This window comes from Winogradskyella rapida (genome assembly GCF_042675845.1).
GTDB lineage: Bacteria > Bacteroidota > Bacteroidia > Flavobacteriales > Flavobacteriaceae > Winogradskyella > Winogradskyella rapida.
On record NZ_JBHTKM010000063.1, the window covers coordinates 1,082,518 to 1,140,188 of the forward strand.

At 37.1% G+C, this 57,671-nt stretch carries 43 protein-coding genes and 1 tRNA gene (1 of these 44 running past the window's edge); 5 read left to right on the plus strand and 39 right to left on the minus strand.

The window, feature by feature from the left end; translation table 11 throughout:
• A partial coding sequence (locus ACFQ13_RS12060; protein ID WP_386117650.1) for a choice-of-anchor L domain-containing protein occupies window positions 1-3,483 on the minus strand: 3,483 nt, incomplete at its 3' end.
• A 179-nt stretch (window positions 3,484-3,662) separates the two neighbouring features.
• On the opposite strand from ACFQ13_RS12060, the gene ACFQ13_RS12065 reads away from it, so the two are divergent.
• A complete protein-coding gene (locus ACFQ13_RS12065; RefSeq protein ID WP_386117652.1) occupies window positions 3,663-4,565 on the plus strand; it encodes a NifU family protein in 903 nt (300 codons plus the stop codon).
• A gap of 143 nt (window positions 4,566-4,708) precedes the next feature.
• A complete protein-coding gene (locus ACFQ13_RS12070; RefSeq protein ID WP_386117654.1) occupies window positions 4,709-5,521 on the plus strand; it encodes a mechanosensitive ion channel family protein in 813 nt (270 codons plus the stop codon).
• Here the strand turns inward: ACFQ13_RS12070 and tsaB are convergent.
• The 34 genes from tsaB to ACFQ13_RS12240 all read right to left on the minus strand — a co-directional run bounded on the left by tsaB (window position 5,518) and on the right by ACFQ13_RS12240 (window position 49,778).
• A complete protein-coding gene (tsaB, locus tag ACFQ13_RS12075) occupies window positions 5,518-6,189 on the minus strand; it encodes a tRNA (adenosine(37)-N6)-threonylcarbamoyltransferase complex dimerization subunit type 1 TsaB (RefSeq protein ID WP_386117657.1) in 672 nt (223 codons plus the stop codon). The two genes, ACFQ13_RS12070 and tsaB, sit on opposite strands and share 4 nt — an antisense overlap.
• A 70-nt stretch (window positions 6,190-6,259) precedes the next feature.
• Window positions 6,260-7,555 (minus strand): efflux RND transporter periplasmic adaptor subunit, encoded by a 1,296-nt coding sequence (locus ACFQ13_RS12080; protein WP_386117658.1) that lies wholly within the window; start codon window positions 7,553-7,555, stop codon window positions 6,260-6,262.
• A 2-nt stretch (window positions 7,556-7,557) separates the two neighbouring features.
• Window positions 7,558-9,000 (minus strand): TolC family protein, encoded by a 1,443-nt coding sequence (locus tag ACFQ13_RS12085; RefSeq protein ID WP_386117661.1) that lies wholly within the window; start codon window positions 8,998-9,000, stop codon window positions 7,558-7,560.
• 52 nt (window positions 9,001-9,052) lie between these two features.
• A complete protein-coding gene (locus tag ACFQ13_RS12090; RefSeq protein ID WP_386117663.1) occupies window positions 9,053-10,210 on the minus strand; it encodes an efflux RND transporter periplasmic adaptor subunit in 1,158 nt (385 codons plus the stop codon).
• Between the two features lie 19 nt (window positions 10,211-10,229).
• Window positions 10,230-11,489 (minus strand): ABC transporter permease, encoded by a 1,260-nt coding sequence (locus ACFQ13_RS12095; protein ID WP_386119442.1) that lies wholly within the window; start codon window positions 11,487-11,489, stop codon window positions 10,230-10,232.
• Between the two features lies 1 nt (window position 11,490).
• Window positions 11,491-12,735 (minus strand): ABC transporter permease, encoded by a 1,245-nt coding sequence (locus ACFQ13_RS12100; RefSeq protein ID WP_386117664.1) that lies wholly within the window; start codon window positions 12,733-12,735, stop codon window positions 11,491-11,493.
• Window positions 12,728-13,429, minus strand: a complete 702-nt coding sequence (locus ACFQ13_RS12105; protein WP_386117666.1) for an ABC transporter ATP-binding protein — start codon at window positions 13,427-13,429, stop codon at window positions 12,728-12,730. Before ACFQ13_RS12105 ends, ACFQ13_RS12100 begins: the two co-directional genes overlap by 8 nt.
• A 167-nt stretch (window positions 13,430-13,596) precedes the next feature.
• Window positions 13,597-13,821 carry a hypothetical protein gene (locus ACFQ13_RS12110; protein WP_386117668.1) on the minus strand — a complete coding sequence of 75 codons (225 nt, stop codon included), beginning with the start codon at window positions 13,819-13,821 and terminating at the stop codon, window positions 13,597-13,599.
• A gap of 2 nt (window positions 13,822-13,823) precedes the next feature.
• Window positions 13,824-14,369 carry a DUF420 domain-containing protein gene (locus tag ACFQ13_RS12115; RefSeq protein WP_386117670.1) on the minus strand — a complete coding sequence of 182 codons (546 nt, stop codon included), beginning with the start codon at window positions 14,367-14,369 and terminating at the stop codon, window positions 13,824-13,826.
• Window positions 14,370-14,404: 35 nt separating this feature from the next.
• Entirely contained in the window at window positions 14,405-15,166 is a 762-nt protein-coding gene (locus ACFQ13_RS12120; RefSeq protein WP_386117673.1) for an SCO family protein, read from the minus strand.
• Entirely contained in the window at window positions 15,159-15,881 is a 723-nt protein-coding gene (locus ACFQ13_RS12125) for a hypothetical protein (protein ID WP_386117675.1), read from the minus strand. Before ACFQ13_RS12125 ends, ACFQ13_RS12120 begins: the two co-directional genes overlap by 8 nt.
• 156 nt (window positions 15,882-16,037) lie before the next feature.
• Window positions 16,038-16,484 carry a cytochrome C oxidase subunit IV family protein gene (locus ACFQ13_RS12130; protein ID WP_114307768.1) on the minus strand — a complete coding sequence of 149 codons (447 nt, stop codon included), beginning with the start codon at window positions 16,482-16,484 and terminating at the stop codon, window positions 16,038-16,040.
• Between the two features lie 20 nt (window positions 16,485-16,504).
• A complete protein-coding gene (locus tag ACFQ13_RS12135) occupies window positions 16,505-17,506 on the minus strand; it encodes a cytochrome c oxidase subunit 3 (RefSeq protein ID WP_386117678.1) in 1,002 nt (333 codons plus the stop codon).
• Window positions 17,507-17,543: 37 nt separating this feature from the next.
• Window positions 17,544-18,143 carry a cytochrome c oxidase subunit 3 gene (locus ACFQ13_RS12140; protein WP_386117681.1) on the minus strand — a complete coding sequence of 200 codons (600 nt, stop codon included), beginning with the start codon at window positions 18,141-18,143 and terminating at the stop codon, window positions 17,544-17,546.
• A gap of 1 nt (window position 18,144) precedes the next feature.
• A complete protein-coding gene (gene cyoE / locus ACFQ13_RS12145) occupies window positions 18,145-19,038 on the minus strand; it encodes a heme o synthase (protein ID WP_114307771.1) in 894 nt (297 codons plus the stop codon).
• Between the two features lie 223 nt (window positions 19,039-19,261).
• A complete protein-coding gene (locus ACFQ13_RS12150) occupies window positions 19,262-21,370 on the minus strand; it encodes a gliding motility protein RemB (RefSeq protein WP_386117683.1) in 2,109 nt (702 codons plus the stop codon).
• A 126-nt stretch (window positions 21,371-21,496) separates the two neighbouring features.
• Entirely contained in the window at window positions 21,497-22,291 is a 795-nt protein-coding gene (locus ACFQ13_RS12155; protein WP_386117685.1) for an energy transducer TonB, read from the minus strand.
• Window positions 22,292-22,407: 116 nt separating this feature from the next.
• Entirely contained in the window at window positions 22,408-23,136 is a 729-nt protein-coding gene (locus ACFQ13_RS12160; RefSeq protein ID WP_386117688.1) for an energy transducer TonB, read from the minus strand.
• Window positions 23,137-23,202: 66 nt separating this feature from the next.
• Entirely contained in the window at window positions 23,203-23,535 is a 333-nt protein-coding gene (locus ACFQ13_RS12165; protein WP_386117691.1) for a VanZ family protein, read from the minus strand.
• 22 nt (window positions 23,536-23,557) lie between these two features.
• On the minus strand, window positions 23,558-23,938 hold the full coding sequence (gene gcvH, locus ACFQ13_RS12170) for a glycine cleavage system protein GcvH (RefSeq protein ID WP_386117694.1): 381 nt from the start codon (window positions 23,936-23,938) through the stop codon (window positions 23,558-23,560).
• Window positions 23,939-24,002: 64 nt separating this feature from the next.
• Complete coding sequence (gene sov, locus ACFQ13_RS12175; protein ID WP_386117696.1) at window positions 24,003-31,316, minus strand: T9SS outer membrane translocon Sov/SprA; 7,314 nt, start codon at window positions 31,314-31,316, stop codon at window positions 24,003-24,005.
• The gene (gene ruvA / locus ACFQ13_RS12180; protein WP_386117697.1) at window positions 31,316-31,897 is read right to left on the minus strand and encodes a Holliday junction branch migration protein RuvA; all 582 of its coding nucleotides are present in this window, start codon (window positions 31,895-31,897) and stop codon (window positions 31,316-31,318) included. Before ruvA ends, sov begins: the two co-directional genes overlap by 1 nt.
• A 183-nt stretch (window positions 31,898-32,080) precedes the next feature.
• Window positions 32,081-34,366 carry an NADP-dependent malic enzyme gene (locus tag ACFQ13_RS12185; RefSeq protein WP_386117699.1) on the minus strand — a complete coding sequence of 762 codons (2,286 nt, stop codon included), beginning with the start codon at window positions 34,364-34,366 and terminating at the stop codon, window positions 32,081-32,083.
• Between the two features lie 133 nt (window positions 34,367-34,499).
• Complete coding sequence (gene queG, locus ACFQ13_RS12190; RefSeq protein ID WP_386117701.1) at window positions 34,500-35,429, minus strand: tRNA epoxyqueuosine(34) reductase QueG; 930 nt, start codon at window positions 35,427-35,429, stop codon at window positions 34,500-34,502.
• Window positions 35,426-36,763 carry a cytochrome P450 gene (locus ACFQ13_RS12195; protein ID WP_386119444.1) on the minus strand — a complete coding sequence of 446 codons (1,338 nt, stop codon included), beginning with the start codon at window positions 36,761-36,763 and terminating at the stop codon, window positions 35,426-35,428. The genes queG and ACFQ13_RS12195 overlap by 4 nt, the downstream gene beginning before the upstream one ends.
• A gap of 55 nt (window positions 36,764-36,818) precedes the next feature.
• Window positions 36,819-37,841, minus strand: a complete 1,023-nt coding sequence (gene ruvB / locus ACFQ13_RS12200; RefSeq protein ID WP_114307782.1) for a Holliday junction branch migration DNA helicase RuvB — start codon at window positions 37,839-37,841, stop codon at window positions 36,819-36,821.
• A 169-nt stretch (window positions 37,842-38,010) separates the two neighbouring features.
• Complete coding sequence (locus tag ACFQ13_RS12205) at window positions 38,011-39,804, minus strand: cytochrome c oxidase subunit I (RefSeq protein ID WP_114307783.1); 1,794 nt, start codon at window positions 39,802-39,804, stop codon at window positions 38,011-38,013.
• Between the two features lie 30 nt (window positions 39,805-39,834).
• Window positions 39,835-40,896, minus strand: a complete 1,062-nt coding sequence (locus tag ACFQ13_RS12210; RefSeq protein ID WP_114307784.1) for a cytochrome c oxidase subunit II — start codon at window positions 40,894-40,896, stop codon at window positions 39,835-39,837.
• Window positions 40,897-40,921: 25 nt separating this feature from the next.
• Entirely contained in the window at window positions 40,922-42,286 is a 1,365-nt protein-coding gene (locus ACFQ13_RS12215; RefSeq protein WP_386117706.1) for a quinol:cytochrome C oxidoreductase, read from the minus strand.
• 21 nt (window positions 42,287-42,307) lie between these two features.
• Window positions 42,308-42,868: a c-type cytochrome gene (locus tag ACFQ13_RS12220; RefSeq protein ID WP_114307786.1), complete on the minus strand. Its 561-nt coding sequence runs from the start codon at window positions 42,866-42,868 to the stop codon at window positions 42,308-42,310.
• Window position 42,869: 1 nt separating this feature from the next.
• Window positions 42,870-43,409, minus strand: coding sequence for a DUF3341 domain-containing protein (locus tag ACFQ13_RS12225; protein WP_386117709.1), 540 nt, complete (start codon window positions 43,407-43,409; stop codon window positions 42,870-42,872).
• Window positions 43,410-43,417: 8 nt separating this feature from the next.
• On the minus strand, window positions 43,418-45,151 hold the full coding sequence (gene nrfD, locus ACFQ13_RS12230; protein WP_386117712.1) for an NrfD/PsrC family molybdoenzyme membrane anchor subunit: 1,734 nt from the start codon (window positions 45,149-45,151) through the stop codon (window positions 43,418-43,420).
• 27 nt (window positions 45,152-45,178) lie between these two features.
• Window positions 45,179-48,382 carry a TAT-variant-translocated molybdopterin oxidoreductase gene (locus tag ACFQ13_RS12235; protein ID WP_386117715.1) on the minus strand — a complete coding sequence of 1,068 codons (3,204 nt, stop codon included), beginning with the start codon at window positions 48,380-48,382 and terminating at the stop codon, window positions 45,179-45,181.
• Between the two features lie 106 nt (window positions 48,383-48,488).
• On the minus strand, window positions 48,489-49,778 hold the full coding sequence (locus tag ACFQ13_RS12240) for a c-type cytochrome (RefSeq protein ID WP_386119446.1): 1,290 nt from the start codon (window positions 49,776-49,778) through the stop codon (window positions 48,489-48,491).
• Between the two features lie 294 nt (window positions 49,779-50,072).
• Between ACFQ13_RS12240 and ACFQ13_RS12245 the strand changes: the two genes are divergently transcribed.
• Entirely contained in the window at window positions 50,073-50,453 is a 381-nt protein-coding gene (locus ACFQ13_RS12245) for an SPOR domain-containing protein (protein WP_386117718.1), read from the plus strand.
• A 70-nt stretch (window positions 50,454-50,523) separates the two neighbouring features.
• Here ACFQ13_RS12245 and infB read toward each other — a convergent pair whose 3' ends face one another.
• From infB to rimP, 3 genes are all read right to left on the minus strand, one after another.
• Window positions 50,524-53,373: a translation initiation factor IF-2 gene (infB, locus tag ACFQ13_RS12250; RefSeq protein ID WP_386117721.1), complete on the minus strand. Its 2,850-nt coding sequence runs from the start codon at window positions 53,371-53,373 to the stop codon at window positions 50,524-50,526.
• A 246-nt stretch (window positions 53,374-53,619) separates the two neighbouring features.
• The gene (gene nusA / locus ACFQ13_RS12255; RefSeq protein ID WP_386117724.1) at window positions 53,620-54,852 is read right to left on the minus strand and encodes a transcription termination factor NusA; all 1,233 of its coding nucleotides are present in this window, start codon (window positions 54,850-54,852) and stop codon (window positions 53,620-53,622) included.
• 12 nt (window positions 54,853-54,864) lie between these two features.
• A complete protein-coding gene (gene rimP, locus ACFQ13_RS12260) occupies window positions 54,865-55,329 on the minus strand; it encodes a ribosome assembly cofactor RimP (RefSeq protein WP_386117727.1) in 465 nt (154 codons plus the stop codon).
• Window positions 55,330-55,490: 161 nt separating this feature from the next.
• On the opposite strand from rimP, the gene ACFQ13_RS12265 reads away from it, so the two are divergent.
• Window positions 55,491-56,315 (plus strand): universal stress protein, encoded by an 825-nt coding sequence (locus tag ACFQ13_RS12265; protein ID WP_386117729.1) that lies wholly within the window; start codon window positions 55,491-55,493, stop codon window positions 56,313-56,315.
• 115 nt (window positions 56,316-56,430) lie between these two features.
• Here ACFQ13_RS12265 and ACFQ13_RS12270 read toward each other — a convergent pair.
• A tRNA-Gln gene (locus ACFQ13_RS12270) sits at window positions 56,431-56,506 on the minus strand.
• A gap of 151 nt (window positions 56,507-56,657) precedes the next feature.
• On the opposite strand from ACFQ13_RS12270, the gene ACFQ13_RS12275 reads away from it, so the two are divergent.
• Window positions 56,658-57,671 carry the 5' end (the start) of a glycosyltransferase family 117 protein gene (locus tag ACFQ13_RS12275; protein WP_386117730.1) on the plus strand. The gene runs 2,403 nt beyond the window's last position, so 1,014 of the gene's 3,417 nt are visible here — the first part of the coding sequence; the start codon lies at window positions 56,658-56,660; the stop codon falls past the right edge of the window.

Genomic DNA, 57,671 nt, shown 5'->3' on the forward strand with positions numbered 1-57,671 from the left:
TGGTGGTGTAACTAATACTGGGAGCGGATTAACAACCAATTCTAGACTGGTGATTTTATAACAACTTGCCGTTGTAGCACTGTCTTCTACTCGAACCCAAATCGTTTGATTATAAGCATTCGTATTGCTATAGTTTGATGGGTTACTTATAGGGTTATTTGCAGCTTCGGCATCAGCTTCACTTAGATAGTAACTTAAAAGATACTGCGTCTCACTTTGGCCCGCTAAAATTTCCGATGCTTTAGTGGTTAAATCGAAAACTGCATAACCATCTGCAGATCGATCATCACACACCTCTAAAGCCGTTGGAGTTACAAGCTGTGGTGATGGCTCTACGATTAATTCTACCACAACAATCGTTGCACAATCTGTAGAGATCGTAGCACTTTCTACACGTGCATATAAGGTTTGTGCATCTTGCACAATATTATCGTAATCAATAGAGGTATCAATAGCATCAACACCGTTATTGGCATTGGTTAAGGTTTCGTGATACGTCACCACTAATCCTGTATCTCCGCCGTTAATCTCTGTATCTAGATCACTAAGAACAAAAATACCATAACCATCATTATCAGGATCACAGTAAATTAAAGGTGCTGGTGTATAAGCTACAGGAGCTTGTTGCACTACTAATTCTAATTCGGTAACACTAGAACAAGATGTCGCACTGTTTACCACACGTGCATAAATCACCTGACCATTACTAGTGTTGGTATATAAGGTTGGTAATGGATTATCTCCAAGCTCCGCTTCTGGTAGCGTTTCATGATAGCTAACCACATAAGAAGGATTACCTCCTGTGATTTCTGCATTTTTAATGCTTAAATCCATCTCCGTAAGACCATCTGGTGTTCCATCATCACAAACCTCTAAAGCTGTAGGAGCTGTTAATACCGGTAGGGCGTTAACAATAATATCAAAACTTGTTGTTCCGTAACAGCTTGGAAAAGCAGGATCTTCTACTCGCACATAAAGCGTTTGTTGGTTTGGTGAACTGGTATTTTCATAAGTACTTGGCAAGGCTCCGGTACCACTTTGGGCATCGGCAAGACTGGCGTAAAAGCTTACATTATAAACCGCTGGATTTTGACCGTTTAATATAGCCGCCTCTTGACTTGCTAAATCAAAAATGGCCACTCCGTCTCCACTGGCATCATCACAAATTTCCATATTAGCAGGCATTGTTGCTAAGGCTCTTGTGTTTACCACTAAATTAAATAGCGGTGCTGCTGAAAAACTGTAACAACTGGTATCTGCTAAACTGGTTACTCGTACATAAATAGGTTGTGAGTTTACCGTATTAGTATAGGTTAACGGCAACGCATTATTACCTAATTCCGCATCGGTAGCATCTAAATGGTAAGACACTTCAAAGTCTGTTGCAGACTGTGCTCCTAATATAATTGCTGTTTGGTCACTTAGTGTAAACTCGCCAATTCCATCGTTAGAATCATCGTCACAAAGCTCTAAATTAGAGGCTGCGTTGATGGTTGGGGCTAATGCTGCAGATATAGTAAAAGAGGTTACATCACTACACGTTTGAGTTACATCAGCTAAACGTGCCCAAATTACTTGCGGATTAGAAACATTAGTATAAGGAGAGACCAAAGCCCCTACATTATCTATAGCATCCTGCTCTGTAAGGTGATAACTTACGGTATAATCTGTAGCCGCTTGTGTACCTAATACATCATCGTCATTTTGAGTTAAATCAAATTCTTCAGACCCGGTTTCACTACAAACCACCAAATCTGGTGCTTCATTTGCCGTAGGGTTATCTCTAAATTCTATAACGATAGGATCAGAAGATCCAGAACAAACACTTTCAATATCAAATTCTGCATAATAAGTTCCAGGCTCTGTAACCGTTAATAGAGACGTTGTTTCTCCAGGGATAACCACTCCATCTTTATACCACACATGGTTTGCCAATGCAATCTCAGTATCTAAGATAACTTCAGACCCGTCACATTGTGCATTTCCGGCAGCAATTGTAATATCTTCTCCTAAATCTCCACCTAAATTAAAACTTCCTGCCCTAATAAAAACTCCCGAATCATAGATACTATCTCTAGCATCAGCAATTACCATTTTAATGGTATACTCCTCATTAGGTATCACATTAGCAAATGCTGTAAAAGGCACAGTGTATCCATCAAATGAAATTGGGGCGCCATTAGAAGGTGTATAACTATCAAAATAACGTACATTAGGAGCACCACAACCATAGCCATTATCGGGGTGAATATTGGTTACCAATATAGGCGTTGTAGTCCCAGGTATCACCGCTAAATTGGTCTCATTCCCGGCAGAATCTGTTAAAAGGAAAGCAAATGCATCAGAGTAATCACACTCAAAGCTTTGCCCATTATATTCTTCAGAAGCCATTAAGAAATCGAAAGTAATTTCATTTCCTCTAGGCGTAAAGTTAAACTGTATAAAGGTTGCATCATTTGACGTATCGCCCGGATCTAATAAGGCATCAACATCTGGATCACCAGCCCAACTACCGTCAGATAAAGTACTCGTATTAGGTCCTCCTGCTCTACTAGCATCTCCACTGGTTAACACAATACCATCTTCAAACTCAAAATTCACACCATCACTAAAAAAATAACCAATTCCATTGGGTAGAGTCGGATCAATTGTAGACCCCGTAGAGTATATAATATTAGAAACTGAGGCACAAGGGCTATCCACTAAAACATCTTCAATAAGCTCCTCTACTGTAAACATATCTTGATCTACCACTAAATTAGGTCCAAGAACAAACACCGTAACGGTATCGCTATCAAAACAACCTTGTGGATTACTATCCGTAGCCGTAAAGGTAACCGTATAGGTTCCTGAACTTAAAAAGGTATGAGAAACATCTGTACCCGTTGCGCTTTCGCCATCTCCAAAATCCCAGTTATAGGTAGCCCCAGTATCATCAGACTGAAACAATGCACTTCCTGAAAAATCTACGGTATCTCCTGGTAAAATTCCGATAACCCCTGCAGCATTTGGCTCGGGAGAAGAACTATCAAAAGACGCATCGATATCCTGACAAGCGGTAGCACATAAAATTTCGGCTTCCCATCCGTCTACACTTTGTGTACTATTAGATATAAACTCTACCGTTAAACATCCTGAGGTATTTGCCCCAGATGCACTCACCGTAAACGCACCCACCGGCCCAGAATAGGTACCGAGTAATGGTGCTGTTGTATCATCACCATCATAAATATTCATAACATCGGGATTAGACCCGCCTTCAGTGAAGAAAAAATTAAATTTAAGAATCGTAAATTGATCTGAAGTTAAGGGACATATTGTAGTTACAATGTTTTCATCATTACCATAGCCTCCAAACTGAGAACCTGAGTCATAAAACATATCAGGACCACAACGCATAAACACTCCAGGTTCCATGTTAATGTCTTGCGAAAAACTAAAAATTGAGAATAATAAAGTGAAAAATAGTAGTGTTTTCTTCATATTAAATAGGGTCTACTCATTAAAGTTTAACCTTTTGGTTAAAACATTAACAAATGCATAACTTAACTTTAGCTCGAAATTTAATCAAATTATATTAATTGCCTAGAAATTATAGTTAGAAAACAACAGCCTTACTATGAACTTTTCAATTTGATATTTCATATTTTTGCAAAAAAAAGATGCCAAAAACAATGATATCCATCGTATCCACTTCTAATGATAGTATTAAGAAGTTTGAAGCCGACCGTTTTTTAACCAACCACAACAGCTTTGAGTTCAACAACATAGACGACGCCCAGAATTCTCCATTGGCGCAACAGTTGTTTTATTTACCCTTTGTAAAGAAGGTTTATATTGCCTCAAATTTTATTGCTATTGAACGTTATAATATTGTTGAGTGGAAAGATGTAGAAAATGAAGTTGCAGAACAAATCGAGGCATTTTTATCTGAAAATGATGTTATCGTCAAAGAAGATGCGAGCAAACCTAAAGCTGCCGTTACCATTTATGCCGAGAGCACTCCGAATCCTGGAGTTTTAAAATTTGTTTGTAATAAGGCTTTGGTTCCAAATATATTTGAATTTAAAACTATAGAAGAAGCGAAACCTTCTCCTCTTGCCACAGCACTTTTTAAATTTCCTTTTGTTAAAAATGTTTATATGGAGAAGAATTTTATCTCTATCACAAAATTTGACATTGTAGAATGGGAAGAGGTCACCTTAGAACTGCGTGAATTTTTGAAAGCTTATGTTGAAGAAGGTAAAACCATTTTAAATGATGACGCCCCTAAAAAGCTTGAAAAAACTGAGGAAGCTATTGAGCAAAAGTTTGAAGCTTTAGACGACATCTCTAAAAATATCATAAACATTCTTGAAGAATATATTAAACCAGCGGTTGAAAGTGATGGTGGAAATATAGAATTTATCTCTTATGATGAGGATTCAAAAAAAGTAGAAGTCTTGTTGCAAGGAGCTTGTAGTGGCTGCCCTTCCTCTACCTTTACACTAAAAAATGGTATTGAAACAATGTTAAAAGACATGCTTAACGACCATTCTATCACCGTAAATGCTATAAACGGCTAAAATTTATTTAATTTTAAGTGACTTTTATAGTAATTAAGAGTCTAAGTTATAGTGCAGACCTTGGTCTGCCTTAACGGAAACACATAACTCGGACTAAAAATTAGCCGAGTTTTTTATTTTAAATTTAAAAATTAGAACATTACATGGACACACAAAAATGGATTGACGAAGGCTATAACTTTATTGTTGAGTTTGGACCAAAAGTAATTGGAGCCATTCTTATTTGGATTATAGGCTTATGGGTCATTAAAGTACTTCTTAAAGGCGTAAAAAAAGCAATGAATAAAGGCGATTATGATGAGAGTTTAAAGAAATTCTTATCTAACCTTATCAATTGGATCTTAAAGATTGTCTTAATTATTGTGGTTTTAGGTACAGTAGGCGTAGAAACGACTTCTTTTGCCGCTATTATTGCTGCCGCTGGTTTAGCCATTGGTTTAGCGCTTCAGGGCTCTTTAGCTAATTTTGCAGGTGGGGTTTTAATTATGATTTTTAAACCTTTTAAAATTGGAGATTATATTCAAGCTCAAGGTGAAGCTGGAAGCGTTAAGGAAATTGAAATCTTTACGACAAAATTACTTACCCCAGATAATAAAGAGATTATTATTCCTAACGGAAGTTTATCTAACGGAAACATCGTTAATTATTCTACGGAAGATAGACGTCGTGTAGACTGGACCTTTGGTGTAGGTTACGACTCTGACATTAGAAAAACAAAAGAAGTGATCTTAGAAGTGATTAAAAAACACCCATTAATTCTTCAAGACCCTGCACCGGCAATTAACGTTTCGGAATTAGCAGATAGTTCTATTAACTTTTTCACTAGAGTTTGGGTCAATACGCCTGACTATTGGGCTGTAAAATTTGATATTACAGAACAAACTAAAGAAGCTTTAGATGCGGCTGGTATTGATATTCCTTACCCACATCAAGTAGAAATACATAAAGAGGCTTAAGACTTCTTTTTTAAAGCTACAAAATCCTTTAAATAATAAGGTTCAAAATAAGCGACATCTACGGTGTCGCTTTTTTTGTGCTTTAATTCGGCCAACGCTGACATTTCATTAGCTGAAGGTAGTTTCCCTTCAACAAACACGGCATTAGGATGTGAAATTAAAGACTTGGTCTTCTCTACCCCATTGCCTACAAAATAGACTTTATCTTGTTCTAAAAGTGCCTTAAAACTAGTTTCGGTTAAAATCTCGGCTTCAATGCCGCGGTGGGATTCAAATTGAGCCGTGTAAATTGCCGAATAAACTTCCATACGTCGTGCATCTAACATCGGAACGATAAAACCACTTTCGGCTTTAACTTGGTGTGCTAAACTCTCTAAAGTAGACAGCGCAATTAAAGGTTTATCTAAAGCAAAACATAAGCCTTTTGCTGAAGATACACCTATGCGCAACCCGGTATAAGAGCCCGGGCCTTTACTCACGGCTACAGCATCAATTTGAGAAGGCTCTAGATTGGCCTCCTTAAAAACCTCATCAATAAACAGGTGTAAGGTTTCTGCATGCGAATACCCTAAACTATTATCTTCTTTTAAAACTAAAGTCTCTCCATCTTTAGACAGAGAGACTGAACAATTTGTTGTTGCTGTTTCTATATTAAGCACTAATGCCATAAGTGGTCCTAATTTTTGGTAAAATTACAATATATATTTATCAAAATGAACGGCCACTACAAGGAAGTGGTTAATTGCTGTTGTTCTCAGAGTTTTCTTCAGGTACCGCAATAGCATCACCTGAATTTAAATTTTTAGAAACTGTGTTATACGGTCCTGTTATAATTTCATCACCTTCTTCTAAACCAGATAGAATTTCAATATTGGTATCATCTTGAATTCCGGTTGTAACAACTCTTAATTTGGCTTTTCCATTAGCGTTAACAAAGACACATTCAAATTTTTCATCTGACTGCCCAGTCGTTGTAGTGGCCATCTCTACAGATTTTGTATTCAGTTTTTTAGTGGAACTCGTATCTGTTTTTATTACAATAGCACTAATTGGCACGGCAATCGCATCTTTTCTGGTCTTAGTGATTATATCTACAGTCGCCGTCATCCCTGGTCTAAATGGAGAATAGGTTTCAGGTTTCCCTTCTGTTAATGCTTTATAAGACGACTCAATAATTCTTACTTTAACTTCAAAATTAGTCACTTGGTCTGCGGCTAAGTCTCCTGCTGCAGAATTAGCGATAGCGGTAACCACACCTTTAAATTGTTTATTTAAATAAGCATCGACTTCTACAATAGTAGAATCACCAATAGCGACTTTTACAATATCATTTTCATTCACATCCACTTCAACTTCCATGTTCTTTAAGTTGGCTACACGCAAAATTTCTGTTCCGGCCATTTGCTGTGTTCCAACAACACGTTCTCCAAGTTCTACATTGAGTAAAGAAATGGTTCCCGTCATAGGTGCATAAATAGTGGTTCGGTTTAAATTGTCTTTAGCTTCATTAACCGTTGCGGCAGCACTCTGCACATTGTAATAAGCTGAATTTTTTCCAGCGATAGCCGTTTCATAAGCCGCTACAGAATTATCCCATTCTGATTTTGAAATCACCCCTTTATCAAAAAGTGTTTTATTTCTATCGTAATCCGCCTTGGCTTGTTTTAAGTTGGCTTCAGCTTGCGCTAAACCCGCTCTTACATTTTGGTAAGACGCCTGACTTCTACTTACTGCAGACTGAATTAAATCGGGATTAATACGTACTAAAAGATCTCCTTTTTTTACCTCTTGACCTTCTTTAAAAGGCAGTTCTAAAATTTCACCAGACACTTCCGAAGAAATTTTAACCTCAACCTCAGGCTGAATTTTTCCGGTGGCCGATACCGTTTCAACAATATCTCTAAGGGTCACGTCTTGTAACGTAACGTCTTTTATATCTCCTTTTTCACCAAACCATCCTTGTTTAGCGCCTATCACTACAACAATAAGTGCAAGCACTACGAATCCGATAATAATTTTTACTGTTTTGCTCATAATTAAAACTTTAATTCTGTTGCTGGTATTCCAAAGTATAACTCTAAAACTTTTAATTTAAAGATGTAATCGTATTTAGCCCGATTTAATTCAATTTTAGAATTATCAAATCGCACTTTAGACTGACTAAAATCGAAAGCATTAGTAAGCCCTACATCATAACGTTCTTTGGCATACTCATAAGCCAATTGTTGCGACTCTAAGGCCAGTTCTGCTGCCTCATACGATTTTAAAGCGCCTTTAGCATCCACATAAGCTTGATAAACATTAGATTCTAAATCTAACTCGGCTTGCTCTAATTGAAACTTAGAACGTTCTAAGTTAATCTTATTTCTTTGAATATTTCCTTTGGTGCTAAAGCCATTTAAAATAGGAATATTAAGCTGTAACCCATAAGCAATACCGTCATTTAAATATAACTGGTCTACAAACGGATCTGCTCCAACTTGTGTGGCATAGGTATTAGGAAACTCTCCAATTACAGCTTGTCCAGTACCTTCAACAGTACCAATTTGCTGTGTTATTGTAGGATTGTCTTGATCGACTTCTGTAATAAATGAAGGTGTATCAGTATATCGTGTGTTATAGCCGAAAAAAGCAGATAAGGTAGGGTAATTAAGACCTTTGGCCAATTTTAAATCCATCGCCGCCAATTCTACACTTTGCTCTGCAATTTTTATTTCTGATCTCGATTCTTTTGCTGAAGCAATAATCTCCCCAACACTTTTATCGGCAATCTCTGAAGCCACAATATCATAACCTTCATCTTCCACATCAAAATTTTCATAATCCTTAATCAATAAAAGTTGTGCTAAACTGATCAATGAAATTTGAATGTTGTTTTCCGCTTGAATAATGCTTTGTTGCTCACTTGCATCCGTTGCTTTAATTTCTAACAAATCTCCACGAGGTAAAGATCCTGCATCTACCAATTGCAAGGTTCTTTTAATTTGTTCTTTAGTGACCACATTTTGGGTTTGTAACACTTCTAAATTGGCCTTATTTAAAATCACCGTGAGGTAAGCGTTTGCAACGAACAAAGAAATGTCGTCTTTCATCTTATCGAGGCTGTATTGACTAGAAAGCTTAGAAATTTCGGCACGTTGTACCTGTCTTATATTTCTTAACCCGTCAAAAAGTGTATACCCCATATTGATACTTCCGGAAACTGAAAGAAAGGTAGTGGTTTGTGCGTTATTGGTCACCGGATTAAAACTAAGTCCTGTATTTTCTGAAACTCCTGCCCCAGCACTGATACTCGGTAAAAAGTTTCCAACCGCCGTCATTTTATCAACGTCGGCTAACTGCAAATCTAATTCGCTTTGTTTTACAGAAATATTGTTTTCTAAGGCATACTCCACACACTCTTTAAGCGTCCACTTTTTATGTTGTGCTTGTGCTAAAACTCCAAAAAGAAGTACTACGATAAGGATTGATTTTTTCATGATGTCTATTGGTCTATATAAAACTTAAAATGTTACAGTAAATTTAAATATATTACTGAGCGTAGTCTGGCACCCCTTCCACTTGGTTCCACACTTTTATCTTGTCGGATTTAGAAAGGCCCGATTTAACCTCTACTACGATTCCATCACTAAGCCCTAAAGTAATGTCTTTTCGTTCAAAAGTTTGATCGCCAACTTCAACCTCTACATAAGGAGCTTTTGTTTCCTCGTCATACTGTACTAAGGCTTCTTTTATGGCCAACACCTTTTCAACTTTATCTAAAATAATAGACGCATTTGCGCTGAGTCCGGCTCTAATAAAAGTAGAATCTATTTTCTGAAGTGTTCCTTTTATTTCAAATTGAATGGCACCATTTTCAGCCACACCTTTAGGGGCAATATAATCTAATACCGCTTCAAAGGTTTTATTCTCTATAGCACCAACCGTGATTTCTAGCGGTAGACCTTCTTTAATTTTCCCCACTTCACTTTCATCTACTTTACCTTCAAAAATCATCTGTTTTACATCGGCTAAAGAAGCTATTGAAGTCCCTTCGTTAAAATTATTAGCTTCAATAACCTGATTTCCGGCCTTTACAGGTACGTCTAACACCATTCCGGATACGGTAGCTCTGACTTGGGTTTGGGCAATATTCCCTAAGCCCGAAGTGGTACCCGTTTTTATAATGTCATAATTCTGATTGGCAGAATTCACGTTAATTTTAGCTTGTTCTACACTTTGCTTAGATTGTAAATAGGCATTGCTAACAGATTCGAAATCATTGGCAGAAATCACACCTTTTTCAAAAAGCGCTTTTTGCCTATCGTAATTGGCCTGCTGCGTTTGAAGATTGATCTGTGCCGTTTGAAGAGCCGTTTGGTTGGTTGCAATATTATTTTTAGCGCTCGTTAATGTTGAAGCATTAGGAATAACTTTAATCTGAGCAATAAGGTCACCCTGTTCTACGTACTCTCCGGCTTCAATAAAAACCTTTTCAATCACTCCTGAAATATTAGGTTTTATAAGCACCTCTTCTTTAGGCACAATATTACCAGTGGCCACCGTTTTTAGTATAATGGTTTCTTCCGTTGGAGATTCTGAAGTATAGGTCTTCGGATCCTCTTGGTTTTTTTGCCATAAATAAAAGAGTGCGCTTCCAAAGACGGAAACAATGATGATTAATATAATTATCGTTTTTGTTCTTTTCATGATTGTGATGGATATATGTTTAGTCTATTCTAAGAGCGTCTACAGGTTTCATTTTTGTGGCGCTATTAGCAGGAATAAGTCCGGCAAGCACGCCTGAAACAATTAATATAATTAAAGCGGTAAATATAACTTGCATACTTACACTTGGATTTGCAAAATTATCGACAGGGCCGTAATAATCTAAAAGAATGTTCATGCCCCAAATGATAAAGGCCGAAAAAGAAATCCCGACCATACCTGCCAAGATGGTAAGCATTAAACTCTCTTGTAAAATTTGAGACTTTATGGCCCACGGGCTAGCTCCCAATGCGCGCCTTACCCCAATTTCTTTAGTACGTTCTTTAACCACAATAAGCATAATGTTACTGATGCCAATGATACCAGACATTAAGACCAAAGCGCCTACAAAATACCCCACAAAAGAAAGGATAGAAAACAAACCATTAACACGTCCAAATTGTTCGGAGAGGTCAAAATGCCCAATGGCGCGGTCATCCGTAGGATCTACTTTATGCCGGGCTTTCATAATGTTAAACACCTGAGGTTTTAAAGTGGTAATACTTACATGATCTTGTGCGGTTAGCGCCATCCAACCAACAGTATCGCCTCTGTTAAACGCCTGACTAAAGGTGGTAAAAGGCATATAGATGGTATTGGCGTCTTGTTCTTCATCGCCTTGGCTATTGCTCATTTTAAAGCTACCTACAACCATAAAATTAACCCCATTGATTTTAATATAGGTTCCTAAAACGGGTTCGCCTTTATCGTACAAACTATTAAGCACCACAGTACCAATAACACAAATTTTTCGCTTCGCATTAATATCGGAATAACTTAAAAAACGCCCTTGAAGAATATCCATAGGTTGTTGTTTTATATATTCGGGGTAATCGCCATAAATTTCAAACGCTCCAGTTTTAGTCCCTCTTGTCACATTATTAGCGCCATTAAATCCGCCCAATTGGTTTCTTGGTGACACATATTTTAAATTAGGCACGGCCGTTTTAAGCGCGGCAACATCATCGATTTTAAAATTGAAATAACGCCCTTTAGGTAAGCCTTTATAGGGTTTAGAGGTTCCTTGAGACCACATAAACATAGAATTGGTCGCAAAATCACCAAAATCTGCAGTGACCCCATTTTTAAGACCGTTGGTTAAGGCCAACAGCAAAACTAAAATGGTAATGCCCCAGAACACCCCAAAAGCGGTTAATAAGGTTCTAAACTTATTGGCGTTTAGCGCTTCTAATATTTCATCCCAACGGTCTCTACTAAACATACTATTCATCTCTTAAGGCATCAATAGGTTTAATTTTTGCGGCTCTATACGCAGGAATAAATCCGGCAATAGTCCCGGCAAAAACCAATAAAAACACGGTAGACAAGGCAATTTTAAAATCGACCTGCGGATACTTTATAAAATCATTTTGAATTTGCGGACCTACAAGTTCTAACAAGCCAAGCCCAAGAATTAATCCGAATAAGCCTGAAAACATGGTTACAAAAATGGCTTCTTGCAAAATCATACCGATAATAGAACTCGGTAATGCACCAAGGGCTTTTCTTATTCCGATTTCTTTAGTCCGTTCTTTAACTATGATAAGCATGATATTCCCAACCCCAACAATCCCCGCAATGATGGTACCGATACCCACAAACCAGAAGACTAGTTTTAAGGTGGCAATTAGCGAATAAATTTTTTCAGCCTGCTCTAAGGTATTGTTAACCCTAACGGCACTAATATCATCCGGGGATACGGTATGCAGTTCTTTTATCTTCTTTTCAATGCCTAAGGCAATAGCATTAGAGGTTTGAACGGCTTCATCAAAATCATCAGCCATTTTAACGGTGAAGGCCATGTTTCTAATATTTTCTCCGGCATTGAATACTTTTTGCGCGGTTGTTAAGGGTACGTAAACCTGCCCCTCTTCACGATCCCCTCCTGGATCATAAAATACACCCACCACTTTAAAACTCATCCCAAAGATTTGGATATTCTTATTGATGGGATCTTCACCTTTAAATAGGTCTTCTTTTATTTTATTTCCTATGACAGCCACCTTTTTACTTGAACTGATATCGGAGGTATTGATAAAACGACCGGATCCGATGTCTGCATTTTCAATAAATTGATTTTCGGGCATGGTCCCACGAACGCGATAATTTCCAGTTTCATTTTGATAATTCACCGTACCACCATAGATCATATAATCTTTGGTTCGATATTCGAAATAATCATCGTATTGATTTTCGATTGCTTCGAAGCTAGAATTTTTAAGCTGAACATAGCGCCCTGGATTGAGCCCTTTATGTCCTTTGGTAGTGACTCCTGTCCATACCGAGATTTTATTTGTCGCATCTTGCTCAAACTGTGATTTTACACCATTAGCAATCCCTTCACTAAACCCTAAAAGAATCACTAATATAAAAATCCCTGAGGCTACCGAAAGCCCTGTGAGAAAGGTTCGCAATTTATTTTTGCTAAGCGTTTCGAATATTTCTTGCCAACGTTCTATATCAAACATGGGCTGATGCTCTTACCTGTTGTACGGAACTATCGTCTATAATTAAGCCATCTTTTAGATTTACAATACGCTTGGTCATGTGTGCAATGTCATCTTCGTGCGTCACGATTAAGATGGTTTTTCCTTCGTCATTAATACCTTGTATTAACTCCATAACCTCATAAGAGGTTTTTGTATCTAAGGCTCCTGTAGGTTCATCGGCCAATAAGACTTTAGGATCACTCGCTAAGGCCCGAGCAATAGCAACCCGTTGTTTTTGCCCTCCTGAAAGTTCACTTGGCAAGTGGTGCGACCATTGGGCTAGACCTACTTTTTCTAAATAATGCATGGCACGTTCTGTGCGCTCTTTACGTTTTACCCCTTTATAGTAAAGTGGCATAGATACATTATCTAAAGCCGATTTATAATTGATAAGATTGAAGGACTGAAAAATGAATCCGAGAAATTCATTTCTATATTTAGCGGCAATTTTTTCGTTAAGATTTTTAATAGGCACATCATCTAGAATGTATTGCCCTTGATCGGCCTCATCTAACATTCCTAAAATATTAAGTAATGTTGATTTCCCTGATCCTGAAGACCCCATTATGGAGACTAGCTCGCCTTCCTTGACATTAAAATTAATACCTTTTAATACGTGAAGCGAGTTGCTCCCCATATGGTAAGATTTATGTAAATCTTTTATTTGAATCATAATGTGATTGGGTTAACGGATACCATTCTAATGGCGTTGGAAGACCTATTGAATCTACAACGCTATTGGTCTAAAGCTGGTCTATGTTAAATTAATTACAACAACAGCAGGCACAACATCCCTTATTTTTCACATATGACGTCTATATAGCAGAAATGTTACAGGTTTTACTCTGTTTTATCGGGCTGATTATATTTTCTATAAATCACATAACCAATAACCGCCACTAAGATGTAAGGAACAGCCATTAAAAAGACAATTCCATCGTTAATTCCTTCGGCTGCAGATTGATCTTCACCACTTTCTAAAACGGCTCTACACATCGCACATTGTGCATTACTGAGGGTAAAAGATACAACTGTGAATAAGAATAAACTAATTTTACGTTTCATAATTAGGTATAATATGGTGCTATCATCACATAAACAATAACCCCTGTTACGGCTACATATAACCACATTGGAAAAGTGTAACGTGCAATCTTTCTATGACGGACTTTATCATTAGTAATACCACGCACATAGGTAATTAGTACAAAAGGAATAATCACGATAGACAAAACAATATGGGTGATCAGAATAAAATAATAAAGGTATTTTACAAGGCCGTCACCACCAAATTTTGTTGAATCGCTGGTCATATGATACGCCACATACATCACTAAAAACACCACAGAACTCCAAATAGCTGTTGTCATTAGGTTTTCATGAAGTACCACATGCTTTTTTCTAATGGCCAAGAAAGCAATGATTAATACAATAGCAGTGAACCCGTTAATGGTAGCATAAATAGGTGGTAAAAACGTTAAGGGCTCTACATCGTAGCCCAAGTCTTGTAGCTTAACACGCGATAAAATGGCGACTACAATTGGGATGATAATAGACAGAACAATAATCCATTTATTATATTTCTTTGCTTTTACAGTATCGATTGTATTCATAGGTTTGGTGTTACTTAAGCCAGTTTAGAATCGTATTATTCTTTTAATAATTTAGCTATATCTTCTTTTAGGATGGTAATTTCTTGGGCAATGCCATCTTCATCTACACCCACGGCTTCTGAAATTAAACCGTTATAAAAAATCTTAGGGTTTCCGAAGTCATCCTTTCTAGATCGGATATATCCTTCTTTATCTATTAAGGCAAAATTACCAGAATGCTCAAAACCTCCCACTACCGTTTCGTCTTTAGCGGTATAAAGATTAAAGCCTTCATTAGCCAACTTATAAATACGTGTCTCATCTCCAGTCATAAAATGCCAATTAGGATTGGTAATCCCATATTTTTCAGCATAAGCTTTAAGCACTTCAGGTGTATCAATATCTGGAGCAATGGTAAAAGAGGCAACTCCAAAATCTTTAAAATTCTTAAATTCCTCTTGTACGGTAACCAAGTTACGGTTCATAATAGGACATATCGTTGGGCAAGTTGTAAAAAAGAACTCTACCACATAGACCTTTCCTAGATAATCTTCATTGGTAATGGTTTCACCATCTTGATTGGTGAAGCTAAAATCAGGCACTTTTTTAGGTGCACCATTAATTTCAAGATAAGCCAAGTCACTTTTCACCTTAGCTGAAGACTCTAAATGAGAATTTAGAACATCTTTACTTCGACTCTCTTCACGGATAATATCTCCTCCGGTTACACGATCAATAATTTTAGGAACAAAAAGGATTCCGAAAATTAAAATTACAAATGCAATTCCGATATAGGAATAATTAGCTTTTTTACTCATGCTTTTTGTTTATTTCGTTTGCTCGTCTTGTGTTTGAATCGTCAAATTTACCTTTGCGTTTCTGACGGTATTCAGTGAATAGAATACGAACATCATCGCTCATCATATTCTTAATTTCTGCTACCTTAATGGCATTATAAGCATACACGCCGAAAGCGGGTTTATTGTTTTCAACAGCTCTTTCGTCTCGACCGTCTATACGTCCACGTTGATTAAGATCTTTATCTATGATAAATACTTCATCAAGGGATAAATCGGCTTTTAAATTTACATCGGCCTTTAAAGAATGGTAAAGCATTTTTATCTCGCCTTCTGAAGCAAAAGCGTAATGCCAATATTTTAAATCTTCGTAAGTATTGATTTCCTTTTTTAAGGCTTCCACTTCTTCTTCGGTTCCTTCAGGAACGACGATGACCAATTGAAATGTTTTAAACCCTTTAAACTTATCATAGACCAACTCCTTAAGATTTGAAGCCGCGATCATATGATCTAAGGGTGATTTCCCTAAAAAGCCTAACACCGTAATATGATTTTTTAATAAAAGGGGCTCACCTCTATCCGAGCGAAATCCAGTAATATCAGTAACCTTTTCATTGACGACATCTAAAGGCTCGTAATTGTGCTTTGCTGGATAAAGCATTAATAGGAATGCGACTGGTAGAAAGAATAGTATACCAAGAACGAGATAGCGTTTTACTTTTGTTAATTTCTTCATCGATTAAGAACTATAGCCCTCATTTTTGGGGTTTAACACACTATAATTTAAGGTCTCTTATAGCGTATGCAAAAATAAAAAAGGTGGTTTATAAAAACCACCTTTTCATTGTATTTAACACTTTGATAGATCGCCGTGTTTATATGTCTGTTTTTACTAGAAATCCTTCTTAATTAAGGCGTGTTCTGCGTTATATACGCTAAATACATAACCTCCTTCTTGTAATAAGATAAAGACTAAGTAACAGATTAAGAAAACACCTGTCCAAACAATAACTTTTCTTAAGCTTCCTACTTCATCTCTAAGGTGCATGAAATCCCATGCAATGTAATAAGCCTTAACTATTGTTAATAAGATAAAGATTAGGTTTAAGGGCTTCATATAAACAATAGGAGAAAGAATAATGTTCCCTAATGTTGCGAAGAATCCACCTTCTAAAGGCTCTAACCAAGTATGCATTAATATTGCTGGCTTGTAAATCCCTAAAACAACTTCTACTGCTGTTACTAAAGATAAGAATACTAATACGCCCCAGATTTTTTCTTTGTTAGATTTAAATTTCCAACGTCCTCTGAATATTTCTAATTTATGCTCGTGTGCCATAATATAACCTTAATTTCTTTTTAAACTAAATAGAAGAATGTGAATACAAATACCCATACTAAATCGACAAAGTGCCAGTAGAGTCCAACTTTTTCAACCATTTCATAACTTCCCCTTCTTTCGTACGTCCCTAAGACCACATTAAAGAATATGATAATATTTAATATCACTCCTGAAAGTACGTGGAATCCGTGGAATCCTGTAATGAAGAAAAAGAAATCACCAAATAGAGACGTTCCGTATTCGTTAACCTTAAGGTTAGCACCTTTTACGACTAACTTTCCGTTCTCTTTTATTTGTTTTAAAGATTCTGCTCTAGATAAAATGGTTTTGTGTCCTTCTTCGTTTAAGAATTGTGTACGCACAACAACATTTTCTTGTGCTGCTAAACCTGTGTAGATTTCATCTACTGTATATGGAGGCAATGATCCTTCGTCAGTAAACCAAATTCCATTTTTACGTTCGTGACTGATACGTGCACTTTCTTGTGGAATTGCAATATCGTCAATAGAAACACGTTTGAAAATTTCTTCACCATCTTCAGTAACATACTCACCAAACTGTAAGATGTTTCCACCTTTAGTTTGTACAGCACCGTAATCTCCTTGAATAAAGGTTGCCCATTCCCATGCTTGCGATCCTAAGAATACTGCTCCACCTATAACGGTTAAAAACATGTATATGGTCACTTTAGATTTGTTCATATTATGACCTGCATCTACAGCTAACACCATAGTTACCGAAGACATAATAAGAATAAACGTCATGACTGCCACATAAATCATTGGCAACTCTTGACCGTGCATAAACGGCACGTGTGTAAACACCTCATCCGCTATTGGCCATTCGTTAATGAACTTAAATCTTGAAAAGCCATAAGCTGCCAAGAAGCCTGAAAATGTTAAGGCATCAGATACAATGAAGAACCACATCATCATTTTTCCGTAACTTGCTTTTAGTGGACTGTTGCCACCTCCCCAAGTTTTATCTTCTGTACCAGTACTAACTACCGTAGAATCCATAGAATTTATTTAAATTTTTAAGATTGGACAAAAATAATCAAATTATATATTTAAAAAAATATAAAAACAAAAAGAGCACAACCCAAAGCCCATCTACGAAATGCCAAAAAATTGATGCTAGTTCAAATCCTAACATATTGTTGGAGTTATACTTTTGTTTAAAATGATTATAAATTACAACTATAAGGCATATTAGCCCAGCAATAACGTGCGCTATGTGCAATATAGCAATGACATAGATGTAAGACATTGTGATATTACTCGTAGGTCCGGTAAAGTAATAACCTTCCGAAATAATCTGTCCAAATCCTACAAATTGGCTATAAATAAATCCTATCCCAAGGCCTAAAGTAGCCAATAAAAACAGGGATACCATTTGCATTTTGCCTTGTTGAAGGGCACGTTTTGCTAAAATAAAGGTAATACTACTTACAATTATGAGCCCTAAACTGGTAAAAAATGCGCTTGGTAATTGAAAATCTACTAACCAATCTTCATTAAGACGTTGTTTACTACTAACAATAAATGCACTTAATAATCCGGCAAAAGACATAATTAAAGAACCTATCCCAAACCATATCATCATCTTTTTAGACCTTGCAGTTTTTTCTGCTGTTGTTCCTTTTGTTAAATCCATTTTATCTTAAAAATTTATCTGCAACATATATTATTTGCAACATTGTAATATAAAAAACGCTTGATAGCATAAGTTGTTTTGCCGTTTTGATGCTACGATCTTTAAACAATTTAAAAGCGTAGAAAAGCATGATTAAGCCTAATAAAAAGACTAAAACAGCCCCAACGATAGACAGTTTTAAATCGCCTGAAAATCCGAATACAGGAATAATAGACGCTAAAATAGTCCATACACTATACATAATGATTTGCACAGCAGTACCTTTATCGGGTTTACCGGTAGGTAACATATGAAACCCTCCTTTTTTATAATCTTCATGTAAAAACCAACCTATAGACCAAAAGTGAGGAAATTGCCAAAAGAATTGAATGGCAAATAAGGTTCCTGGTTCTATACCAAATTCGTTACGCGCGGCTACCCATCCTAACATAAACGGAATGGCTCCTGGCAAGGCCCCTACAAAAACAGACAATGAGGTCTTAGTCTTTAAAGGTGTATAAACGCTTGTGTATAAAAATATAGAAATGGCGCCATACATGGCGGTCTTAGGATTAATAATGTATAAGGTGATTAGCCCTAAAATTGTAAAAGACACGGCAATAACAAAGGCTGTATTTACAGACATACGCCCGGAAGGAATGGGCCTATTTTTTGTCCGATCCATGAGCGCATCTAAATCGCGCTCAATAATTTGATTATAGGCATTAGAGGCCCCAACCATAAAGTAGCCCCCTAAGGCTAAAAGGATTAAGGTGACCAAGCTAATGGTCTCTGCTCCTAAAAAATAACCCGCTATAGAGGAAAACACCACACTTAAGGACAAGCCCATCTTGGTAATTTCCTTGAAATCTGTAACCACAGAACCTGTTGATACCGAAGATTTTGTACTGCTCAAACTAAACGAATTTTATTTTTTTTAAAAACGACTGCGAAGATAGTCTGAAAATTGATTCTAACCAACGTTAAACTTTAGTTTTAACAATACAACGAATCCCCTTAATTCCAGACCTTATAAAATAGCAGCATAAAACACCGTACTTATCAGCACTCTAATAGCTTAGTGCATTGCACTAACTTCACAACATTAGCGCTTAAGAATTCACGACAGATAACTCCCGTTAAAAATCATTATACCAATTAAAGATATCTGTTCTTACCCCTAAACTGAACCATAAGGTATTAGACGATTGTGTTGATGCCGTTGAAACATCAGGGTTATAATCTCTATAAATAATATTAGTAAACAATTTAAGATTGGTTGCAGGGTTTAAAACATAACCAGCTTGAATCTCCGTCATAAAACTATTGGTGGTATTTCCTTGTCCAACCACAATTCCTGTATCGGCATTTCGATCATTGTAATCTCTATAAATATCACCGCCGTAAGAGAAGTTATCCTCATCGGTATTAAAATCTAGGCCGCGTTGTCCAATAATAAATTTAGCATCCCCAAACCAACGCTTATAATGATAGCGTCCTATTAAAACCAATTCTTTAAAATTAGCACCCCATAGGTGTGCCATTGGTTGGTTGAAATTTGCATAATTAAGCACTTGAGTATTGTGAGAATACACATACGGTCTTACGCGGTTATATTCTGCTTGTAACAAGAGGTTATCAACATTAAAGGCATTAAAGTATTTGGCCCCTAACTGAAACCCGAATTTATTTTTCCAGCTTTTCTCTCCACCAGTTACATCACTTAAAGAAAATTCATCAAGAATAAACTGCCCATAAAGATTGACCTTATTATTCCATTTGTACTTAGACGTTAAGCCGAGAATGGCATTTCCGGCGCCTTGCCCGGTCTGAAACTCTATCGCTCTAAAAAAGATAATCGGATTTAAATAATTTACATCAAAGCCACGCTCATTAGAATTGGTCCATATCACAGATTCAAAAAGACCAATATTTAGACGCTTAGAGACATTCCAACTCAAGTAATGGTTAGCCATATATTTTGTTAAAAAGGCTTTATCAACAACAACTTCATCTCTCACATCTTTTAACCACATCCATGTGCTAGTATACTTTATTTTCCAAAAGGTAGCATTCAATTTTAAGAAAGGATACGGACTAGACACATCACTTTGTAATAATGAGCGATACCCATCTCCTATAAAGTTTTTACCGTGACCAAATTGGATGTTTAAAAAATCGGCTGGTGTATAAGATAAATACGCCTCTGCCACAGGGTAATCATAAGCATCATCCTTAAAACGTTTGGCAATACCACGACCTGGGATAATAGCTGGGTCTGGTCCAAAAGCTTTTAAACTTTCTGCATACTGATTAAAATACTCCGCAAAACGACCTTGACTTTCATAAACTGAAGCCGTTAAATTAAAACGCTTCCCTAAACCGGCTTGTATATTTACCCCTCTTGTATTGTTCCATGTAGAATTAAAATCAGCCTCGGTGTCTTTACCGACTTGTAAGTCAATTATAGGGTCTACTGTAAACCAGTAATCTTCCCCTTGGACTTCCACTAAATGTTCATTAAACAACTTACGTCCAAACCAGGTATCTGTATCTTTTGCTAGATTTTCTTTTTCGGCTTTTATATCATAATAGCGTGCCACATCACTATAGATAAATGGTTTGGCTGCGGTATGGCTATTGGTCCCAATGGCATTCATCTCATCGTCAAATCTTGCATAATAAGAATGCGTAAAAGGCACATTTAGTTGGCTATTGTATTCTAGGTTTTCATACGGTTTTAAGCCTTGTTCTAACACATCGTACTCTTGAGAAAGCGTCGCATTTAAACTGTCCGTTTCACTCACGGTTTCAACGGTTTTTACAACGTCTGTTTTACGCACAGGAGCCGTTAGCGGAATAGCAATACTCACACTATACTGTACAAATGTAGGCTTCCCATTATAGGTGGCGGGTTGCACTTTAGGCAAGGCATCAAACACACGTTGGGTTTCCGTTTTTAATTCGTCATAAATCGCATCTATATAAAGCACTTTAAAGGCCCCCTCTTTATCCACTTCAAACAACACCTTAACATCACCTTGATAAGACTCCTCTTCTACCACTTGAGGACTTTTAAAATTCTCAAATAAAAAGGTATTTAAGGTGAAATTAAAACAAGACTTGAGTTGCTCTACAGGAACAGAATCACAGGCTTTAAATACTGGTGATTTTTCATAAAACAGGGAATTTTGCGAATACCCTAAGGTGGCCGTTAAGCAAATAACAAATAGCACAATGCGCTTCATAAAAGAGGTCTTTTTAAAGCACGAAAGATACTTATTTTTTTTAGTACCACGACCTTGAATTAAGTCCTAAAAAAAACCACTATAAAAAATTATAGCGGTTTCTTTAGTCTTATAATCTTACAACTTTTAATTTCTAATCTGATAGATAATTGGTAGCGAGTATACCACACCTACAGGTTTATTACCTTGTATTCCCGGTTTCATTTTAGGAATTTTATGAATCACTCTATCGGCTTCATGCTCTAACGCCGGATGCGGCCCTCTCGTTTTTATATCGGTAACATTACCGTTCTTATCAATAGTAAACTGGGTAAAAATGCGTTGTTTTCCTGACATTCCGTAAGAGGCGCCAATACTAGTATTGAACTTTCTATTAAGGAGTTTCGAAATTTTCTCAGACATACATGCTCTGCGTTCGTTGTTGGACGCATATTTTTCACAACCGGGATAAACGGGAACGCTTTCCACGGCAACAAAATCTACGACTAACGGTTCTGAAGGTTTTTCAATTTCAGGAACATCATCAATATCTATTGGCGTTTCTACATCCGTTGTTTTAGCATCCGGAAGATCAATAACCTGATCTACTATAGGCTGGTCATCTTCAACCACCTTAAGATCATCATTAAGGTCGGGAGTCGGAGCTGATTTCACTACCTGAGGTTTAATAGACTCAACTTGGAAAGGTGGCACCACATCTATGGTTACGGGTTCGGTGGTTGCGGTATCGTGGTTAAGTCGTAATTTCCTTTCTTCAAATTGCATTTCAAATAAGGCATAGGTAGCCAATAAACAAAGGATGAGCCCTATTTGGAAATAAAGGCTCGAGTTTTTTCGTAAATTTGCATCATGCTTTTGTGATGGCTTTGCTTTAGTAGCGCTCTGACCAGCAACACTAAAGTCTTTGTTAGAATTTTTCATAATACTTTGGTTTAAATGTTAATATTATGATAAAATCACAATAAGCATACCAAAACGAAAATCCCGCTCAATTAATTTGAACGGGATTTTTTATATAAGAAAAATTCTATGTTGTATTAGTCTTGTACTTGGAATACAATAGGAATAGAGAATGGCATTACTACCGGCTTTCCTCTTTGCTTACCTGGCTTCATTTTAGGTAAACCTCCGATAACACGCTTAGCTTCTTTTTCTAATCCTGGGTGAGGACCACGAGCTACGATATTAGTAATGTTACCCGACTTATCAACCTTAAACTGTACGAAAATTCTTTTTCTTCCAGGAGGTAAACCTAAATCACCTGCTAAATCTGTATTAAATTTTCTTCCGATAAACTTATTCACCTTATCGTTCATACATTTCTTTTTAGCTGCATTTCCCTTTTCTTTTTCACATCCAGGAAAAACGGCAACATTTTCAATGACAGAGAAAGGAACCTCTAAATCTTCTTCTACCTCAGCAACCTCAACTTCTTCAACTTCCACAATTTCTGCTTCCATTTCTGTTTCAGTAGATTCTATCACTGTTTCTTCAATCTCCTCTTCATCTTCAACAACTTCAATAATTTCCGGTGCTGCTGGTGGTGGTGGAGGTGGTGGTGGAGGGGTTACAATCTGTTCTGTGATTGGCACTTCTTCCTCTAATTCATCATCTAAATTTAGCGTATCCGCAATGATATCAGCCTTATCATAGGTTTTATAATTGATCGCCATATAGGTAATACCCAACATTAAGGCTAGACCAACAGCAAAATACAGCGAACTGTTTCTACTTACGTCTGATTTCGGGTTCTTTTTAGGTTCCATAATATTCTTTTTAAATATAACATCGCTAATTTAACTAATAAATAGTAAAATAAACAAGGCTTAAGGTTAATTTAATTTATATGTATTAATCTGACTTGCAATAAACGTACCAAAAACCGCTCCGATGCTATTTGCTATAACATCTAGCAAATCATAGCTTCTATTAGGGTTTAGGAAGTACTGCAACAACTCTAACACAAATCCAAAGACAATAGCGCCCACAACAATCATTAGATACCAATATCTAATTTTTAACGTTTTAGTGTAAAGCCCCCAAAATAAGGCTAAACAGCAATAGGCCACGATGTGATAAATTTTATCATCTATCGATGAGCCCAAACTAGGCACTGAAGTCAGTGTGATTAAACTTGCAATGACCAATGCCAATGTATAAGCCACCGACACTAGTAAAAGCCCTTTTTTAACCACCAATGTGTGCTTTATAGTCTTCTGCAGATAATAAATTATCGACTTGAGAAGCGTCTGAAAATTTTAATTTAATCATCCAACCTTTTCCGTAAGGATCTGTGTTTACATTTTCAGGTTCGTCTTCTAAGTTCTCATTGAATTCTACGATCTCACCTGAGAGTGGTAACATTAAATCTGAAACGGTTTTTACAGCTTCAACGGTACCAAAGACTTCATCAACCTCTAGAGTTTCATCTAAAGTATCTACTTCTACATAGACAATGTCTCCAAGCTCGCCTTGGGCAAAATCTGTGATTCCAACGATAGCTAAATCGCCTTCAACTTTAACCCATTCGTGATCTTTGGTGTATTTTAATTCTGCTGGTATATTCATTTTATAGGGTGGTATAATTATATATTAGATACAAATGTAATTTTTTAATAGCTTCAATTCAAGATTAATTTCCAAAATTATATCGCAATGTAATTCCTGATCGTACTGAGGTTTGCGGAAATGAGGTAGAAATGGCAAATTCTGAGAAGGTATAATCAAAATAAAAGATGGCCGATAGATTTTTACTGAAGGCATAATCAGCGTTGTATTGAAGTCCCCAAATGGTTTGTCCCGCCGTGATCTGATTATTTTCTAAATCTAAATACCTTATGATTGTTTTATTATCTCTTACCGACACATCAAGACTCATATTTAAATCACTCACAATAATTTGTTTTGGTCCTGCTAGCTCTGATCTAATTCTTAAATCTTTAATACGGTAACCTAAGCCTAACGTAAACTCTTTACCTTGAATTTCGGTAAGTAAGTTATTATCGAAACTTAAAGACAATAAACGATCGGTTTTTATTTCAGCTAAGACTTTGATAGAATTCTTCATCTCAAAATCTAATTTAATTAACGGACTAAACTGTTCCTCTAAGTTGATATTGCTGAATAAGGTTTCGTTCTTAAAGTTACCCGATTGGTCTAAAGCATCTGCGTTACTAGGATCGGTAAAACCTAAATCTTGATCGTAATCTTGATAATCTAAATTGGTGATAAACTGATTCACGGTATAATTTGAGCGGTACCCATGCTGCACAGAAAAACGCTTAAAGGTTCTCTTAAACCAAGGCAGTTTCATAAGTCCGGTGTACTTTAAATTCCAGTTCGGAATTGGCACATCTCTAAAGGCTCCTGTATTTACACTTTCTGGATCCGACCCATGGTATGCCGCTAAGAATGCTGGTAATAGTACTTTTTGGCTGTTTTTACCAAAACCTTCAGGATAACCTTCTGCATCCGTACCATAAGGCGTATCGCCATAAAACTCTTTAGCCAATCTGTTGGCTACGATATATCGGTTAGCTCTAAAATCATCAAAAGCATCCGATTGGTTTTCATTACTTTTTCCGAAGGCTGTTTTAATAATCGCTGTTGAAATACTAAAGTTTCCGTAAGAATTGGTAATTAAATCATTGTACTCATCACTTAATCCATCGGCGTTAGTATCTGTTGTATTGAAACTTTCCGTAGTAGTTTTTGCGTAAGTTCTATTTCCGGTTAAGTCGATTTTTAAATCTGTTAACGGTTCTAGGTTAATAGAGTAATCTAAACTTTGATTGGTCACTTCCGTGTACTGGTCATTAAAATCTTCATAGGTGGTTAACCAACCGTTTTCTGCAGCAATGCTTCTAATGTCGCTCTGGCTACCAAAGGTATATCCTACCGTAGGTTTTAGCGTTCCTATAAATCCTGGAGTTGGTAAATACCCTGGTAAATAAGTTCCGTTATTTTCTGAATAGTTAAACTGCATACGTTTAACCATAGTAACAATATTCACAAAAGTATTATAGGCTTTTTCACCAGCGCTTGGCTTGTCTTCCTCCTCTGATGCTGCTGGATTAGGTGACGGCGTACGTCTGCTCGCTACAGTACTTCGTGTTCGTGCTCTCGATTTTTGTTTCCCCTTTTTTACGAGCCCTAAGGTTTTGTATAAGGTCTCCATATTAAGAGTCGCATTAATATTGTGCGTATTAGAGTTTTGGATAGAGTTTCCTAAATTCACGGTTTCATATTCTCCGGTATCTGGATTTTCTATTTCTAAATTGCTATATAAATCTGATCCTTTTTCCCATTGAAATGCTCCGCTATACGCATAAGTACTTCTTAAGAAACTAAGCGCTGGAATTTTATATAATGGCAATTCATAATTCACCTGAATTTGCTGTGTTTGATAATTAGGATCTCCAAAATCAAAGAAGCCATCCCAAACATCGAGCTCCGGATCTTGAAGGCCGTCCAGTTGATTATCGATAAAATAGTTTCGAATAATATTGGTATTCGCTGCAGTAAAGTTAACACTTAAGGCATCCGATAAGTTATAGTTAATGGCGTACTGAAAATCGAACGTATAATCTCTTCTGAATAATTCTTCAATACCAATATTGTCTCCTGTTAACTCGACTTCTCTAAACTTCTGTTTATTAAACTGTCGGTTATAATCTGAATTAATAGAGAAACTTGAAGGCAGTAAGTTGAAATTAAAATCTTTTAAAATCTTCCAATGTTTACTGGTGAATAAAGAATCGTTCTTTTTAAACGGTTCAATTTTAACAGGCTCAAAAGCGTATACATAATTCGCTCCCGCTCTTACGGTTTGATCTAAAGCGTTTTCAATTTCGAAATCGCGATGTTCCACCTTATTATACGAGTAATTTAAGGTTAAGTTTTCAACATCATAAAAGTGCTTTTCCGTATCTCTTGTTTTCTGTTTTCTAACCCCAATAAAGTTAATACTTTGACGTTTGGTATAATCTTCTGATTGCTCTCTAATCTCATCAGCCTCCTCACTTGTAGTCGCGGCATCTATCCTAGACTGCAAGGTAAGATCGTTATAATACTGATCGTATTTTGGGGTAATAAGTTCTTCACTTTGCGCATAGTTAAATGGCAACTGAACGCCCCACGTCTTAGGAAACAGTTGTCCTAATTGTACATTGGTAACAAAATCGTATTGCTGTGTGTCTTCTAAACTTCTTTCACTTGGACCTTGATCTATACTTCCAAAACCAGAAGTACTTCTACTTCCTGTTGCATTAATGCTTGCAAAATCTGCAATTTTAGTATCCATACTTAATATGGCCGCCCAACCGCCTTCGTTATCCATATCAGACATACGCAGCTCATTAAACCAAACCTCACCACAGGAGTTCATGCTCGTAGAACCTGAATTCTTAACCCCAACCATCAAGACTCTAATATCTCCAAAATTCGGATTTCCTTTTATGGCAATACGTTGTTGTTTTTCAGTTCCAACAATATCATTATACGGTGTGTTTAGTGACCCTAAAGGTGTTTCATCTAGTTCACCATCAATAACGTTATAAATCGTCGCGTCCTCATTACTTAAGGTTCCTGCTGAAATTCCTAAAGATTTAATAGTCTGTAAATACTCTAAAGGCATTTCAATTTCATTCTGCTCTGGCCAGGTTTGTTCTCTTAAACTCCCTTCGGCATCAGAGGTTGGTAATAAAGGAACTTCAATTTGATAGTAGTTCTCGGTAAAGTCATTACCCATTCTAATAAACCCAACCATTTCACCAGGTTCTAGCTGTTGACCATCTTGAGCTTCTGCATGAATAAACATACGTAGTTTTTTATACTGACGCATATCTAAATCGATGTTCTTATAAACTCCTTTTGAATCCGTTGGCGCTAAATCACAAGCTTGAAGCACTAAGGACTGTTCATTCTGATCTATAATGGTGTTGTTGTTATTTAACTGCTCTTGCTCTACCCCTGGTGGTCTTAAATAGCCCGCATTATCTTGAACGCCTACCACACCAACATTGAATTCTACATTAGGACTATCGTTGGTTAAATCGTTATCTAAATCTAAAGTGTAACGTCTCCAATCACTACGTACCAAATCGAAAGTAGCAAAACGCAGTACGGTATTCTGTGTAAAATCAGATAAGTATAAACGCGCAAAACGAATAGATCTGATATCTGAAATACCACCAACAGCTTCACGAATATCACTATCATCAATAGGAATTCTAAATTGGTACCACTTTACATCTCTTGTGTCTCCGTTAGGTAAGGTTACCTGCTCTTCTTTAATATCATTTACAATAGGATTTGTAAGACTTAAGGACGCATTGGTAATATCTATTTCATACTCATAATAACTATCAATAGTATTCATGGTATTATCTCTATTGATATCTTCTACATCAGGTTGGGTGGTAGACCCACGGTTTGTATCTGTAAAAGTCTCTGGCGAATTCCCTTCCGTACCATTATATTTTCTATAACGCTCAAAGATATCTCCATCGGTATTTAAATAGTAGGTATAGTTATCATTAGATGGGTCTTCACCAAATTCTGCGCCGAATTCTGCAATTTCTTCCGTATCAATAAAACCATCAAATCCAACATCTTGATTGGTACGCTCGTCTCCAGTAGTATCAAACGTATAAACTAGCGATTGGTTTTCTGGTACCACACTACCAAAATCCGTTCGAGCGAACATAGAGACATCACCATCATCTGGTAAACCATTCTCATATTGTTTTTTTCCATCTTTAAGAACATCTTCAGAAATGTTTCCTAAGTTTAAATACAACTTCCCGCCTGGGTTAGAAGGATTATCTAAAAATGGATCTTGCACCCAAAACTCAATATACTCTACATTGGCTTGTTCAAAATCTGTAGAGGTAATTTGTCTTGTAATCCCCGCCCAACTGTTTGAAGGGTTTAAGTTATTCCCATTGGCGGCACTAGGATCAAAGTTATACGGTCCACGTTCTGCTGGGTAATAGGCTAAATCTAAAGTATTGATAACTGAGGTTTGCCCTTGTACAATGTCTTGATCAAAAATCTCTTCTATAAAAACACGGCGTGTATATAAATCTGAAACATCATCATCTGTAATGCCACTAGGTCTTTGGGTACTGTAAAAAATAGGATCTACCGTATACCAGTTTAATAATGCTCTACCATAGCCATTTTCTATACCATTACCATCGATACCGGGAATGTTATTAGGTAAATTTAGAGGTCTACTTGATAAACTCCATGACAGCGGACTTAATAAACTAATAGAACCTTGTGTCCCTTCAAAATCGTCAATATAAGCGGTAGCTTCATCATTAAAATCTGCACCACTAGAAGAGCCTGGTAATAAATACGCAAATTCCCCACGTAAGGAAAGACTTGATGGAACATCCGTATCAATGTTAGGAAGTTTATTAACCATACGGGTTAAAAAAGGCACCTCCGTTGAGTAGTTTCCATTAAACCCAAAAATGGTATTATTGATAGGTTCTGACGCATAATTTGCTTTTTGCGTAATCGGACTTTCGTTAAGATTAAGTAAGGTTGCCCCTAAAAGGAAATTCTCATTAAATTGATGCTCTACATTAACCCCCGTAAAACGTTTGGTTTGCTGTCCGAAGACCGCATTATTCTCTACAGAAATATTAATAGGCGTCTCTGAAGCGATAAGCGATTCATCTAAAATTTCTACACGACCTAGGGTATAATTTACGGTATAATCTACCCCTTCAATAAGCGTTCGGCCTCCTGCGGTAACGGTTACCGACCCACGAGCTACGTTAAATGCTCCAATTGGAATTCCGCTATCACTACCGCTACTGGTATAACGTCCTTTAATTTGAAACTTATTTTTATCAGCCTCATCTAAAGCCGCTGTTTTGGTAGACTTATAGAGAATATCGTAAACGTACTTTTTCTGATTGACGTTAAATCCACTTTGGGTATCGCCTATATCTTCATAATCAGAATCATTGTTACTGGAGTTATTATCATCATCTAAAACATCGAATAAATAACGCCCGAAAGGTTCCGTTTTTGTAAAAATAATCTTCCCGTTTTGAGCAAGTATGGTGACCCCTTCCACAAAATCGAAAAAGCCATCCCCTTGGACTTGTTCATCACCGTTATAATTTAATTTATCGAGGTGAAAAAGGCGTATTAAAGGTGTTTCACTAATTTGTGAATCATCACTGGTATCATTAGGCGTGTTATTATCAAAGGTTGGAAACGGCACCTCTACTCCATTACTTGTTGCTGGAGTAATATAGTTTACAGCGGACGCTTCGGTATAAAAAATGTTTAAAGTGAAATCTTCTTGATCCAACTGATAAGCACCGGTATCATAGATGTTTTTCATCATTAAATCCCAAATCGGCTGCTCTACAGAAGTGACCGCACTCTTCAGCATTTTTAAGACTAAACTCTGATTGCTTACCACGGTATTTCCTGTAGTATCATCTACCGTAGTCGCATCTACACCATCGTTAGCAAACTCTCCCACTTGATACACTTGGCCACCAATGGTATATTGAAAGGCTACGGCTAAAACTTCGTCATTCAATAAACGTTGGCTTAGAGAGATGTAACCTAACTTATCATTTAAAACGTAATCTTGTCCTTCTATTAATTTGCTTGCCGATTCTAGTTTCCCATAATCAAAACCTTCTTGAATAGACACGTTAACACCACCTTGAATGTTGGTGATATTTCTAACCGATTCAGTTAAAAGTGAGCCTGCCCCTCCGATGTTGGTCGGGTCAAAATCATTGTTTGCGTTATTTGGTTTAGCCCCAAGGCTATTAATAAATCCACTTGGTAAAGGATCTAATCCGATATTTTCTGGTGACGACTCCCCTAAATCTTGAAACGCCACAATATTCCTTACATTTTCGGTTTCATTGGTTCTGTTAGTCACCCAAACTTCTGCCCTTGTAATTTGCAGACCTTGGTTATCAATAAACGGATATTGCAATAAGGCTTTATCGTAAGTTTCTCTAAAATACTGCGCTAAAAAGAAGTGTCTATTTTCATCATAATCTTGGGCATAGAACTCAAACTCTTCAACCGTTCCCCCACCTTCAGCTACGACTGAGGTTGATTCGGATTGTTGTTCAGAAAAGACCGCTGTTACTCTTGTTTTTCCAAATTGCAATTCGGTCTTAACCCCAAATAAACTTTGCGCTCCGGTAATCAACGAACTGTTTAGTGGCATACTCACGTTACCCACTTCAATCTTACGGATGATATCGTCTTCGGTTGGTGTATATTCTAATTTTACAACCTGCTGAAAATCGAAAGTTGCCTCGGTATCATAATTAGCAGTCACTTGAAGTTTTGTTCCTACTTTACCCAATAAGTTTAGGCTAATTCTTTGGTCAAAATCGAAGGTGAAATTCGAACGATTCTGAGGCGAAAGTGAAGGATTATCTTGTTTTGAATACAGAATTCCTAAATCGACTTCTACAGAACCTTGAGGAATAATATTGATGGTATTCCCTCCAAATATAGATTCAAAAAGGCCTGAGTTGACATAAAACTCAGGTAGTAAATTCTTTTGATCTTCTTCTGCGCCTTCCTTTTGGCCTGCCGCAGCATCGGCCATTTTCTTATAATAATTTTTTAGTTTTTCTTCTAAAACTAATTTTCTAAATTCCTCTGGTGTAAGAATTAAGGGATAATTGATATTAAAATTTCCAATCTTTTCTGAATAGACATAGCGGTCTAATACCGGATCATAGGTATACTTAGAAACGATACTACTAGGATTGGGCATGTTTAATTTACCAAAGGCAAATGTAGTTTTCGTAGAATCTTGTTCGCTCTCCGTTTCGGTTTCCTGAGCGAGGGCAAGATTTCCAAAGAGCATCATAAATGCTAATAGGTAATAACATTTAGAAACGACGCTTTGCTTATGGTTAGGTGTATTCAATTGCATTATAAATTTTTTAGAGCTTCTTTAATAATCTGCTCTACTTGGGCATCAGGTTGGGCTTTTAATATTCTATCTACAACTTTTTCAGACTGTTTTTTGTTAAAACCTAAAACATCTAAAGCTGATAACGCTTCTTCTTTGTCCGTATTGTTCGGGGCTAGCGAAAGTTCGTCCATATCAAAGACTTTTAACACTTTATCTTTTAAATCTATGATAACACGTTGTGCGGTTTTTATACCAATCCCTTTTACACTTTGTATTAAGGCCACATCGCCACTTGCAATTCCTTCCTTTACCTGATCTGGAGATAGGGATGATAACATGGTCCTTGCCGTGTTAGCACCAATACCACTTACAGAAATTAATAATTTAAAGATTTCACGTTCTACCTTAGACGAAAACCCATAAAGAGTTTGAGCATCTTCGCGTACCAATAAATACGTGTAGATTCTGAGTTTTTCTTGATCTGGAATTTGCGAAAACGTATGTAATGATATGTTGATAAAATAACCGACACCATTGCAATCTATGACAATATCTGTTGGATTTTTTTCTACGAGCTTGCCTTCTATATGTGTAATCATTTATAAAGAAAAGTTAAAAAACCAAATGTAATAAAATTATTTTCATTCTAGTGAATACCGGACTAGTATGAAAGTGAGAAAACGCTATAATTCAGCTATAAAACATAAATGCCCACAGAATGTGAGCATTTACGTCTAAAGTAATTTATGGTTTTAGTTCTAAGCTATAGAACAGAACATCTTTTAATATTTAGCTTGCCTTTTCTCGCGTTCTTGAGCATCTACAACAGCAATAGCCGCCATATTAACAATCTCATCTACACTGGCTCCTAATTGCAAAATATGCACTGGTTTACGCATCCCCATCATTATTGGCCCAATAGATTCTGATTTGTTCAGTTCTTTCATAAGCTTATAAGTAATATTGGCCGCATCTAAGTTTGGAAAAATAAGCGTGTTCACTTTACGCCCTGCCAATTTAGAAAACGGAAAAATATCTTGTAGCATCTTTGCATTTAACGCGAAATCGGTTTGCAATTCGCCATCTACAACCATATCCGGATACGCTTTATGTAAGTATGAAACAGCATCATTGACTTTCTCTGCTCTTGGATTCTCAGAAGAACCAAAGTTAGAATAAGAAATCATAGCCGTTACAGGTTCTATACCAAACATTTTTGTGACTTGCGAAGTCATTCTAGCAATCTTAGCTAAGGTTTGTGCTGAAGGATCAATATTTATTGAAGTATCACTTAAAAACATCGGACCACGTTCCGTCATCATTAAGTTAGTCGTTGCTACTCTAGATACGCCGTCTGCCATACCTACCAATTCTAACATTGGTTTTACCACTGACGGATAATTACGAGAGTATCCTGTAATTAGTGAGTCTGCATCGCCTACATTAACCATCATAGCCGCAAAATAATTACGCTCGCGCATTTTCTTTTGTGCAGCATAGATCGTCACCCCTTGACGTTGGCGTTTTTCCCAATACACCTTAGCATATCTATTTTTACGCTCCGTCTCTTCATCAGATTTAGGATCTACAATTGGCACATCGGCATCAAATTCTAACTCCGCCATTAAGGCAACAATCGTTTCTTTTCGTCCTAATAAAATAGGATGTGCAATCCCTTCTTCATACACAATTTGCGCGGCTTTTAAGACATCGAGCTGATCGGCTTCTGCGAAAACCACACGTTTAGGGTTGGCTTTAGCACGTCCTAATAACATACGTACCAATTTATTATCCGAACCTAAACGTTCTAATAATATATTTTCGTAACGTCCCCAATCTTCAATAGGTTCTTTAGCCACACCACTTTCCATAGCGGCTTTAGCTACTGCTGGAGGTACAACTGCAATTAATCTTGGATCGAATGGTTTTGGAATGATATAGTCTTTACCAAAGGCTAATCGGGTTTCAGCATAAGCGATATTCACTTGCTCAGGCACTGGTTCTTTTGCCAATTCAGATAAGGCTTTAACGGCTGCCATTTTCATAGCTTCGTTAATTTTTGTTGCTCTTACATCTAAAGCACCTCTAAATATAAAAGGAAATCCAAGGACATTATTCACTTGGTTAGGATGGTCACTACGTCCGGTAGCCATGATAATATCATCTCTGGTATCAATAGCCAATTGGTAGTTAATCTCAGGAACCGGATTCGCCATTGCAAAAACAATAGGGTTTACGGACATGGACAAGAGCATTTCTGGCGTTACAATATCAGGTTGTGATAAGCCAATAAATACATCTGCATCTTGCATAGCTTCGCTTAAGGTATCGATTTTACGATGGGTAGCGAACTCCGCTTTTTGTGACGTTAAATTATCTCTATCATCACGAATCACTCCTTTACTATCGAGCATTACGATGTTTTCTCTACTTGCACCACAGGCTTGATATAAACGTGTACATGAAATAGCGGCTGCACCTGCTCCACTGACCACAATTTTTACGTCTTTTATATTCTTTTCGGCAAGTTCTAAGGCATTGATTAAGGCGGCCGCTGAAATAATAGCGGTACCATGCTGATCATCGTGCATTACCGGAATGTCTAACTCTTCCTTTAAACGACGTTCAATTTCAAACGCTTCTGGCGCTTTTATATCTTCTAAGTTAATACCCCCAAAAGTAGGTGCTATATTTTTTACAGTTTCTATAAACGCATCGACATCTTCCGTGTCTACCTCAATATCAAAAACATCAATATCGGCGAAGATTTTGAATAACAATCCCTTCCCTTCCATAACTGGCTTAGAGGCTTCAGGACCTATGTTTCCTAAACCTAATACGGCCGTTCCGTTAGAAATCACGGCGACTAAATTTCCTTTAGCCGTGTATTTATAAACGTTCTCTACTTCTTTGGCAATCTCTAAACAAGGTTCTGCCACACCGGGAGAATAGGCTAAAGATAAATCGCGTTGTGATGCATATTTTTTAGTCGGTACGACTTTTATTTTTCCAGGAGTTGGCTTAGCATGGTATACTAAGGCTTCTCTTCGTTTGCTTTGTTTGCTCATAATCTAATTGGATTAAGCTACAAATATAAGTATTTGAGTCTTGGCTACAGATAGCTTTATTCTTAAAAAAGGACCTACGAGTTTTAAGTGAACTTTGAATGCGGTGCAGGCCTTATCATCATAGGCTTACAACCTAATCCTCCTTAAGAAAACGAATATTCCGTTCTAAGCCTGAAAATTTAGTGCGTTTTACAGCTGATTTTTGAAACACCTTTCTGAACGTGTCTTCTGTAATTTCTTCCCAATCCTTTTTAGTCATCCCCAGTAATTCAAGATGCGGATTGAATAAGGGTTCGTTATGCGGTTTCGAAAAACGATTCCAAGGGCAAACGTCTTGGCAGATGTCACAACCAAACATCCAATCTTCAAATTGTCCTTTAAATTCTGAAGGAATATTTTCTTTGAGTTCAATAGTAAAATACGAAATACATTTACTGCCATCCACCACATAAGGTGCGGTAATAGCTTCCGTGGGGCAGGCGTCTAAACAGGCGGTGCAGGTTCCGCAATGGTCGGTTACAGGCGTATCATAATCTAATTCTAAATCAATTATTAACTCGGCAATAAAATAAAACGATCCTACTTTTTGAGTTAATAAGTTAGAGTGTTTACCAATCCACCCTAATCCAGATTTTGCCGCCCACGCTTTGTCTAAGACCGGAGCGGAATCGACAAAGGCACGCCCCCCAACTTCTCCTATTTCATCTTGAATAAAATACAGGAGCGACTTTAATTTATGTTTTATAACATGATGGTAATCGTTACCGTAAGCGTATTTTGAAATTTTATAGGAATCCTCGGTTTGTACATCTTCCGGATAATAATTCAGTAACAGAGACACCACACTTTTGGAACCTTCTACGAGTAAAGTAGGATCTAAACGCTTATCGAAATGATTTTCCATATAACGCATTTCACCATTGTTATTGTCTTTAAGCCAACGCTCTAATCGTGGGGCTTCTGCTTCCAAAAACCCAGCTTGGCTGATGCCACAAGACAAAAAGCCGAGGCGTTTGGCTTCGGACTTTATCAACTCGGTATAGCGGGTTTTGTTATTGATCATAGGGTACGCGCTTCAAAGCTTAACCATGCATTTTTAGGTTTCAAGGTAATTAATGGGGTAATGGCGATGTCTTTAAAGTTTGGACTGATTTTATACCTACCTACCAATTCTGAAATAGCGATAATCATTTCAAACATGGCGAAATTATTACCAATACATTTTCGGGGTCCCGCACCAAAAGGGAAATATTGTGATGAGAATTTTCGGCCGCCTTCACTAAAACGTTCGGGTAAAAAACGCTCTGGTTGCTCCCATAATTTCGGGTGACGGTGTATTTCGTAGACAGAAAACAAGAGGTTAGATCCGGCTTCAAAATGTAAGCCCTTAAACGTATCAGTTTCTTTGTTAACACGGTCAATAAAATAAACGGGAGGATATAAACGCATGCCTTCTTCTATAACTTGCTGGCAAATTTTTGACTGGGTTACTAAATCCATAAGGTCATCCGTACGCTCTAATATCGCTTCGCGTTCTTTCAAAATTCGGTCTTGCCATTCCGGATGTAAAGCCAAAAGTTGTGTTATAAACGTAAGGGCATTTGAGGTGGTCTCATGGCCCGCGGTAAATAAAATTAAAATCTCATCTATGAGTTGCTCCTCTTCCATAGGATTGCCATCCTCATACCGAGCATCTAATAACATGTCTAATAAGTCATCTTCCCTAAGCTTGGAGGCGCGACGTTCCTTTACAATGCGCTTTAGAATTTGACGTGCCTCACCAGTAAGCTCAATATGTTTTTTAATTTCTCCACTAAAGTTGAACCACCACCCTAAATAAGGTTGGCGCAATTCTTTAACCAACATTCTTTGAGCTGCCTCTGTGATATATTGCAATCTATTAATATCGGCTTCCGTAGCAGCAGAACTAAACAGTGATTTTACCACAGCTTGAAACGCCAAATCATTTAAAATAGGAAAGGCGTCAAGGGATTTATTCGGAATAATTTTATCGTATTCTGAAGTAATAGCGCCTTTAATACTGTCCAAAAGATTGGCTAATTGTTTTTTATGAAAGGCCGGTTGAATGAGTTTACGTTGCTTTTTCCAATGTTCTCCTTCCGCTGTTAATAAGCCCGTCCCCACGTACTTTACTAAATCTTCAGTTTGAATTTTAGATTTGGTATAGTTCTTATGGTTCTTCTTTAGCACATATTCTGCAAAGGCCGCATCTCTTGCAAAAACCACACTATTGGAGAATCCGATTTTGAGCCTAAAAACATCGCCTTGTGCTTCAAAATTTTGATGATGAAATGGTAAAGGGTTCTTTAAAATTTCTAAAGAATGTTTAAAGAACCGATGCAAGGGCACTACGGGTATGTTGTTATTGGCTTTCATCATATAGCAATCTTAGTTCAGTTGAAGATGCAACCGGTACATCCCAAAAAAGGTCTTAGAATAATCCGCCTTGTGTAGGCCCTTTCATTTTTCCCAAATGTTTATAGGCTTGTTCGGTAACCTCTCGCCCTCTTGGGGTACGCATAATAAAACCTTGTTGAATTAAGAAAGGTTCATAAACCTCTTCAACGGTTTCTACACTTTCACTGACTGCCGTGGCAATGGTACTAATCCCTACCGGTCCCCCTTTAAACTTATCAATGATGGTTGTTAGAATCTTATTATCCATCTCATCGAGTCCGTAGGCATCTACATTTAATGCTTTTAGGGCGAACTTAGCAATAGCAATATCTATTTTTCCGTTCCCTTTAATTTGTGCAAAATCACGTACACGTCTCAAAAGTGCATTGGCAATACGCGGGGTTCCACGACTACGACCTGCAATTTCTATAGCGGCCTCCATAGAAATAGGCATATCTAATATGGAAGCACTACGTTGAACGATAGTGGTTAATAGATCAGTTTTATAATATTGTAAGCGACTTTGAATTCCAAAACGTGCGCGCATTGGCGCTGTAAGTAATCCTGATCGCGTTGTAGCACCTATTAAGGTAAAAGGGTTTAGATTGAGTTGCACCGTCCTAGCATTAGGCCCAGATTCAATCATAATATCAATCTTATAGTCTTCCATTGCGGAATAAAGATATTCCTCTACAATAGGACTTAATCGGTGTATTTCATCAATAAACAAGACATCACGCTCGTCTAAGTTGGTAAGCAGCCCTGCCAGGTCCCCAGGCTTGTCTAAGACCGGACCAGAGGTCACTTTGATCCCCACATCTAACTCGTTTGATAAAATGTGCGCTAAGGTGGTTTTTCCTAATCCTGGAGGGCCGTGGAATAGGGTATGATCTAAGGCTTCACCACGAAGGTTTGCGGCCTGAACGAACACCAATAAATTTTCGAGTACCTGATCTTGACCTGTAAAATCTTCAAAGGATAAGGGTCTTAATTTCTTTTCAACATCCAATTCTTCAGAACTGAAATGATCGCTATTTGGGTTTAAGTTTTCGTTCATCTTTAGTTCCCGTAAGGTTGGGAATCTTTTAAGGTTAAATATGGTTTCTGAAGTCTATACAGAAGGCCTAAATACATTCAAAACAAATATAACGAAAAAGCCTTTCTGAAAACAGAAAGGCTTTTGATATTGTGAATCTCTTTAATGAGATCTCTTTTTCAAAGGGATTTTAGTGTTGTAATTCTTCTTCACCTTCTTTTAAAGGAACATTCTGAGGAACGAAATCAACATCATGACCTGGCTTACTGTAATCGTAAGACCAACGGTATACTTGAGGAAGTGCACCTGGCCAGTTTCCGTGGATATGCTCTACTGGAGTTGTCCACTCTAAAGTTGTAGATTTCCATGGGTTCTGTTCTGCTTTCTTACCGTAATAGATACTTACAAAGAAGTTATATAAGTAGATAATTTGTGCAATACCACCAATGATCGCGAAAACCGTAATGATTACATTAGTGTTTGCTAAGTCATCAAATAATGGGAAGCTAGAGTTGGTGTAATAACGTCTTGGTAACCCTGCCATTCCGATAAAGTGCATTGGGAAGAATACCCCATAAGCACAGATTGCAGTAATCCAGAAGTGTAAATACCCTAAATTCTTATTCATCATACGACCAAACATTTTTGGGTACCAGTGGTAAATCCCTGCAAACATTCCGTAAAGTGCAGAAATACCCATTACTAAGTGGAAGTGTGCAATAACGAAATACGTATCGTGAACGTTAATATCTAAAGCAGAATCTCCTAAGATAATTCCTGTTAATCCACCAGTAATAAAGGTCGATACAAAACCAATAGAGAATAACATGGCCGGATTCATCTGAAGATTACCTTTCCATATCGTCGTAATCCAGTTAAAGGCTTTTACGGCAGAAGGAATAGCAATTAATAAGGTTGTAAAGGTAAATACAGAACCTAAGAATGGATTCATACCTGATACGAACATGTGGTGACCCCAAACAATTGTTGATAAGAATGCAATCGCTAAGATTGAAGCAATCATCGCACGGTAACCGAAAATTGGCTTACGTGAGTTACTTGCCATAATCTCTGATACAAGTCCCATTGCTGGTAAAATAACGATATAAACTTCTGGGTGACCTAAGAACCAAAATAAGTGTTCGAATAATACTGGTGATCCTCCTTGGTAGTGTAATACTTCACCTTGAATAAAAATATCTGATAAGAAGAATGACGTACCGAAACTTCTATCCATGATTAATAATAAGGCTGCTGATAATAATACTGGGAACGATACCACACCGATAATAGCCGTTACGAAGAACGCCCAAATGGTTAATGGTAATCTTGTCATAGACATCCCTTTTGTACGTAAATTAATTACGGTAACAATGTAATTTAAAGATCCAATTAAAGATGATGCGATAAAGATTGCCATTGAGATTAACCATAATGTCATACCCATTCCAGAACCTCCTGATGCCATTGGTAAGGCAGATAATGGTGGATAGATTGTCCAACCTGCAGCAGCTGGTCCAGCTTCTACAAATAAAGAACTCACCATGATAATACAAGAGATAAAGAATAACCAGTAAGACACCATGTTTAAGAATCCTGAGGCCATATCTCGTGCCCCAATCTGCAATGGAATTAAAAGGTTACTAAACGTACCACTTAATCCTGCTGTAAGTACAAAGAATACCATAATGGTACCGTGAATGGTAACAAGCGCTAAATAAACATCGGCACTCATAACACCATCTGGTGCCCATTTTCCTAATAACGCTTCAAACAATACGTTAGGCTCTGATGGCCATGCGATTTGCATACGAAACATTATAGACATTAAAATACCGATAATCCCCATTAAAGTTCCTGTTACAAGGTACTGCTTAGCGATCATCTTGTGATCTAAACTAAATATATACTTGGTAACAAATGTTTCTTTGTGGTGATGTACCTCGTGATCTTCGTGATCGTGTGTATCTATAGTTGCTGACATAAGTGTATTATCTTTTTCTTAAAACCTTAATTAATTTAATGAATTTGGGAAAGTGGACTGTTCTTTGATCCACGCATCATATTCTTCTTGAGTCTCTACAATAATCTTCATCTGCATATTGTAGTGAGACGTACCACAAATTTTATTACATAAAAGTAGGTAATCAAATTCATATATTAACTCTTGTCCTGATTCTTGAATTTCAGCAGCACGCTCTCTTCTAAGTTCATTAATACCTTGAACCTTCTCAACGATTTCTGGAGTCTGACGCATCTCTTCAGTCGTTACTGTTGGCGTAAAACCAAATTGTGTGACCATACCAGGAACACAGTTCATCTGCGCTCTAAAGTGTGGCATATACGCTGAGTGTAATACATCTTGAGATCTCATTTTAAAGACCACTGGCTTTCCTACTGGTAAGTGAAGTTCAGATACAATAATATCATCTTGTGCGTTAGGATCGTCTTCATCAACCCCTAAGATGTTAGCACGGTCAATATCAATTAACCTAACGTTAGCTTTACCAAGAACATTATCTTGACCACTGTAACGTGCTTTCCAGTTAAACTGCTGAGCGTATAACTCAATCACCATAGGATCTTCATCTTCGTCGATATTCATAATATCATTCCAAGTGAATAAACCATAGATAATTAAACCTGCTAATACAATTACTGGGATAATAGTCCAGATAAACTCTAAGGTATTGTTATCCGCGTAGAAAAAAGCTTTCTTTCCTTTTTCACCTTTGTATTTAAAAGCGAAGTAGTGTAATAAAAACTGTGTAATGGTTTGCACGATAAAAATGACTACTAAAGAAATAATCATTAAGTTATCGACTTCAGATCCATGTTCTGAAGCTGCGTTTGATAATAAAGGTAAATCCCCTATATACCAAAAACATAATATGGTCATAATATAGATGAATGCCAAGAATCCCATCATTAAATAGCCGTTGATCTTGTTATCTTGATCGTCCGCTACTTGTGTATTTGTTGCAGTACCCACCTGAGCTAGGTCAAAAATTTTCACCATTTGCCATAAGGCAACCGCTACAAAAAGTACAATTATAATCGTTAATAAAGCCGTCATTATCGTTTCTTTTCTTATTTAATAATTAATAATGGAAATGTTCACTCTCCTTTACAAAAGGGTTTCCTTTTGCTAATAATGGGTGTTTCCCTAGTGATGTAAATACAATAAATATAAATAAACCAGCAAAGAATAAAATGGATCCGATTTCTGGAATTCCAATAAACCATCGGTCACCAACCGTTGCAGGCATAATCATATTAAAGATATCTAAATAGTGACCAAATAGAATCACTACACCTGTCATTACTACGAACCAAGGAATACGCTTGTAATCACTGTTCATTAATAGTAATAAAGGGAATAAGAAGTTTAAGGCTACCATACCGAAGAATGGTAAGTTGTAATCTTCAATTCGTGTAATATAATAAGTTACCTCTTCAGGGATATTAGCATACCAGATTAACATAAACTGAGAGAACCATAGGTACGTCCAGAAGATACTAATACCGAACATAAACTTCGCTAAATCGTGAATATGACTATTGTTTACAAAAGTTAATAAGCCTTTAGACTTAAGATAGATTGTAATTAAAGCAATTACCGTAATACCACTTACAAACATACTTGCAAATACATACCATCCAAATAAGGTACTAAACCAGTGTGGATCTACACTCATAATCCAATCCCAAGACATCATAGATTCTGTATAAATATAGAATACTAAAAAGGCAGCTGAGATTCTAAAGTTCTTTTTGAAGTAAGACTTATCGTTTACATCGGCTAAATCTTGCGCTACAGAGAACTTTCTAGAGAAGTGACGGTACGCAGACCAACCTCCTACGAAGATTAAACCTCTAATTAAGAACCATGTCTTATCTAACCAACTTGATTTATTTTGAATAAGTGCATCATGAGCCACAACGTTTTCATCCATCCAGATAAAGATATGACTGTCTGCAACTAAAATAATTGCTAATACAATAAGTCCACCAGGTAACACGTAAGCTGTGATTCCTTCCATAACTCTAAAGAGTACTGGAGACCAACCTGCTTGTGCTGCATACTGAATAGCGTAAAAGGCTAAGACCCCTAAAGCAATCATAAAGAAAAAGAAAGCGGCAACATATAAAGCTGCATAAGGTCTGTTGTGTATTTGGTGAAGTACGTGCTCTTCATGAGATAATTCATGACCTTCAACTTCAGCTTCTGCACCATGTCCATGGTCTGCTTCAACTTCTGAAAGCGTTTCACCATGCTCAGCTTCACTTCCGTGTGCTTCTGTTGCATGAGCACCATCATGATGTCCTTCGTTTGCTAAGAATTCGGTGATATTGTCTTCATTAACACTATGCGAATCCATAAAACCATAACCAACACCTAATAATCCTAAGATCATTAATATGATAGCTCCCGTTCTTAATCGATTTGAAATTTTATATTCCATTATATAATCTTTATCTAAATCTTATTTTTCTAAATCTGCTTTAAGCTTCTCAACATAAGCCACTACTTGCCAACGCTCTTGCTCGTTCAATTGGTTTGCGTAAGACCCCATGGTGTTTTTACCATAATATAAAACATGGTAAATACTTCCTGTTGTAATCGCTCTACCAGCATCATCGTAACTTGGTACCCCAAGAATCTTTTCACGGTCTACCAATTTACCTTTACCGTTCCCTTTATTACCATGACAAATACCACAATAAATATTATATAAAGGTCCTCCGATAGCGTAGTCTACTTGCGTAGAATCTAAAGGACTTTTTAAGTTCTCTTTAGCGTATAAATACCCTTCGTTGGTGTTTTCAATTTCAAAAGGCATAAAATCACCTCTTGGAATTGTTCCTTCTGCTGGTAACTGTGCTTCCACACCGTTAGCAAAAACATCAGACTCTTGGTAGGTTTCGTATCCTACAGATTCGTACATATTAGGCATGTACTGATAGTTAGGTCTAGAGTTCTTTTGGCATGATACAAGACCTACCACCATAACTAATACTACGATATATTTTGTAACTATCTTCATATTAATGTGCATCTTCATCTTTATCAACAATATTTATCTCTACGGCCCCTGTTTCTTTTAACAGTGATGTAAGAGCTTCTTCGTTATTATGAACAGCTATTTCCATTAAGAAATGGTCATCTGTAGTTCTTGGATCTGGGTTTTCAGCAGTTTTAAATGGCCAAATTCTACTTCTCATATAAAAAGTAATAACCATTAAGTGGGCTGCAAAAAAGACCGTAAGTTCAAACATAATAGGCACAAACGCCGGCATGTTTTCTAAGAAACTGAAACTTGGTTTACCACCGATATCTTGTGGCCAATCTTCAATCATTATATAGTTCATCATTAAGGTCGCTACAGATAAACCAACACACCCATATAAAAAGGCTGTTATGGCTAAACGTGTAGGAGCTAATCCCATTGCCTTATCAAGTCCGTGAACTGGAAAAGGTGTGAATACATCTTCGATGTGGTGCTTTTCTGCTCTTACTGTTTTAACAGCAGCCATTAAGACATCATCATCGGTATAAATAGCATGAATTACTTTCGAAGCTTCCATAGACTATATTAGTTGTTTAATAAGGTTTTTGCTTGTCCAGACCAGTCATCACGTTCAGCTCTTCCTGGGAAAGATCCTGTGATTTCATCTAGTAAGTCATATTCTCTTTTTGTCATTTTACTGACCTGTGCATAGGTATAGATTCCAAGGTTGTTAAGAACTTCTTCCATCTTTGGTCCAATACCATTAATCACTTTTAAATCATCTGCCGTTTGAATAGACGCATCAAATCTTCCGATCCCTTCTAAAAGGTTTCCTAACTTCTCAGCATCATCTTGTGTTGGTTTAGAGGCAGTCGTTTCAGCAGCAATTTTTAAGTTAGACGTTCTTTCATCAACTCCAGTACCTACTAAAGACTCTCCGCTTTCTCTAATGCGCTTGTAACGCTCACCAGACGATTTTAATATTGTTTTTACTTCCGCTTGTGCAATTACTGGGAACGTACGAGAGTAAAGTAAGAACAATACAAAGAAGAACCCAATAGTACCGATAAAAATTCCGATATCTACAAACGTTGGAGAGAACATCGTCCATGATGATGGTAAGTAATCTCTGTGTAATGATGTTACAATAATTACAAAACGTTCAAACCACATCCCGATGTTTACAACAATAGAGATAAAGAAAGAGAACATAATACTTGTTCTAAGTTTCTTGAACCACATAAACTGTGGAGAGAATACGTTAAAACTCATCATACACCAGTAAGCCCACCAGTAAGGTCCGGTTGCTCTGTTTAAGAAAGCAAACTGTTCGTATTCTACACCAGAATACCAAGCGATAAATAACTCTGTAATATAAGCAACACCTACGATAGAACCCGTAAGCATAATTACAATGTTCATTAACTCGATATGTTGAACGGTGATATAATCTTCAAGGTTACATACTTTTCTCATGATGATAAGCAAGGTGTTTACCATAGCGAATCCTGAGAAGATTGCTCCTGCAACGAAGTAAGGCGGGAAAATTGTAGTATGCCATCCCGGAACAATTGAGGTTGCGAAGTCAAAAGATACAATAGTGTGTACCGAAAGTACTAAAGGTGTTGCTAAACCAGCAAGTACTAAAGATACTTCTTCAAAACGTTGCCAATCTTTTGCTCTACCTGACCAACCGAAACTTACTAAAGCGTAAATTTTCTTTTGGAACGGACGTACAGCTCTATCTCTTAGCATTGCAAAATCAGGTAAAAGACCCGTCCACCAGAATACTAATGAAACCGATAAATACGTTGAAATTGCGAATACATCCCAAAGTAAAGGCGAGTTAAAGTTTACCCATAACGAACCAAATTGGTTTGGAATTGGTAATACCCAATATGCTAACCATGGACGACCCATGTGAATAATTGGGAACAAACCTGCTTGGAATACCGCAAAGATGGTCATTGCTTCAGCAGATCGGTTAATTGCCATTCTCCACTTCTGACGGAATAATAACAATACTGCAGAAATCAATGTTCCTGCGTGACCGATACCAACCCACCAAACGAAGTTAGTAATATCCCAGGCCCAGTTAACGGTCTTGTTAAGACCCCAAACTCCAATACCCGTAGATACGGTATAAATAATACAACCTATTCCCCAAAGGAATGCAACCAACGCAATACTGAAAACAATCCACCATGCTTTATTGGCTTTGCCTTCAACTGGTCTTGCGACATCAACAGTAACATCGTGATACGATTTTTCTCCTGTAACTAAAGGTCTTCTAATAGGTGCTTCGTAATGAGACGCCATAATTATATACTTGTTTCTTTGATTTATTTACGCTTTTGATGTATTTCTCACTTTGGTATGATAGAATACGTTAGGTTTAGTCCCTACATACTCTAATAAGTGATACATACGATCGTCTTCTTTTAACTCTGCCACTTGACTTTCCTTGTCATTGATATCACCAAATACCATAGCACCATTTCCACATGCTGCAGAACAAGCTGTTTGGAATTCTCCATCTTTAACTGGGCGTCCATCACGTTTAGCATCAAGAATTGTTTTCTGTGTTTTTTGAATACACATAGAACATTTTTCCATAACACCACGGGATCTTACAACAACGTCTGGGTTTAATACCATACGTCCTAAATCATCATTCATGTGGTAGTCAAACTCGTCATTCTTGTTATATAAGAACCAGTTAAAACGACGTACCTTATACGGACAGTTGTTAGCACAGTAACGTGTACCTACACAACGGTTATAAGCCATGTGGTTTTGACCTTGACGACCATGAGCTGTAGCTGCAACCGGACAAACTGTTTCACAAGGTGCGTGGTTACAGTGCTGACACATTACAGGTTGGAAAACAACTTGAGGACTTGCCGCTGGGTTTTCCATTTCTCCAAACTCACTTAATGAACTACTTAAGCCTGAAATATTATTTTTCTTATCTAAATCTTCTTCGAAGGTATCTTCTGAAGAGTAGTAACGGTCAATACGCAACCAGTGCATATCTCTACTACGTCTCATTTCAGACTTCCCTACAACAGGAACGTTGTTTTCTGCATGACATGCAATAACACAAGCTCCACAACCTGTACAAGCATTTAAATCAATAGATAAGTTGAAGTGATGACCTACTGAACGATCAAACTCATCCCATAAATCAACATCAGGAGATGTTACAGGCGTTTCTATGTGATTAAGTGATACTTGAGGGGTTGCATTCCAATACGCTTTATCTTTCGTATTAAAAATCTCTAAACTCGTTTCTTTAATGATATCACCACGTCCCATTAAGGTATTATGTAACTGTACACAAGCAAATTCATGCTCACCTGATACTTTTTCAATAGTTACATTCTGTACCGCTTGGAAGTTTTGATATAACGGATAAGCGTTAACTCCCGTTTTCATTTCTTCTTTTAAAGCCTTCGACGTTCTACCATAACCAAATGATAAACCTGCCGACCCTTTAGCCTGACCTGGTTGAATAATTACGGGAACCGTAATCGCTTCTGCACCTGCAACAGATACTTTAGCATAACTACCATTAAGACCACCGTTAGCTACATTCCAATTCTCAATTCCTAAGGCTTCAGCATCAGCTTGAGAAACGGTTAAATAGTTATCCCATGATGTTCTTGTAATAGGATCAGGGAATTCTTGTAACCAAGGGTTATTAGCTTGTTGACCATCACCCATACCTGTTTTAGTATAAAGTGACAATTCTATACCACCTTCTTTAACTGACACTGCTAAAGCTCTCGCCGCAGTTCCGCCTGTTAATACAGCACCGCTATTGCTCGCTGTTGTGGTTTCTGTACGATCTTCGTCTTTTATTCCAACGCCTACAGCGACATCATGAATAACGCCACCAAGGAACGTACGTTCTTTTTTATCGTTTCCTACAGTTGTAGTCGCAGCTCCTAAACCTAATCCTGCGCTTCCCGATACAAACGTACCATCTTGAACCGCTTTATTAAATGAAGCTCCGTTTAAAATACTTTGCGTCCAAACCGATTTAATATAATCTCTGTAAGACCCTGGAGTACTTGTCCATCCCATTAACACTTCTTGAAACTGCTTGGTATCAAATAAAGGTCTAATGGTCGGTTGCATCATTGAATAATGCCCCGTTTTAATTTCAATATCACCCCAAGACTCTAGGTAATGTGGTGCTGCCGCGATATACTCGCAGTTTGTTGACGTCTCGTCTTGCCTCATAGAAAAAGCAATAGACAATTCAGTCTTAGCAAGACCCGCTTTAAAATCAGCAGCATTTGGTAAGGTATATAATGGGTTAACACCATTCATTACAATAGCGCCAACTTTTCCTGCTTTCATATCCGCAACTAATTGCGATACGGCTGCAGCATTACCTTGTCTTGTTTTTATAGCCGTTTCAGGTTTAAAAGCCTTTGATTTTAAGTGCTCATTAATCTCTAAAACTGTAGTTTGTGCGTTAACATCTTGAATACCGGTAACAACAACACCGTTGCGTCCTGCTTTTGATAATTCTGAAGCTGCTGCTTTAACCGCTGCATCTAAAGCTTCAGGCAATTTACCTGGTAAAGCCACACCAGTTACATAGCTATATAATTTAGCTAAAGCTAACTTCTGTTGACTTGGTGTTAATGGTACACGCTTATCTGCGTTTGCTCCAGCAAGAGACATATTAGACTCAAACTGAATATGACGAGACATTTTACCATTAGCTGGTATACGTTTTTTAGCGTAAGCAGACTCAAAGCCTCCACCTTGCCAATCGCCTAAGAAATCAGCACCGATAGAAACAATGGTCATGGCTTTAGAGAAATCGTAATCTGCCATTCCTCTTGTTCCATACTTAGCTTCGTAAGCATCTAAAGTTGCAGTTTCTGAAATAGCATCGTAAGTCACATGACTTACATTTCCGTATTTCGAAGAAAATTCTGCAATTAATTTATTTGTTGAAGGACTCGGCATTGACTGTGTTAATAACACAATCTTTTTACCGTTAAGGCCTTTTAACTTTGAAGTCGTTTCAGCCATAAAGCTGTCCCAAGAGATTGTTGATTCTCCTTTCATTGGAGCTTTCACCCTAAGGTTATCATACAACCCTAAAACTGAAGCATTCACTCTTGCATTAGCAGAACCATTAGTTCCTGCATCGGTATTGTTTTCAATTTTAATTGGTCGCCCTTCTCTTGTTTTCACTAAAACACTAGCAAAATCGAAACCATCTGCAATTGTAGTAGCATAATAATTAGCAACACCTGGAATAATCTCTGTTGGCTGAACTATATAAGGTATAGATTTCACTACCGGTCCTTCACAGGCTGCTAACGATGCAGCTGCTGTACTAAAACCAACGTATTTTAAGAAATCACGACGCGATGTAGATGAAGACTCTAAAGACTCTTTATCTCCTAAAAATTCGTCTGTAGGAATCTCTTCCACAAATTCATTCTGTTGAAGCGCCTCAACAATAGAGCTATTTTCGTTTAGCTCTTCAACACTTTTCCAGTATTTCTTGTTTGATGACATAGTGTTTATTTATAATTTTCGATTCCGAAATCAAGAGATACTTTCCTAATTTACGTCCTCTAAATATTTATTCTTTTATAATTATTCTCTTCTTGTTAAAGCCGTCTTAGTAGTGACATTTACCACATTCTAATCCACCCATCTGAGCTACCGTTAACTGGTCTACACCATACTTTTTAGATAACTCATCGTGAATCTTAGTGTAATACTCGTTATCCTTAACTTTAACATTAGTCTCTCTGTGACAGTTAATACACCACCCCATTGTTAATGGCGCATGCTGATACATAATTTCCATTTCTTCTACAGGACCATGACAAGTTTGACATTCAATACCTCCAACAGAAACGTGTTGTGAGTGATTAAAGTAAGCAAAATCTGGTAAGTTATGGATACGGATCCATTTTACTGGCTTAGACTCTCCAGTATACCCTGTTCCATCCCATCCTACAGCATCGTATAATTTTTTAATTTCAGCGTTATAATCAACACCATACTCGTTGCCTTCAGCTAAGGTTTCTGGAGCGACTTCTGAAATTGACTTATGACAATTCATACAAACATTCAAAGAAGGAATCCCTGATGTTTTACTCACTCTTGCAGAAGAGTGACAGTATTTACAATCAATACCATTATCTCCAGCGTGAATTCTATGTGAATAATGAATAGGCTGCACTGGTTCGTAACCTTGATCTACACCAACCTGCATAAAGAAGCCATAAACAAAATAACCACTTGCTAATAAAAATACAATTGTAGTCACCAATACTAAAAACTGGTTTTGTACAAAAGCTTTCCATAACGGCGTCTTTTGCTCTGCATCAGTAATCACTTTAATATCCTTCGCTTCTGCAAAACGATTTAAAGTACGATTTACTAATACAAGGGCTAAAGCCAATAAACCAAACAACAATGCCAGTGCTCCAAGAATTAAATCATTTGACACACCACCTTGTTGTGTTGCCTCTCCTCCTACCTGAGTTTCTGCAACAACAGGTTCTGGTTTTGGTTGCGCCGTGTATGCTAAGATATCAGCGATATCTTGATCACTTAATTGTGGGAACGGCGTCATTTGAGTTCCGTTGTGTGCATTGTATACTTTGTTAGCATACGCATCACCAGACTTAATCACGGCAGAACTATTTCTAATCCATGCCTTCAACCATTCTCTATCTAAACCTTCATCATCTGCAAGTCTTGACTCAACATTTCTTAAAGCCGGCCCCGTCATCGGTGCGTCTAATTTATGACACGCCGCACAATTGGAGTTGTACAGTGATTTTCCATTAACTGGATCACCTTCTTGTGCTATAAGAGAGGTTGAAAACGTAAGCAATAGAACAAGACAAAGACGTGATATCTTCGAGGTTAAACTACAGTAAATCACCTGTTTCATATTATAATTTGGATTATCTTCTAAACTTTGGTACGATTTTTTCATTAAAAACGAAAAAAGTTATTTGTAAAAAACTCTCGCAAAAGTAACATTTAAAGTGGATTTTGAAAATCTTAGATATGTCTTAATAGATAATTTATACTAATTCTAAATAACAAAAATTCAATATGTGCGTAGGGCTATTCTCTCCCTTATTATCGATGGCTTGAAGTGCAATTGATTACATCTTTAGGGGGCTAAAAAAAATTATTTATCTTTATTTATATACCCTACCTTTGTTTAATAATCGATATTATGAAATTAAAAAATAAAACTTTCGCCTTAGCAATAACAGGTTTAAGCTTGTGTTTTTCCTTACAGGCCCAAGAGGGTGTGGTAAACGTAAGCCAAGACGGTGATATTGCTAAATTATTAGAATTTAAAAAAGATATAAAGACGGCTAAAGTCTACCGTATCCAGGTTTATCAAGATGTAGATATTGATAAGGCTAAACGTGAGAAAGCGAACTTCTTAAATGCATACGATGAGTGGCCCGTAGAGATCGTTTGGAATACGCCAAACTATAAAGTATGGGTAGGTAACTTTACCACGCGTTTAGAAGCCGATAGAGCTTGGGCTAAGATTAAAGAGAAGTATATGTATGCCATTATCTTTCAACCGAAAACGGATGACTAATACAACCCTCAATTAAGCGCAAAAAAAAACCGACAATCACTTGTCGGTTTTTTTATTATTACTAATTCTATTATTTCAATTTCTTCTTCACTTCTACTTCTTGGAAGGCTTCAATTACATCACCTTGTGCAATGTCGTTATAACCTTTAATTTGCATACCACAGTCGTAGCCTTTAGAAACTTCTCTCACATCATCTTTAAAGCGTTTTAAGGCTTCTAATGATCCGGTATGAACTACAACTCCATCTCTAATGATACGGATACCAGAGTTTCTGTAAATCTTACCATTCATTACCATACATCCGGCAATGTTTCCAACTTTAGAAACTTTGAATATTTCTCTGATTTCTGCAGTACCTGTAACCTCTTCTTTAACTTCTGGAGATAACATACCTTCCATTGCATCTTTAAGGTCATTGATGGCTGCATAGATAATAGAATACGTTCTGATATCGATTTCTTCTTTATCAGCAATCATTCTTGCATTTCCAACAGGACGTACATTAAATCCGACAATAATTGCGTCAGAAGCTGTTGCTAATAAGACATCACTTTCAGTAATGGCTCCAACACCTTTATGAATAATATTCACTTGAATTTCTTCAGTAGATAATTTCTGGAACGAATCCGTTAAAGCTTCTACAGATCCATCAACATCACCTTTAAGGATAATGTTCAACTCTTGGAAATCTCCAAGGGCAATACGTCTTCCAATTTCATCAAGGGTAATATGACGTTGTGTTCTTACAGACTGCTCACGTTGTAATTGTGCACGCTTAGTTGCAATTTGTTTCGCTTCACGCTCATCATCAAAGACATTAAACTTATCACCCGCTTGTGGCGCACCATCTAATCCTAAGATTGAAACCGGTGTTGCTGGTCCTGCAGTTTTAACATCATTACCACGCTCATCTTGCATCGCTTTGACTTTACCACTGTTTTTACCCGCTAAAACGTAATCTCCAATTTTTAAAGTACCCGCTTGAACTAAGATCGTAGAGACATAACCACGTCCTTTATCTAAGTACGCTTCTACAACCGTACCACTAGCAAGTTTATTAGGGTTCGCTTTTAATTCTAAAAGTTCAGCTTCTAACAATACTTTTTCAAGTAAGTCTTGAACCCCTGTTCCTTTCTTCGCAGAGATATCATGAGATTGAATTTTACCACCCCAATCTTCTACTAAAAGATTCATTTGTGCCAATTGCTCTTTTACCTTTTCAGGGTTTGCATCTGGCTTATCAATTTTGTTAATGGCAAATACGATTGGTACTCCAGCCGCTTGCGCATGAGAAATTGCTTCTTTTGTTTGTGGCATTATAGCATCATCTGCTGCTACCACAATAATAGCGATATCGGTAACTTGAGCACCACGAGCACGCATTGCTGTAAAGGCCTCGTGACCTGGTGTATCTAAAAAGGCAATTTTCTGACCATTTTCTAATTGTACTCCATAAGCCCCAATGTGCTGAGTAATTCCACCAGACTCTCCTGCAATTACGTTTTCTTTACGAATGTAATCTAATAAAGAGGTCTTACCGTGATCAACGTGTCCCATTACCGTAACAATAGGTGCACGTTCTATTAAATCTTTAGGATCATCTTCAACAACCACTATAGATTCTTCAATATCGGCTTTAATAAATTCAACATCAAAACCAAACTCTTCAGCAACGATTGTTAAGGTCTCAGCATCCAATCTCTGGTTCATGGTTACCATCATCCCTAAGGACATACAAGCTGAAATTACTTGAGTAACCCCCACTTCCATCATGGTAGCCATTTCACTTACCGTAACAAACTCGGTTACTTTAATGGTTTTGCTTTCTGCTGCAGCGATTTCCTGATCGATCTCCGTTTGTTGACGGTGTTGATCTCTCTTATCTCTACGGTATTTAGCACCTTTACCTTTATTCGATTTACCTTGAAGCTTCTCTAAAGTTTCACGGATTTGCTTTTGAACATCTTCTTCACTAGGCTCTTCTTTAACCACTTTTGGTCTAGAAGTATTCCCTCTTCCTTTTTGTCCGCCACGTCTGTTATCGAAGTTAGGCTTATTATTGTTATCTCCGGTTTTACTAATTCTACGACGTTTACGCTTATTAGCATCACCACCAGATTTAGCAGTATCGGTCTTTTTCTTTTTAGGCTTATTAAATTGCGATAAATCAATCTTTTTACCTGTAGTAGTAGGACCAGTAAGCTTTTGGTATTGTGTTTTTATGGTTTCTTCACCAGGAGCGCTTGGTGTCGCTTTCGGTGCATCTTCCTTTTTAGGCGTTGCTTTGGCAGCAGGTGTTGTAGGTTTCTCTACTTTCTCTGTTTTTGCCGGCTCCGGTTTTTTATCCGCTTTAGGCTTTTCTACCTTTGCAACTTCAACGGGTTTCTTAACCTCTACCTTAGGCGTTTCTTTAGGCTTTTCAACAACCTTTTCTTCCACCTTTTCCTCCTTAGGAGTTTCCTTAGGCGTTTCAACAGGAGCTACTTTCACCTCTGGCTTTTCAACCTTAGGCGTTTCCTTAACTTCTGGAGTTTTAGGTGCCTCTTCTTTAGTTTCAGCCTTTGGTTTTTTATCTAAGTCTATTTTACCAACTTGTTTAGGGCCACTGAGTTCAGCTCTCGCTTTAACTACAGCATCCCTTTCGGCCTTTTGTTTTTGCTTCTCTTCAATTTCACGTTCTCGTTGCTCGCGAAGCGCTTCTTTTTCCTTAAGCTTAGCTTCACTTACTTCTTGAGCTTTTTCACGCTTAGATGCATCGGTCTGAAATTCATCCGAAAGCGTCTTGTAAACCTCTTGTGAAATTTTAGTATTAGGACTCTTCTCAATCTCCACACCTTTGGATTCTAAGAAATCCACCGCGCGGTCTATTGAAATGTTTAATTCCCTTAATACTTTATTTAATCTTGTTGTTTGAGCCATAAATTGCCTGTAAAATACTTAAATATATTATATACTAATTATATAGTAAAAAAAGCGACCTAATATTAGGTTAAAATTTCTATAGTTTTAACTATAAAAACCGCAGCACTACCTCTGCATCACTTTATGCTTCGTATAAAGATAAAAATTCATCATTTTATTCAAAGCCAATTTAAAATAAAATTAGTAGGATACCAATTCAACTTCAAAATGTATTGACTAAATCATTTTAAAATTATACTGCTATTATTCTTCAAATTCTTCTCTTAGAATACTAATGACATCTAAGATTGTTTCTTCTTCTAAATCTGTACGTTTCACTAAATCATTAACATCTTGTTCTAGAATACTTTTTGCCGTATCTAAACCAGCTTTGCTAAATTCAGCGATTACCCATCCTTCAATTTCGTCAGAGAATTCCTTTAACTCTACATCTTCTTCTGCACCTTCTCTAAAGACATCAATTTCGTAACCTGTTAATTGTCCGGCTAAACGAATGTTATGTCCACCTCTACCAATAGCTTTAGAAACCTCTTCTGGTTTCAATAAAACCTCAGCTCTCATGTTCTCTTCGTCTAATTTTAAAGAGGTTACTCTTGCTGGGCTTAACGCTCTAGTAACAAAAAGCTGAACATTAGTGGTAAAGTTAATCACGTCAATATTTTCGTTTCCTAATTCACGTACAATACCGTGAATACGAGAACCTTTCATACCAACACAAGCACCAACAGGGTCAATTCTATCGTCATAAGAATCAACAGCTACTTTTGCTTTTTCACCAGGAATACGCACGACTTTTTTAACGGTGATTAAACCATCAAAAACCTCAGGAATTTCCTGTTCAAATAATTTTTCTAAAAACAATGGTGATGTTCTAGACATCACAATTGCTGGTTTGCTTCCTTTTAGATCAACACTTTCAATAATTCCTCTTACATTTTCTCCTTTTCTGAAGAAATCTGATGGAATTTGTTTGTCTTTTGGAAGTATAATTTCATTGCCTTCATCATCAAGTAAAATAATAGCTCTATGACGAATATGGTGAACTTCAGCCGTATATATTTCGCCTTCTAATTCCTTAAATTGCTTGTATATATTGGTGTTATCGTGTTCATGAATCTTAGAAATTAAGTTTTGTCTTAAGGCTAAAATTGAACGTCTACCCAAATCAATTAACTTCACCTCTTCAGCAACATCTTCTCCAACTTCAAAATCCGGCTCAATTTTCTGAGCTTCTGACAATTCGATTTCTTGGTTTGGTTCTTCAACCTCGCCATCTGCAACAACAATACGGTTCCTCCAAATTTCTAAATCGCCCTTATCAGGATTTATAATAATATCAAAGTTATCGTCATCACCATACTTCTTCTTTAAGGCATTACGTAAAACATCCTCAAGAATTGCCATTAGCGTAACTCTATCTATTGATTTGTCGTCTTTAAATTCTGAAAATGAATCAATTAACGCTATATTCTCCATAATTGATATGAATTAAAATTTTATTTTAACTTTTGCTTCTTTAATATTGCTGAAGGCAACTGTAGCGGTTTTCACAACGGTTACTTTCCCTTTTCCAACAGGCTTTGGTTCTCTCGCTTTCCAGCTTAAAACCACCTCTTCATCATGAACTTCTGTAAGTTCACCCTCTAGATTTTCACCTTCTAAAGTTTTAATTTCTAAATTTCTACCAATATGTTTGTGATATTGTCTTGGTAAAACTAAAGGAGATGCAGCACCTGAAGAAAGCACTTCCAAAGAATAATCATGTTCTTCGCGGTCTATATTGTGCTCAATAGCTCTACTGATAAACATACAATCTTCTACCAAAACGCCATTATCGCCATCAATTACAATTTTCACAGCGTTATCTCCAGACAAAGAAAAATCAATTAAAAATAAATCTTTTCGCTCGTCTAATGCCGTCTGTAATAAGTCTTCTACTATTTTCTTGAACATTTCTTAATATAAAAAGAGAGGACTTTTCGTCCTCTCGCTTATTTATTTTTAGTAAATAACGGTGCAAATATACGATATTATATTCACTTACCCAAGCTATGCATTGTTGATTTATTTTCTTAACTTTAAAGAGACTCAATAAATTAATATCTACAACACCTATGAAAAGAATCTTAGTTCCTACCGATTTTTCTGACCGAGCGGAAAACGCGCTCAAAGTTGCCGCCATGATTGCTAAAAAGCACCACTGTGAAATTTATTTGTTGCATATGATGGAAATTCCGATACGCCAAACCGATCCTGGCCAAACGGAAACCATTATTCCTCAAACCTTATTTTTTATGGATTTAGCACGAAAACGGTTTGAAACGCTTATGAGCCAAGATTACCTTAAAGGCCTCACGGTACACGAAACCGTTAGGGAGGATATAACCTTTCATGAAATTAAAGATTCTTGCCATGAATTTAACATAGACCTTATCGTTATGGGCTCTCATGGCGCTACAGGACTGCAAGATATGTTTGTTGGCTCTAATGCTGAAAAAGTGGTGCGCTCCTCCGATGTCCCGGTGTTAGTGATAAAAAACGAACATGAATCTTTTGATATTCAAGATTTTGTTTTTGCTTCCGACTTTAAAAACGACAATCAAGAAACCTATCAACAAGCTGTAAAATTCGCCGAAATGTTTAATGCAAAAATTCACCTTCTCCTGGTCATTACCGCTAGCGATTTTATGACCACTTACGAAGCTCAAACTCGAATTAGCGATTTTATCTCTGGACGAAGTTTTGACAATTACACCGTAACCATACACAACGACTACACCGTAGAACAAGGTATTTTAAATATCTGTAAAGATATTAATGCCGATCTTATTGGCATAAGTACCCACGGCAGACAAGGCATAGCGCATTTCTTTAACGGCAGCATTAGTGAAGACATTGTAAACCACGCCAACCGCCCCGTAATCACCTTTAAGATTTAAAGACCTGTATTTTAAACCCATACGCCTAGCAACAGAAATAAAGAACTAGAAACACTTAGAAAAGTATATAAAACTAAAAAATCCTAATTCGAAAAACGAATTAGGATTTTAATTTTGGTTGGCCCACTAGGGATCGAACCTAGACTCTTTGGTACCAAAAACCAATGTGTTGCCAGTTACACCATAGGCCAATCTCTCAATTTGAGGGTGCAAATTTAAAACAAACTTTTACTTTACCAAAACTTTTTTTGATTTTTTTTTGAAAAACTTAAGCTTAACTTAAAAACCTAGGGTTTTAGCTAATAATTATTAAATTCGCCTGCATTATTAAGTAAGGATTTCATGACAGATATAAACTTTAAAAAGTGGAACAACATCTTAGGATGGTTTGTTTTTGCCGTAGCATGCGTTGTATATGCGTTAACCATAGAACCAACCGTGAGTTTTTGGGATGCTGGTGAGTATATTTTAACCTCTTCTAAACTACAAGTTGGCCACCCACCAGGAGCACCATTGTTCCAAATGTTTGGGGCTTTCTTCTCTATGTTTGCTTTAGAACCTTCACAAATTGGAATGATTATGAACATGATGAGTGGTGTGGCCAGTGCCTTTACCATTCTTTTTATGTTTTGGACCATTACCCTTCTGCTTGTAAAACTTACAAAATACAATGAAGAAAAAGATAACGGTAAAGCTTATGCTATTTTAGGAAGTGCCTTAGTAGGAAGTTTAGCCTTTACCTTTACCGATTCATTTTGGTTTAATGCGGTAGAAACTGAGGTCTATGCCATGGCGACTTTAATTATGGCCGTGTTATTTTACTTAGGACTCCGTTGGGAACAAGATATGAACCAACCTCGTGGTAACCGTTGGCTTATCCTTATTGCCTTTGTTATTGGTTTATCTTTTGGAGTTCACTTTATGGGCTTACTTACCATCCCTGCCATAGGTCTCCTCTACTACTTTAAAAATTATAAAACCATTACGGTTAAGAATTTTATCATTGCTAACATAGCTTCAGCAGCGATATTATTATTCATCTTTAAACTCCTTTTACCATCGACTCTTGAATTGTTTGGTAATATGGAGGTCTTTTTTGTGAATTCTATAGGCTTACCGTTTAACTCAGGAACTATTATTACCGGAATTGTGGTGATTGCCTTATTTTATTACGGCCTTAATTACACCAGACAAAAAGGAATGCAGCATGTTAACACCTTAGTATTGTGTTTAATGTTTATTTTTATTGGCTTCTCTTCTTGGATGATGCTTCCTATCCGTGCGAATGCTAATGTGGTGATTAATGAAAATAATCCTTCAGATGCACGAGAGCTTTTAGCGTATTACAATCTTGAA

What these genes read in the sequence shown, in the direction of transcription:
- ACFQ13_RS12065 (WP_386117652.1), top strand. Translation starts at nt 3,663, where the DNA reads ATGCCAAAAACAATGATATCCATCGTATCCACTTCTAATGATAGTATT.
- ACFQ13_RS12070 (WP_386117654.1), top strand. Translation starts at nt 4,709, where the DNA reads ATGGACACACAAAAATGGATTGACGAAGGCTATAACTTTATTGTTGAG.
- tsaB (WP_386117657.1), bottom strand. Translation starts at nt 6,189, where the DNA reads ATGGCATTAGTGCTTAATATAGAAACAGCAACAACAAATTGTTCAGTC.
- ACFQ13_RS12080 (WP_386117658.1), bottom strand. Translation starts at nt 7,555, where the DNA reads ATGAGCAAAACAGTAAAAATTATTATCGGATTCGTAGTGCTTGCACTT.
- ACFQ13_RS12085 (WP_386117661.1), bottom strand. Translation starts at nt 9,000, where the DNA reads ATGAAAAAATCAATCCTTATCGTAGTACTTCTTTTTGGAGTTTTAGCA.
- ACFQ13_RS12090 (WP_386117663.1), bottom strand. Translation starts at nt 10,210, where the DNA reads ATGAAAAGAACAAAAACGATAATTATATTAATCATCATTGTTTCCGTC.
- ACFQ13_RS12095 (WP_386119442.1), bottom strand. Translation starts at nt 11,489, where the DNA reads ATGTTTAGTAGAGACCGTTGGGATGAAATATTAGAAGCGCTAAACGCC.
- ACFQ13_RS12100 (WP_386117664.1), bottom strand. Translation starts at nt 12,735, where the DNA reads ATGTTTGATATAGAACGTTGGCAAGAAATATTCGAAACGCTTAGCAAA.
- ACFQ13_RS12105 (WP_386117666.1), bottom strand. Translation starts at nt 13,429, where the DNA reads ATGATTCAAATAAAAGATTTACATAAATCTTACCATATGGGGAGCAAC.
- ACFQ13_RS12110 (WP_386117668.1), bottom strand. Translation starts at nt 13,821, where the DNA reads ATGAAACGTAAAATTAGTTTATTCTTATTCACAGTTGTATCTTTTACC.
- ACFQ13_RS12115 (WP_386117670.1), bottom strand. Translation starts at nt 14,369, where the DNA reads ATGAATACAATCGATACTGTAAAAGCAAAGAAATATAATAAATGGATT.
- ACFQ13_RS12120 (WP_386117673.1), bottom strand. Translation starts at nt 15,166, where the DNA reads ATGAGTAAAAAAGCTAATTATTCCTATATCGGAATTGCATTTGTAATT.
- ACFQ13_RS12125 (WP_386117675.1), bottom strand. Translation starts at nt 15,881, where the DNA reads ATGAAGAAATTAACAAAAGTAAAACGCTATCTCGTTCTTGGTATACTA.
- ACFQ13_RS12130 (WP_114307768.1), bottom strand. Translation starts at nt 16,484, where the DNA reads ATGGCACACGAGCATAAATTAGAAATATTCAGAGGACGTTGGAAATTT.
- ACFQ13_RS12135 (WP_386117678.1), bottom strand. Translation starts at nt 17,506, where the DNA reads ATGGATTCTACGGTAGTTAGTACTGGTACAGAAGATAAAACTTGGGGA.
- ACFQ13_RS12140 (WP_386117681.1), bottom strand. Translation starts at nt 18,143, where the DNA reads ATGGATTTAACAAAAGGAACAACAGCAGAAAAAACTGCAAGGTCTAAA.
- ACFQ13_RS12150 (WP_386117683.1), bottom strand. Translation starts at nt 21,370, where the DNA reads ATGAAGCGCATTGTGCTATTTGTTATTTGCTTAACGGCCACCTTAGGG.
- ACFQ13_RS12155 (WP_386117685.1), bottom strand. Translation starts at nt 22,291, where the DNA reads ATGAAAAATTCTAACAAAGACTTTAGTGTTGCTGGTCAGAGCGCTACT.
- ACFQ13_RS12160 (WP_386117688.1), bottom strand. Translation starts at nt 23,136, where the DNA reads ATGGAACCTAAAAAGAACCCGAAATCAGACGTAAGTAGAAACAGTTCG.
- gcvH (WP_386117694.1), bottom strand. Translation starts at nt 23,938, where the DNA reads ATGAATATACCAGCAGAATTAAAATACACCAAAGATCACGAATGGGTT.
- sov (WP_386117696.1), bottom strand. Translation starts at nt 31,316, where the DNA reads ATGCAATTGAATACACCTAACCATAAGCAAAGCGTCGTTTCTAAATGT.
- ruvA (WP_386117697.1), bottom strand. Translation starts at nt 31,897, where the DNA reads ATGATTACACATATAGAAGGCAAGCTCGTAGAAAAAAATCCAACAGAT.
- ACFQ13_RS12185 (WP_386117699.1), bottom strand. Translation starts at nt 34,366, where the DNA reads ATGAGCAAACAAAGCAAACGAAGAGAAGCCTTAGTATACCATGCTAAG.
- queG (WP_386117701.1), bottom strand. Translation starts at nt 35,429, where the DNA reads ATGATCAATAACAAAACCCGCTATACCGAGTTGATAAAGTCCGAAGCC.
- ACFQ13_RS12195 (WP_386119444.1), bottom strand. Translation starts at nt 36,763, where the DNA reads ATGAAAGCCAATAACAACATACCCGTAGTGCCCTTGCATCGGTTCTTT.
- ruvB (WP_114307782.1), bottom strand. Translation starts at nt 37,841, where the DNA reads ATGAACGAAAACTTAAACCCAAATAGCGATCATTTCAGTTCTGAAGAA.
- ACFQ13_RS12205 (WP_114307783.1), bottom strand. Translation starts at nt 39,804, where the DNA reads ATGTCAGCAACTATAGATACACACGATCACGAAGATCACGAGGTACAT.
- ACFQ13_RS12210 (WP_114307784.1), bottom strand. Translation starts at nt 40,896, where the DNA reads ATGACGGCTTTATTAACGATTATAATTGTACTTTTTGTAGCGGTTGCC.
- ACFQ13_RS12215 (WP_386117706.1), bottom strand. Translation starts at nt 42,286, where the DNA reads ATGGAATATAAAATTTCAAATCGATTAAGAACGGGAGCTATCATATTA.
- ACFQ13_RS12220 (WP_114307786.1), bottom strand. Translation starts at nt 42,868, where the DNA reads ATGAAGATAGTTACAAAATATATCGTAGTATTAGTTATGGTGGTAGGT.
- ACFQ13_RS12225 (WP_386117709.1), bottom strand. Translation starts at nt 43,409, where the DNA reads ATGGAAGCTTCGAAAGTAATTCATGCTATTTATACCGATGATGATGTC.
- nrfD (WP_386117712.1), bottom strand. Translation starts at nt 45,151, where the DNA reads ATGGCGTCTCATTACGAAGCACCTATTAGAAGACCTTTAGTTACAGGA.
- ACFQ13_RS12235 (WP_386117715.1), bottom strand. Translation starts at nt 48,382, where the DNA reads ATGTCATCAAACAAGAAATACTGGAAAAGTGTTGAAGAGCTAAACGAA.
- ACFQ13_RS12240 (WP_386119446.1), bottom strand. Translation starts at nt 49,778, where the DNA reads ATGAAACAGGTGATTTACTGTAGTTTAACCTCGAAGATATCACGTCTT.
- ACFQ13_RS12245 (WP_386117718.1), top strand. Translation starts at nt 50,073, where the DNA reads ATGAAATTAAAAAATAAAACTTTCGCCTTAGCAATAACAGGTTTAAGC.
- infB (WP_386117721.1), bottom strand. Translation starts at nt 53,373, where the DNA reads ATGGCTCAAACAACAAGATTAAATAAAGTATTAAGGGAATTAAACATT.
- nusA (WP_386117724.1), bottom strand. Translation starts at nt 54,852, where the DNA reads ATGGAGAATATAGCGTTAATTGATTCATTTTCAGAATTTAAAGACGAC.
- rimP (WP_386117727.1), bottom strand. Translation starts at nt 55,329, where the DNA reads ATGTTCAAGAAAATAGTAGAAGACTTATTACAGACGGCATTAGACGAG.
- ACFQ13_RS12265 (WP_386117729.1), top strand. Translation starts at nt 55,491, where the DNA reads ATGAAAAGAATCTTAGTTCCTACCGATTTTTCTGACCGAGCGGAAAAC.